We start from the raw sequence: 57671 nt of genomic DNA on the forward strand, positions 1-57671 counted from the left end.
CAGCACAAACCCGCCCCAACCCCTCCCAGGAGGAGAATCTCCGCAGGCGATTGCACCCCTATGGTCCTCTCAATTAAATAGCTACAGCAAAAGCCGTGGCTATCGAACTAGATCCCAGTCCTTGGGTTGAGCGCCTTCTAGATTTCCGGTGCCGAAGGCATTGCGACGTTAGGAGCAAAGGAAATGTAGAAGGCGCGATGCCCGAGGACGAGCCCTCTCGGGCTGGAGAGCAGAAAGCCAGAGGTGAAACAAGCAAGTGGTAAGGCCGTGGATGAACGGCAGCTAGTACAGATAGCTTGGTTCAAGATACGGAAAGCAGGGGCTAATAGCGGCACAAGCGGAGGCTTACGCCAGCAGAAGTGTAGCCAAAGTATAAGTAAATCGCTACAAACCACTAGAGCCACAGCCGCGATACTACAGCAGGGAACCATTCTAGAGACTGCGCTGGAAACGGCCAAGAAAGAACGACAGCATCCCTGGACACCACTCCCTTTGCCATAAGCGCAAAAAGCATTATCTTCATCATCAAACTAATCCTAAACTAACCCCATGAAACCACGCCACATACTTTTTGCCTCTGCTATAGCCGCCGCCACCTTTGGCTGTAGCAGCAGCACCACCGATGGCAACGAAGCCACCACCGAGACCGTTGCCGCAGACGAGTTGCAGCAGAAGCTGGATGCTTATACTTCGGTACGCCTCACGGCTGACCTGAGCCACCTGAGCGAGAACGAGAAAAAGATGATTCCGCTGCTGATCGAGGCATCGGATATCATGAACAAGCTCTTCTGGTACGAAGCCTACGGCAAGCGCGATTCGCTGCTGACTGCGCTGGACAGTGAGGCCGCCCAAAAATATGTGCAGATCAACTATGGCCCCTGGGACCGCCTGGACAACAACGAGCCATTTATACCGGGAGTAGGTCCAAAGCCAGACGGTGCCAATTTCTACCCGACGGACATGACGAAGGAGGAGTTTGAGCAGGCCAACCTGCAGGACAAAGCCAGCCAGTACACGTTCCTGCGACGCGATGAGAACGGAAAACTGATCACGGTGCCTTACCACGTGCAGTTTAAGGAAGAGGTACAGCGTGTGTCGGACCTGCTGAAGCAGGCTGCTGCTTTGGCTGATGATGCTGGCCTGAAGAAGTACCTGACTTTGCGCGCCGAGGCCGTGCTGACTGATAATTACCAACCGTCGGACCTGGCCTGGATGGACATGAAGACAAACAAGTTGGACATAGTGATCGGCCCTATTGAGACCTATGAGGACAAGCTGTTCGGCTATAAGGCGGCGCACGAGGCCTATGTGCTGGTAAAGGACATGGAGTGGAGCGAGCGCCTCTCAAAGTATGCGGCTTTTCTGCCAGAGCTGCAGCGCGGCCTGCCGGTTCCGGCACAGTATAAAACCGAAACCCCGGGCACCGACTCCGATTTGAATGCCTACGATGTGGTATACTATGCCGGCGACAGCAACGCGGGCAGCAAGACCATTGCCATCAACCTGCCTAACGATGAGGAGGTGCAGCTGAAGAAGGGCACGCGCCGCCTGCAGCTCAAGAATGCCATGCGGGCCAAATTTGATAAGATCATGGAGCCGATTGCCGAGGAGCTGATTGCGGAGGACCAGCAGCAGTATGTTACTTTTGATGCCTTCTTTGCCAACACCATGTTCCACGAGGTGGCGCACGGTCTGGGCATCAAGAACACGATCAACAACAAAGGCACGGTGCGCGAGGCCCTAAAGGAGCATGCCTCCGCCCTGGAAGAAGGGAAAGCCGATATCCTGGGCCTCTACATGATCACGCAGCTGCAGGAGAAAGGCGAAATCTCTGGTGACCTGAAAGAATACTATACAACCTTCCTGGCCGGTATCTTCCGTTCTGTAAGGTTTGGTGCGGCCAGCGCGCACGGCAAGGCCAACATGGTGCGCTTTAACTTCTTTAAAGACAACGGGGCCTTTGAGCGCGACGAGGAAACAGGCAAGTACCGCGTGAACTATGAGAAGATGCGCGAGGCGATGAACAAGCTGTCGGAGAAAATCCTGACGCTGCAGGGTAACGGCGACTACGCAGGCGTAGGCACACTGCTAAACGAGCAGGGCCAGATAAGCCCGCAGTTGCAAGCCGACCTGGACCGCCTGGCCAAGGCCAATATTCCGGTAGACATTATTTTTGAGCAAGGCACGGAGGTGCTGAGCCTAAAATAACCTGCTCTTTATTCCTATCATGCGAGCGAGTCCGGCCACAACTGGGCTCGCTTCATTTTAAGCACAAACGCAGTGAAATTGTACTATAAAAATAATAAATATAAGCCATGCGTTATCCTCTCAATAAAGCTGCCGAAAAGGTTCCGGAATAAGAACTGCAGGCGTAATTCTGAGGGAGTAACTTCGATAATTTAAGTAAAGATGCTGTATTTCTTAGTGAGCAACTGATTCTGAGGGTGGTAGCACAGTTAAAAAGGAAAAACTTTATAACTTATATGGGTTGCAAAGAGTATGTATTGGTTGTTTAATCAATTGCAAACCAAAACTTTAAACCTTCAAGAACAGCCATGAGAAGTTTTTATGACTTTAACAGAAGCAGCCCCAAAGAACGCCAGGAACAGTACAAGTATTTCCCAGAACTAGCGCTATTTCATATAGCACTTCGCGAAGAGTTAGGAGAAGAAGAGTATGACGCCTTCTACCAGGCCGAGCAGGATGCGCAAAAGCGCTTCATTACCCCTATGTCTCACCAAACCACCACCAAATGGGCAACAGCTTAAGGCAAACCAGACACAGCATGTAAAAAGGCAAACTGTACTTCACAGTTTGCCTTTTTGTTTTAGAGCAAGGCCGCTATACCTGCTGCAACACCAGTTCAGCCCCTTCTTCTCCCACCAGTGAGCCGATAGCTATGCCCATGCCACCCAAGCGCACGGCACAGCTTATTCTGCCGGTTACCTTCTGGACCAGCGTAGTTTTGGCATTGCCTGAGCCCAGGCCCATGATCCCGCTCCAGCGGTGCTGCACCTCAAATGGGGTGTCCGGTAGGATCACCTCGCGCAGCAGCTGCTCCAATCTTTGCTGTATCAGCTCCGTTAGTCCCAGCTCCGTGGTTGTTTCGGCCTCAAATGCCAGGTTACGGCCACCGCCAAAGAGCACCCGGTTGCCAATGTTACGGAAGTAGTAATAGCCTTTGTCGTAATGAAAGGTGCCTTTGAATTTAAGATCATCGATAGGCTTGGTGATGAGCACCTGCGCGCGGGCTGGCTGAACCTGCAACGAGGGGATCAGTTTCTGCGCAAAGCCGTTGGTGGCCACCAATACAGCACGAGCTTTTAAGTTTAAGCTCTGTGCCGTCACAGCAACCACATCCTGCGCATTCTCCTGTAAGGCCTGTACCTCCAACCCGTTTAGCACCAACACGCCCATTGCCTGCACCTTCTGCGTAAGCGCCAGGATCATTTTGCCTGTGTCTATCTGGCCTTCGGCGGTGCTCAGTAGCAGGTGCCGCACGCCTTTAAAGCCAAACGCGCTTATCTTGTCGTCGGCTGTCTGGAACACTTCTGTCTCGCCAATGGTGTTTTGCAGCTGCTTGTTCAGGTAGGGGAGTTGCTCCAGGCACGCCTCATATAGCTCCTGCTGCTTTGGCTCGAACAGCTCGTAGCCTCCCCAGCGGTGGTAGTCTATGGTACTGTCGCCCAGGTTCTGGCGCAGGCGCTGCAGGCCTCTCCAGCGGCGCTCCACTAATCCGAAAACCTCCTCCTCGGAGTGGTGCCGCAGGTCGTCGAGCAGCTCGGAGGGGCTGCCGAAGCAGGCAAAGCCGGCGTTCTTGGAGCTGGCCCCGGTAGGCAGCAAGCCGCGCTCGGCCACTACCACCTTTAGCTGTGGCTGCTGCTTTTTCAGGTGCAGGGCTGCATTTAACCCCACAATGCCACTGCCGATAATCAGGACATCAATGTCCTTAAAGTATGTTTCCTGTTCCCAAAAGCTCAGTTGCATAGGCTAGTTGTCTGTCCGGAAGTGGGGATGGTCGTAGGTACGGGCTTCCTGCTCAGCTATCAGTTCGTAATGGGTGAGCATGATCTCGCGCTCGCCGCTGTTCATGGCTTTAACGAAAGTGCCGTCAGGTGTTTCGTAGATGGCGTAATTGTGCTGCCCGAAGGGGTAAAGGTTATTGCTGCGCAGGATCTGGGCCTGCGTCAGGTCTACCTGCCGCCCGTTGGTGGTGGTAACGATGTATCTGCTTTTATCCATGTCTCTTCTAATATGCGGCTTAAGATACCACTTATTTCGTCAGCCTGGTGCAGCACCATTAAATGTTCGCCCCGCTTCACTTTAATCACATCGGGCCTGTCGTGCAGGGGTAGGATAAGGTCGTGGGTGCCGTGGATCTGCACCAGCCCCGGCAGCACCTCCTGCTGCGGCCAGGCCAGCAGTTGCCCCAACGACCAGCGCAGCACCTTTTCGTCTATCTCCAGTATGGCTTCCTTTAGCAGCTGCTTCTCTTGTTTGGTGTGTGCCCCGAAGAACAGGGGGGCGATTGGGTGCACGCTTTGCATCAGCTTCAGCGGCATCCAGCGGTGCAGGTCTGTTTTGCCGATCGCCCGGTAAAGGGCAGGCAAGGCGTGGCGTGTGGCCAGGCTGGAGATGAGGATGGTCTTGCGCGGCCTGAGGATCTTGCTCAGCTCAATGGCCACCAGCCCGCCGTAGGACAGGCCAATCAGGATAGGGTCAGGGTCGGTGATTTGCTCCAGTAGCCGGTGTACGTAGGCGTGCAGGGGCTCATCGATATGCTTCGGCGCGACCCACTCCACGTACTGTTGAGGTATGTACTCAGGTAGCCTCAGGCTCTGAAACATGCGCCAGTCGGCGCCCAGCCCGCTGATAAAGTATGCTGTGCTCATGGTATACTTGTACGGGCAGAAAGGTACTTGTTTTTAGGCAGAAGGTACAGCCTGCAGCAGCTTTATACTTTATCGGGGCTCAAGGCACCCGTGCCAGCCCGTGTCCCAGAAACCGTAGCGCGTCCTGCACCGTCTCCTGTGGCAGCTCTTCCATAGGAATGTGGCCGGCACCAGAGTACATAATCAGCTGAGCCCCGTTTATACTTTGCTGGAAGCGTGTGGCATTGGCCGCCGGTATCCAGGCATCGGCCTCGCCCCAAAGTATAAGCGTGGGTGCCTGCACCTGCGCCAGCTTGTGCAGGTTATCGGCATCCACCGTGTTCAGGCGGGCAATAAAGGCCTCGCGGTTGCCCTGGCGCAGCAGCATGTCGTGGCTCAGGCTGATGGCCTGTTCCGTAAGTTTGCTGTCGTCGCCATACACCTCCAGCAGGCTTTTCTCCACGATAAAACGAGGGGTGATATACTTGAGCGAGTGACGGAGCAGGGGTGTTTGTGCCATCCGGAACGGCAGGGAGATGCCTTTGTCGTTGGCGTTGGTAACACCCGTTGGCGATACCAGGATAAGCTTCTGCACCCGCTCAGGGTGGTCGGCGGCAAAGTCGAAGGCGATCTGCCCGCCCAGGGAGCTGCCGGCAAGGTGGGCTTGCTCAATACCAAGGCTATCCAGGAAGTGCAGCAACAAGTCAGCATAATAGTCGATGGTATAGGTGTCGGTGACGTTTCGGCCCGTGAGGCCAAAGCCGGGCAGGTCGAGGCGCAGCACGCGGTGGCTCTTGCTGAGCTCGGACGCCCAGCCATCCCAGGTGTTCAGGGAGGCGGCTGTGCCGTGCAGCAGCACAATCGGTGTTCCTTTTCCTTCGTCGCGGTAGTGCACGTTGGCGCCGGCTATACTTTTAAACCTTGATGCCGGATGTTTATACTTTGCCGCTACTTCCTCAGCGGGTATGTCAGCGCGGATCATGAGCGCGGTGGCAGCCACCAGTATCAATGCCGCTGCTACAGCCATACGTCTAGTCCTGGGTTTCATCGTTTTATCGTTTGGGAATGGCGCGAAGTATAAATTTATACTTTAAAAGTATAAATAAGGGTATCTTGGGAGCTGTTTTTTTGAAGGTACAGACAGGGGGATACCTGGAAAGAAAAAGCACCAGAAGCTTATGCCCCTGGTGCTTTACGTTTAGCTGCCGGTGTTCTTCCTACTCTTCTAAATCAACCCTCGGCTGCCTTTTGGCCTCCCGCGCATGCATGGAATCCGACTTCCAGAGGGCAGACCAGCCACCTCCGTAGGTTTCCTCTATCTTGCCTTTTATAAAGCTAAGCCCGGTAACCAGAGCACCCACCACCATGCTGTTTACTGTGGCAGTGGTATTGTCGTAGCCTAATACCCAGGGGGCCAGCAGCAGCCAGAGGCCCAGCGGCACGTTGTAGAGGCGCACCACACGGGTAGCTTCCCACCACGAGACGATGGCAAAGCTGGCTATCACCGGCCCTACGATATGCTCGTTGTCAGTGATGATCTTGATATCATTATAGCCAAGTATGGCCGCCGAGGCCATGAGCCAAATGCCGAGTATTGCGTTGATAACCTGTGCCCACATAGCGCTGTGCTTTAAATTACTTTTCCCTGAACTTCCTTATAGCCCCAAAAGGCCTTCCACATCGACACCTTGGCGTCCTTCACCCGCTTCATGTACTGCAGACTGGCCAGCATCTCGTCCATGGCCGGGCCGATCATCACCACAGATATCAGCGCCGTGCTGAGGCAGAGGGTGCACCAGGCATCGTACAATACCGGCTGCAGCACCACCAGCAGCACGCTCACAAACCCAAGCGGGCCAACGGCCAGACCAAAGGCTATTACGATCCAGGGCATGGTGCGCCACCTGCGAATGCCCCCGATCACCCCGGCCAAGGCATCCACCAGGTAGCCGAGGGCTCCGAGAACGGCGTCTGGCACGGGCAGTAACTGGGACGTTTTAGAGGTAAGGATCTTCTGGCTGCCGTTCCCGAAAAAAGGCTCCCAAACAGTGTCTACTACTTTTAGCTGGAACAGGGCCAGGTAAGTGGCGATGGCAAAGCCCACCATCGCCGCGATGACGATCGGCAGCCGCTGCGCCCACGAAGCCGGGTTATAACTCCACCCTGGCGGTATACCTTCTTCTTTGCTCATATAGCTTTCTGCTTTTATTCAGATTGTACTACGTGAGCAGCAGGCGTGCGTTATACTTTGGCCGTATTCCGCCATTTTGCACAAAGAAAAAGCCTGCAAATGGGTTGCAGGCTTTCCTATGGTGGGTATCATTATTTATCCCTTGATTTTCCTGAACCTGTTGCCGAAGAGGTAGTATACCGGCACGCCCAGCGCCACGATAATGAGCCCCGGCCAGGTGAAAACAGGCTTGTAGATAAGCAGGATAAGGCAGATGCCGGAGGATAGGAGCACGTACAGCGCGGGCAGCACCGGGTAGCCAAAGGCCTTGTAGGGACGGGGCAGGTCCGGGCGCTTTTTACGCAAAACAAACACCCCGATGATGGTCAGGATGTAGAACAGCATCACGGCAAAGACCACGTAATCGAGCAGGTCGCCGTAGGTGCCGGTGAGGCAGAGCAGGCAGGCCCACACGCACTGCAGCCACAGTGCCGCGGCCGGTACGCCGTTTTTGTTCAGGCGGCCCATTTTCTCGAAAAACAGCCCGTCTTTGGCTATGGCATAGTATACGCGCGCGCCGGAAAGTATAGCCCCGTTGTTACAGCTAAAGGTAGAGATCATGATCAGGATGGCAATGGCCACGGTGGCCTCGTAACCGCCAATCACCTCTGCCGCCGCAGCTGCCACCCGGTCGTTGTCGGCAAAGGTAATGCCTTGCCCGATCGTTGTGGCGGCATCCGGGGAGCCGTGCATCGGCAGCACCAGCAGGTACACCAGGTTGATGAGCATGTAAATGCCCATGACAATGGCCGAGCCAATCACCATGCTGAGCACGATGGTGCGTTTCGGGTTTACGATCTCATCGCCTGAAAAGCCAATGTTGTTCCAGGAGTCGGCTGAGAAGAGAGCCCCTACCATGGCCATGCCCAGCGCAGACACGAGCACTGTGCCGGTAGGCACCGGGGCGCCAGAGCCGCTCGGGCCCCAAAAGTCGGAGAAGTTAGCGGCAACGGCCGTGTCGTTTACGCCGAACAGCAGGCCAAAGAGAATCAGGCCAAACAGGGCGACAAGCTTGGTGCTGCCAAAGATGTTCTGGATGAGCTTTCCGCTCTTCACGCCCTGGGAGTTCATGTACGTCAGGAAGATGATACTGACAATGGTCAGCAACTGCACAGAGGTAAACTCCAGCCCGGCCACCTGCAGCAGGACATTGTCCTCGCTGAACCAGGGGATGAGCACGCCGGTAAAGCGCGCAAAGGCCACGCCCACGGCCGCAATCACACCCGTCTGGATCACCAGGAACAGCGTCCAGCCATACAGGAAAGCCACCATCTTGTTGTAAGCCTCCTTCAGGTACACATACTGCCCGCCCACATTCGGGAACATGGAGGAGAGTTCGCCATAGCTGACAGCACCCACCATGGTCAGGAAACCGGAGATGAGCCAAACCAGCAGCATGTAGCCGGGGCTGACGACAGTGCGGGAGATATCGGCGGTAACGATGAAGATGCCTGAGCCGATCATGCCGCCCGTCACGATCATAATGGCATCATACAGTGTTATTTCACGCTTAAAGCTGCCTTTGCCCTGGGCTTCTTCCTGTACTTCTGATGACTTGGTAGTATGCTGCATAAGTAAAAATGAGGCACAAAGGTAATGTTTTTTGTCCTCTGTTATACACCCTGCTTCTTCATAAGGGGCGGAAGCTGGTGTGGGGCCTTGCTGAATGATTCACAGCACCATCCGGAGGTGCCTTTTGCGCCTTCTGCCACAAATTCGTTTGTCAGGTAATCTCGCATGTTCACGGATGAAAACAGGATGTTGGTATAATAGGGTAGTGTTTTATGCAACAGTACTTTGTAATGCACAGTACTATAGAGTAAGTTTGCAAGAACAAAATCAGTTACACTATAAAAATTTACCACTATGAAAATCTTAGTTCTTATCGCCGCCTCAATTTTTGGTTTTGGTTTCGCAGTGCAGGAAACCTACAAAGTGCCACAGCCAGAGCAAGCATTCGTGTTACGCGAAGCCCCTGCCGTACTGGAGGAGCCTGTAATGGATGTGATGCTGGACACAGTGGAAGTAACAGTAGAAGCCCCGGTAGCGGTAGCCAGCCTGTAAGGTAGCCGCTGCCCGCGCCTCTAGGCTATCTGCTCGAACGCAGGGGGCTTACAGGTCCGCAGCCAGCGCAGGCCCTCCTGGCGGTTGTTAAAGTTCTGCATCTGCAGGCGGGGGTTCACGCGCAAATACAGGTCGCGGGCTGAAAGCCGGCTGAACATGTTGGAAGAGTACACGTGGGCCATGTACTGGAGGCCTGCGTGGGTAACCTGGGGCAGCCAGTCAAACTCCAGCCAATCGTTTGCCTCCGACCAATCGCCGGTAACAAGTGTCTTATCGTTGAGCAGCTTGTTTGGGCACTTATAGGTTTGCAGCAAAGCCAGGTACAGCTTGCTGGTTGTGATGACGTCACCCGCCGTAATATGCCCGTACCACTTTGCCTCTATATAATCCCGGTGCAGCTGCAGTTTTACAAAAGTGCCCCCTCCCGGCTGTGTCAGCTTGATAGGGTTCGGCCATGCTGCCAACTCATGCTCAAATTCGGATCTGTAAGATGACTTCATTAACTTCTAGCTAAAGGTGGGCGCAAAGGACAGTTCTTTGCGGCCTCTCCATAAGCATACTTTTACGTCCGTGCAGGGGAAACGGCTAAAGTGTCGGTAAGTATAATTATACCCTATATAAGGAAAGGTTAATTTGATGGCAGGCCAATGTATACCCCGTCCGCACGCACTTCAACTGGGTAAGCCGTCGCGTTCCGCGACCGATACTCGCACTCACGGCCGTTTTGCAGGTTAAAGCGGTAGCTGTGCCAAGGGCAGACCACCTCGTTGAGGTAATTGGTGGTGCCGCGGCTAAGGGAGTACCCCAGGTGCGGACAGGCATCAGCCACGGCGAAGAAGCCGGCTGAGGTATGGGCGAAGCAGATTTTCCTGCCGCCGAGCGTCAGTTGTGTCAGCTTCCGCAACGGTACCTGCCGGATGGCCTCCTCCTGAGAGGCGAATGCCCTGTGCCAGGTGTATTGCTCTGTTTCATTGCCAGCCATGCCTCTAATAGCTAATTCTTACAGCTTTTGCATGGCCTTGTACCGGCTGCATCTCCTGTACATCCCCATCGAACCAGGCCTGTATCTGATGGCCTTCGCGCAGTTCGTCCAGCGTCAGCGTTTCGCCATCCCCGCTCTCAATCAAGGTGTGCTCATCAATCTTCACGCTTGCATCCTGATAGGTGGCCGAAACGCCCTCCAGAGACTTCACTGCCACCACAGCTTTGGCTTTTTTTCCGTTCTGGGTGTTATACTTTATATGGGTGATGTAGCCGTACACATCGGGCAGGGTGTCCGGGATGCGCTTGGGCTTCTGGCGGCACGAGAATAGCGCAAGTAGCAGCAGCAGGCTGAGCAGGGAGTAGGTTGCTTGTCTCACTATGGTTCTGTTATGGCATTGTTCAGAAAATCATGGAGTGGCTTTACTTGCCGGAACAGCGGCATGGCCCGCTCTATGAAACCAGGCTGTCTCACTTCCTCATCCGTATAATAGCGCAGCACCTGGTACCCTTTGTACTGCAGCAGCTCCAGCTCTGGGTGCCCCTTATCATACCCGCGCGGGGCGTGCCTGGTCTTTTCTCCCCTAAAGCTCCCGAACGTGGCCTTAAAGTCAGGCTCTTCCAGCAACTGCCGTAGCTGGCCGGGGTTATAATCAATCTCTTCGCGGATCAGCTCCAGTTGCTTTGAGCCAGGTTTGCGTATGCCGCCGCCCACCCTCGAGCGCCCTCCGGGCTCTAAGGCCAGTAAGTAGTTGGCAAATGGCGAGTGGCGCCCTCCCGGTGATATGCCTGCTCCAAAGTAGCTTTTGTACGGTGATTCCCCTTTTTTGGAAAAATCATTTTTATTGATCCGGAAGATGCACTCCTGCACCCTTACCCCATGCAGCGAGGCGTCGAACTGCTGTAACTGCTCCAGGACGTGTTCCGCCAGTTCTATAAAGTACGCCTTTGCCTGTAAATAGTCCTCCCGGTGCTCGTCCATCCATGCTTTGCTGTTGTGCTGCTGTAGCTGCTCCAGAAAAGAAAGTATAAATGGGATGTTCATGTACAGGGCGTGGGGCTAACGTTTCGGGGTTTTGGCATTAAACCATATCACGCCGGCAATAATTATGATAGCAAGTATAATGATAAGTATGAGTGTCATAGCTTTCTTTGTTTTAGGTTAATGGTGCGTTGTACTTGTACTAGGCACCTATCCCTATTGTTGCAAAGAGAGGCAAAGGAATGCAGGAAGCTATGTGAAAGGCGTAGCCTTAGGCCACCCGAAGCACCGTGTCGCCCAGGAGTGCTTTGCGGATGCGGCCCTCGGACTGGTAGTGCGACAGAAAATCACCGCGCCGGCAGACAGCCGGCCTGGGCTCCTTCAGGAGGACCACCTTGGCGCGCTGGCCTACTGTAATGATACCAATGCCGCGCCGCTCGCAGGCGGCCAGCAGCTGCTTGGCCAGGTAATTATGCCGAAACGTAAGGCTGCTGACAGATATTCCAAGCCACTGCTCATCAGCCTGTGTCTTTTTCAGCTCGTTCAGCAGGCTAAGCAGGTAGCGGGTCTTCAGCCGCTTTTCCAGGTAAGTATGTAGGGCAAAGGCGCTTGCAGCCAGCACAACGGCGGCTACCAAGCCTGTAACCAGGAAGCCCAGTTGCCATCCCGCCACAGAAACGGCTGCAAGCCCAAGCAGCGCAGTGGCATAGCGGAATACGCTCAGCCCACCTTTTTTATAGGCGACAAGTGCTTTGGCTATCTGAGGGGAGTGCTGGGTGTGCAGGGCGGCCACGAACAGGGAGTTATCCTGCTTCTTTAGAGAAAATAGTCCCTGGACAGTATGGCCATGCCGGGTTAGTTCGTCTTTATCTATTAGCACCTTGCTGCTCCCGAAGCGGGAGGCATAGTGGTTGCGCAAAAAATCATACGCAAAGTCGTTAATGTTGCTGTCGCTCTGGCTGGCCATATTTTCAGTCACATAGGTGAAAAAGGGTATGCAACACGCTTGCAAATGCATGTTTTTACGACAATACACCAGCAAGAGTTAGGGATAAGGTAAGCGCTACTATAGATGTTAAACACTAGAATCGGACAAACATAGTATTTTATTAATTTTACTCCTATCTTTTTCTTAGATTTTTTGCTGGGAAACAAGAAGTTCTAACACTGATAAGCTGCAGCCAATGGTGGTTTGGGAAGTATAGGCGCAGATAGGATCTGTCTGTTATGCCACTGCTGCGCTTTGTCAGGTTAACCTAACGCCGCTTATTATTCATCCGCAGAAATGCTTAGTTTTACAGGGAATACAGAAATCTAAACCGGCAGCCTCACCAGCTGCTGCACACTCTATGAAGATGCGTTACCCACTGATCCACTCGCTGTTACTCTCACTAGGCCTGCTGCTACTGCTGCAGCCGCCACTGCAGGCGCAGGCCCCTCCGAGTAGCTCGGCCACGGAGGTATTGCAAGACCTCCAGAAACTAAATGTGCTGGGCCGGGTGCTCTATGTTGCGGCCCACCCCGATGATGAGAACACCCGCCTGATCGCCTACCTGGCCAACGAGAAGCTTTATGGCACGGCCTACCTGTCCATTACGCGTGGCGATGGGGGGCAGAACCTGATCGGGCCGGAGATAAGCGAGAGCCTGGGCATCATCCGCACACAGGAGCTGCTGCAGGCGCGCCGCACCGACGGTGGCCAGCAGTTCTTTACCCGCGCCAACGACTTCGGCTACTCCAAGAACCCTGCGGAGACTTTTACCATTTGGGACAGAGAGCAGGTGCTGGCCGACATGGTGTGGGTTATCCGCAAGTTCAGGCCCGATGTGATGATTACCCGCTTCCCGCCCGATGAACGCGCAGGCCACGGACAGCACAGCGCCTCGGCCATACTTGCCGAAGAGGCTTTCAAGGCTGCCGGCGACCCCAAGCGCTTTCCGGAGCAGCTGAAGCAGGTGGAGGTGTGGCAGCCCAAGCGCCTGCTCTGGAACACAGGCGTGTGGTCGTTCAGGAGCCAGGAGGAGTTTGAGAAGTATGGCAAGGAGCTGCTAAAAATAGACGTGGGCGGCTATAACCCGCTGCTGGGTGCGTCTTATGGCGAAATGGCGGCCCGCAGCCGCAGCATGCACAAGAGCCAAGGCTTTGGGGCCAGCGCCGCGCGCGGCACGAGCATAGAGTACCTGCAGCACACGGCGGGGGAGAAGGCGCAGCAGGAGCTGTTTGAAGGTATAAACACTACCTGGGGCCGTGTAAAGGGTGGCGGGAAAGTGCAGCAAGTCATTCAAAAGGCGATAGATGATTTTAACCCTGCCAAACCCGCAGCGGTGGTGCCGGAGTTGCTGGCCGCCCGAAAGGAACTGCAGAAACTGCCGGATGGCTTCTGGAAGCAGACAAAGCTGCAGGAGCTGGAGCAGGTGCTGCAGCAGGCCATGGGCCTGTACCTGGAAGTTGCCGCCAGCGATTACGCCGCTGCCCCCGGCCAGCCGGTGACGCTACAGGTAGAGGCCATAAACCGCTCCGAGGTACCGGTTACGCTGCAAGGCATAACGTATAGCTTTGCAAATGCGGATACAACCCTGAACATCAACCTAAGCCATAACGAGCCACTGAAGTACAGCAGCCGTAAAACCCTGCCGCAAAGCATGGCCTACTCCCAGCCCTACTGGCTGCGCGAGAAGGGCACCCTGGGCATGTTTGCCGTAAAGGGGCTGCATCAGGTAGGCAGGCCAGAGAATGAGCCGGCAGCAACGGCTACGTTTTCGCTCCGGGTGTCTGGGGAGCCGCTACAGGTGCACGTGCCCGTGGTGTACAAGCGTACCGACCCGGTGGATGGCGAGGTGTACCGGCCGTTTGTGGTAACGCCGCCCGTGTTTGTGAACCTGCGGGAGCAGGTGCTCATGTTTGCCAACGGCGAGCCCAAACAAGTGCAGGTGCTGGTGAAGGCCGGCAAGCAGGGCGTGAAAGGTGAATTGAAACTGGACCTGCCGAAGGGCTGGCGCTCAACGCCTGCCACTGTGCCGTTTGATTTGGCAGAGAAAGGGGCTGAACAAAGTATAAACTTTATGGTGTACCCGCCTAAAAAGCAGCAGGAGGCGCAGCTGAAGGCAGTGGCTACGGTAGACAACAAAACGTACTCCCAGGGGCTGAACGAGATTAACTACAAGCACATCCCGGCGCAGGTCACTTTTCCGGAAGCGACGGCCAAGGTGGTGAAGCTGGAACTGGAGAAGCGCGGCGAGAAGGTGGCCTACCTTATGGGTGCCGGAGACGACATCCCCACCAGCCTGCAGCAGATCGGCTACGACGTCACGTTGCTGCAAGACAGCGACATCCGCCTGAACTACCTGAAACAGTTCGACGCGGTTATACTTGGCGTGCGCGCCTACAACACCGTAGACCGCCTGAAGTATTACCAGCCTACCTTGCTGGAGTACGTGAAGCAGGGCGGGAACCTGATTGTACAGTATAATACCAGCCACGCGCTGGTGATGCCAAACCTGGGGCCATACCCGCTCCAGCTCAGCCGCGACCGCGTAACAGTGGAAAATGCCGAGGTGCGCCTGCTGGCCCCTGACCACCAGGTGCTGAACTTCCCGAACAAGATCACCAAAAATGATTTTGAAGGGTGGGTACAGGAACGTGGCCTGTACTTCCCGAACAAGTGGAGCCAGGAGTACACTGCCATACTTTCGGCAAACGATCCTGGCGAGCCCGCCCTAAACGGTGGTCTGCTGGTGGCCAAGTATGGAGAAGGCCACTACATCTACACGGGCTACTCGTTTTTCCGGGAGCTGCCGGCCGGTGTGCCGGGTGCTTACCGCCTGTTTGCCAACATGATTTCGCTGGGCAAAGGCAGTGACTCCGGCAACGCAGCCAAATCAAGTATAAAATAGACTTTAGCGTACCAGGTATCACGACACACAGAGCAGGTACCTGTGTATGATAAAATCATCGTGCTACTTGATACATGCTACGAGATACGTTAAAACCATGAAAGATAATCACCCTGTAGACGAGGAACCGCCTGTCGAGAAGCCCCCTTTCTTTGAGCGTTGGGCCGGCATGTACTGGCTTGTGCTGGGCAACCTGGCCTTCCTGATCCTCCTGTTTTACATCATCACCAAACTCTACGAATGAGACCCTTAGACTGGATCGTGCTGTTGGGCACACTGGGCTTTATTGTTATCTACGGCGTCTGGAAAACGCGCGGCAGCAAAGACATAGAAGGTTACCTGAAAGGCGATAACAGCATGAAGTGGTGGACCATTGGTCTGTCCATCATGGCCACACAGGCCAGCGCCATTACCTTCCTGTCTACGCCGGGGCAGGCGTATGAAGACGGGATGCGCTTTGTGCAGTTCTACTTTGGCCTGCCTGTCGCCATGGTCATCATCTCCATCACCGTTATCCCGATCTTTTACAGGCTGAAAGTTTACACGGCCTACGAGTTCCTGGAAAACCGCTTCGACCTGAAGACCCGCTCCTTGGCCGCCCTCCTGTTTTTGGTGCAGCGCGGTCTGGCGGCGGGCATCACCATTTACGCCCCTGCCATTATACTCTCCACCATACTAGGCTGGAGCCTTACGGTTACCAACCTTCTTATCGGCATGCTGGTGATCATTTACACGATGTCGGGGGGGACGAAGGCGGTGAGCGTGACGCAGAAGCAGCAAATGGCCGTGATGATGGGCGGCATGATCATAGCGGGCGTTATGGTGGTAAGCTACCTGCCGGACAACGTGGGCTTCGGAGATGCGGTGGCGGTGGCCGGTAAAATGGGCAAGATGAACGTGGTAGACTTCTCGTGGGATTGGGAGACGAGCTGGAACGACCGCTACAACTTCTGGTCCGGTTTAACAGGCGGGCTTTTCCTGTCGCTCTCTTATTTTGGCACCGACCAAAGCCAGGTAGCGCGTTACCTGGGCGGTAAATCCATTGCCGAGAGCCGGCTGGGGCTGCTGTTTAACGGCCTGCTCAAGATTCCGATGCAGTTCCTGATATTGTTTATAGGGGTGATGGTGTTCGTTTTTTACCAGTTTAACCAGCCACCGGTGTTCTTCAACGAGGCAGCCAAGACCAAAGTATATGCCACAGCCCACGCCGAGGAACTGCGTGCGCTGGAGGCAAAGTATAGCGAGGTATTTGAGCAGAAGCAGGAAGCGGTGCAGGGGTTGGTATCGGCCATCAAAGCGGAGGACGAGTCAGCTATTGCCACTGCGCAGGCAGCGGTAGAAGGTTATACTGCTGCAGGCAAGGAGGTGCGCGAGCAGGTGAAAGGCGTGATTCAGAAAGCCACACCCGATGCAGAGACCCGGGACACCGACTATGTTTTCATCTCCTTTGTGATGAAGTACCTGCCCACAGGGCTGGTAGGCCTGCTGCTGGCCGTCATCTTCTCGGCTGCCATGTCTTCCACGGCCTCAGAGCTAAACGCGCTAGCCTCCACCACGGTGGTAGATATTTACAAGCGCTCCGTAAATCAAGACGGCAGTGCCACCCACTACCTTAATGCCTCACGGCTCTTCACGCTGGCCTGGGGGCTTATTGCCATACTCTTTGCCACCTACGCCTCGCTGCTGGACAACCTCATCCAGGCGGTGAACATCATCGGGTCTATCTTTTACGGCACCATACTGGGCATTTTCCTGGTGGCCTTTTACTTTAAGCGCATCAAGGGCAACGCCGTGTTCATTGCCGCCATACTTGCCGAAGCCGTGGTGCTCTATTGCTATTACTTCACCGAGGTGGCTTTTCTGTGGTTCAACGTTATCGGCTGTGTGGCGGTGATTCTGTTTGGCTCTATACTACAGGGGCTGATCGGTAAGAAAAAGAAAGAGTTGGTGGCATAGGTTCTAAATCGATTGCGAGGAGGCCTGACCAAATGCGTGGTTCCCTCTCCGAAACAGGAGAAGGAATCTCTGCAGCTGAGCGTATTCCCAAACCTCACATATAAATTGTTAGGGATGCAAGGCTTTGCTAAGGAGGGAAGTTGTACTTCGTGCTTCTTCTTCCGCCTTGGCAACTCACACCACTCTTTGCGTGCTCTTGGAAGGTTACTGGTGGAAGGGAGGGTATAAATATAGATCTTCCCTAAACCCTTCGCTCGCTAATTCAAATCCGTAGCTTCACATTAACCATCAGCAGAAGTATAAACCCACCCCCAGCGAGCGTTGCTCGCTAGTTCTTAACCCACGTTCTGGCTGGTCCATAATAAACTCTGCCGTACTGGATCCAACCACCCCTGCCCCTCCTTAGCTAAGGAGGGGAGCCTGTAATCGCTTTAGCTAAAGTATAAGTTTTATAGTTGCTGTTCTTGCGTGAACAGATCGCGACCTATCCCTGCAAGTATCTACCCACCCCTGACCCTCCCAGGAGGGGAGTTATACTTGCTCCTTTCCCTGTCATCTCAAGCAGAGCGAGAGGTCTAACGGGAATTTTAAAAAGATCTCTCCCATAGGTCGAGATGACAGCAAGGACAGCGGCTACCAAAACTGATCCCAATCTTTGGGTTGAGCGCCTATGCGAGTTTTTCCGGTGCTGAGCCGGAGGCGAGGCATTGCGACGTCAGGAGCAAAGGAAAAGCTCCCAGCACGATGCCCGAAGACGAGCCCTCTCGGGCTAGAGAGCACCAAAGCTAGAGGTGAAACGATAGGTTTATGGGGCTGGAGGATGAACAGGGGCTAGCAAGGATAGCTTGGATCCTGTGGAAGGAAGCAGGAGTTAATAGAGGCACAAGCGGAATCTTACGCCAGCAAAGCAACTGGCTTCTCAGCTACTGCTACCTCGGTTTCTGCGCTGCCACAATATACACCAGGCTGCCGCCCGCCGACACATACTCCTCTTTCTGCAATTTTTCCTTCAGCATGATCTTGTTATAGAGGAGCTTTTGCCAATAGGCGTCGAACTTTTCTTTATCGCCGCCTCCGGCCATAAAATAGTTCAGGTTGTCCTGGTAGTCGTAGCCCATGGCCTCGCTTTCGATCCACTGCAGCATTTGCTCCACCCGCAGCATCTTCTCCTGCGTGTCATAAGGGGGGATGATGGAAAGGGCCTTGTCCGAGATCCATACTTTCACATCCTGCAAGCCGGCTTTCAGGAACAGGTCGGGCACCACATCGCCTAGGGAGTTAAAGCCCTCGCCCAGCTGCTTCTTGCCTTTCTCGATGCGCAGCTTCACCTCCAGCACCTCCAGCATGGCCTCCACGTTATAGTCGGTCTCGCCGTAGCGGTCGAACATAAGGTTGGGCACGAGGTTGTTAGGCTCCAGGGCCAGCACCCAGCCGCCGGGTTTGGTAACCCGGATCATCTCCTGGATTACGCGCTGGGGGTTCTTCACGTGGATAAGGAGCGTTTGGCAGAGCGTCACATCCGAAATGTTGTCTGGCAGCGGAATAGCATCCGCATTTCCCACCTTAAACTCGTAATCGATGTTATTGTGGCCGAACTCGCTTTGCGCCCGCTGCCGTGCCTCGGCAATGTAGCCCGGCTCGTAGTCCACGCCGTATACTTTGCCTCCGGTAGGCATATATTTAGAAAACCGAAAGCCCATCATGCCCTTGCCGCAGCCTATGTCCACCAGTGTTTGGGTGTAGCGCAGGTAGAGGCGCTCGGCCAGCAGCTCCAGGTAATCTTCGTTCCACCAGTACTCCCGGGCAGGGCCCAGGTGCTCTTCGGAATGCTTCTTCTCTTCCAATAACCTATACTTTAAAGTGCCACAAAAAAGCCTCCGGAAGTATATTCCCGGAGGCTCCTTTATACGATAAAAGCAAAGATAGCTTTATTTCATCTTTTTCCACTCGGCAATCGCCTTCTCGTTCAGGCGAACATAGTCCTGGTTGTTGGCAGCCTTGGCCAGTTCCATAGACTTCTCAGCCGTTTTGATGGCGGCTTTGTAGTTCTTCATCTGCGCCTCGATCTTGGCCTGCGCGTGCACGTTCCAGAACTTAGGGTCTTTCTCGTTTGCCTTCTTTATCCACTCATGCGCCTGCTTCAGGTTATGGCCTTTGTCCAGGTAGTAGTTAGCAGCTGCCGCATACAGGTTCGGGTTCACATTGGTGCCCTTTACCACATGCTCATCTATCTGCGCCATTACCTTGCTGTCCACGTCCGCTTTTACCGTGAATGGCACCACCACATCGTCCCACATAATCTCTACGTCCGTCGCATCCGGGCGCACGTTGGCAAAATTGATAGTGAAAGACTCTGCCTTGCGCGGGTTCTGCTGCGGCTTCACCTTAAAGCGCACCAGATCCTCCGCTTGGTTATAGTCCTGGCCGCCATCACCCCAATGCTTGGTGTTTTTATGGATGATGATGGTCCACTCGTTCTTATCCGGAATGGTGTACAGGGCATACTCACCGGCTGGCACCTTGTTGCCCTCTACGGTTACGTCCTCTGAAAACCTGATTTTGGTGGAGGCGTTGGCACCAGTGCGCCATAATTTTCCGTAAGGCACCAGGTCGCCGAAAATCTGGCGGTCCTTCACGGCCGGGCGGGAGTACTCTACAGAGATAGTGCCGAGGCCAACGGCCTGCTCGGTTTTCTGAGCCGGGCTTGCGGCCGGCATCTTAATACCTTGTGCCTGTACATTGCCTGCGCCCAGCATAAGCGCTGCCGACAAAACAAAGCCGAATAATGCTTTCTTCATGGTTCTTGATTAGGTTTTTAATTTGTTTGATGCTCCTGTAATATTACGAAATATCTTTTACTCAGCAGCGCCCGCAAGAAGCGGCGGCTTAAATTCACGGTAAACTAAAAGCTGCGCCCGACACTCAACCCAAAGCGAGGCACCACCGCCAATCCCGGCGTGTCTGACTTGTTCTCTGGCGACACAAATGGTGTCACGCCTAATCTTACCACCAATCCTCCGCGTGGGGCTTGGTAGCGGAAGCCAACACGGGCAAAGTACATGTTCTGCATCAGGTCGGGGTGGTCTGTGAAGCGGCGGGTGTAGCCCAATCCAAACTCCACGTGGTTCTGTGTGGCGCCGATCATCCCCAGCGCCTCCACCGGCACGATAGGGTACACCCCCGGCTCGCCTTCCTGGAAAAACAGGTTGGTGCCGATGCCCGCCCGCACCGCAGCCTTAAAGTTATAGTACTGGTACACAATGCGGTCGTAGTTGAGGGAGTAGGTGTCAGAGCTGCCGCTTACCTCCAGGTAGTAAGCATTACGAGCCGTAAAAGTGCCAGGGTGGCGCTGCGCCTGTGCCATGTCTGGCAACAGCAGGAACGAGAGAAAAAGAGTGCTATACTTTAGGGCTCGCTTAAAAATCGGGTGCATAGAGGCAGCTTGTACGAAAATGTTTCCTAAAGTATATCTATAAAACATAAAATCCTACTGCAGCCTTCGCCACAGCAGGATTATTAGATTATTATATGTAGCTCTTTGTAAGTCAGAGGCCGTTTATACCTAGCTCAGTTCAAACTGCAGGCGCAGCAGGTTAGCGTACATGCCGCTCGGGTTCAGCGAAAGCTCCTCGTGCGATCCTTCCTCTACGATCTCGCCGTTCTCGATCACCAGGATCTTGTCAACCTTGCGGATAGTGGCCAGGCGGTGCGCGATCACGATGGTGGTGCGGCCTTTCATCAACTCGTCCATAGCCTGCTGCACCAGGTGCTCCGACTCCGAATCCAGGGCGCTGGTGGCCTCATCAAGTATAAGTATGGCCGGGTTCTTGAGAATGGCCCGGGCAATGGCCACGCGCTGGCGCTGCCCCCCGGAGAGCTTGATGCCACGCTCGCCCACCAAGGTTTCAAACCCCTCCGGAAAGGATTTGATGAAGTCGTAGGCATTGGCTTTGTGGGCTGCCTCAATGATTTCCGCCTCTGTTGCCTCCGGCCGGCCATAGGCAATGTTCTCGCGGATCGTGCCTCCAAACAGCAGCACCTCCTGCGGCACCACGCCAATATTGCCGCGCAGCTCCGTCAGGCTCATGTTACGGATGTCGTGGCCATCCACGGTGATACCACCGCCCTGTACGTCATAGTAGCGCATCAGCAGCTGTATGATGGTGGACTTGCCAGAGCCACTCGGGCCTACCAAGGCCACTTTCTCGCCGGCCCTTACCCTAAAGTTAATATCGCGCAGCACCTGCAGGTCTGGGCGGGTGGGGTAGGAGAAGGCGACGCCTTGGTAGCTGATATCACCATTAACGCGTGGTATCTCGCTCAGCGCCCTTACACTTTTATCGGTTGGCTCTTCCTGCTCCTGCAGGATCTCCAAAATACGCTCAGTAGCGCCCAATGATGCCTGAACCTTGCCATACAGATCGCCCAAACCGCCCACCGAGGCACCTATAAAGACGGTATATAACACAAAGGATACCAGATCGCCCTGCGCGATATCGCCGTTTGCCACCAGGGTGGCGCCGTACCAGATCACAAGTATAATCCCGCCGAAAAGGCCTACAATGATGAAAGTGATAAAGGCACCGCGGTAATAGGCCCCGGCAATGGCCGTCTTCACAGCCCTGTTCAGGGTGGTTTTGTAGCGGCCTACCTCAAACATCTCGTTGGTGAAGGCTTTTACGGTGTTAATGGCCTGCAGCGTCTCCTCCACAATCACGTTGGTGTTGGCTAGTTCGTCCTGCGTCTTTTTAGACAGCATCTTGATCTTACGGCCAAACACCAGCGCCAGCGCCACCAGCACCGGGAAGGTAGCCAACATGAACAGCGACAGCTTGATAGACGTCCACATGATGATGATGACGCCCACGATCAGCGTGGTGGTTTGTCGGAAAAGCTCGGCCAAGGTAATGGACATGGCATCCTGCACCTGCGCCACATCGGTGGTGATACGGCTGGTGATCTCGCCCACGCGGCGTTTCTCGTAGAAGGAGATGGGCAACTGCACAAACTTACTGTAGAGGTCGCGGCGGATGTTGGCTACGGCGTTCTCGCTTACCTGCGCAAAAAAGTATACCCTGCAGAACGAGAAGATGCCCTGCAGCAGGATAACGGCAAAAAGCCCCATGGCAATCATGTTGATGTCCTGGAGCGGACCAACGCCGGCATCGCCCGAGGAGGAGTCGAACAGTTTGCCTACCAGGTAGGGGAAGGCCATAAACGTGAGGCTGGACAGCGCCAGGAACACAAGGCCGACAATGAATTTGTACTTGAAAGGTAGGACGTAACTAAAAATCCTTAGGCCACGGCGAAAGCTCTCTTTGGTGATTTTCTTTTTGCCTTCTTTATTCTGTTCGTCGCCGCTAGACCCAAATCCGCGTTTTGCCATTAATAATACGCTTCTAAAATGTTAACTAGCCCTTACCGATGCCATAGTGCAGGCGGAGGGTTTGGAGGTATGGTGCTATAACAGTTAAACCAGCTATAAGATGCCACCTCTCTGCAAAATATTGCAAAGGTAAGTAATATGTGGGAAAGTCGAGTAGGTTTGTTTCGGGCTACTTGTTGCGGTAGCTGTTGTAGCGTCTTTAGCTGCACCAAGGTGCTTCATGCTAGGGTGGTGGTATAAACCAGCGTCCGCTGGTGCCTTTGTCTTTGGGCCCCTCCGTCGCTGGCGTGGGCTTATAACCCGTGACTTTTTGCACTGTGTGCTTGTCTAGCTGTTCCGGACATCCATGTCTGGAACAGCTCTGCTGCGGATTTCCAGATCCGTGTAAGCTATACTTATACTTGTTGGCCTTTGCTGGCGCAAGTCTTCAGACTTGTGTCTTATAATGATGTTGCGTCTGTGACTCAACTGGCTTGAAAAGCCATGCCTTATACTTGGGCTATACTTTATACTTCTCTGGCGCAAGCGCCCGCTTGTGCCGCTCTTAGCCATGGCTTCCTGCAACTAGAACTAAGCTATCTTTACTAGCTACTGCTTATCCACGGCCTTATAAACCTATCGTTTCATCTCTGGCTTTAGTTCTCTCCAGCCCGAGAGGGCTCGTCTTCGGGCATCGCGCTGTGTTCCCTCCTGCCTCCGCTGCGCTGCGGCTGCTCAGCAAGCTGAGCACCGGATCTCACAAGGCGCTCAACCCAAAGACTGGAGATATTTCGATAGCCGCCGCTGCCGGAGCTCAAACCAAGTCCCCTCCTTAGACTACCGAGAACGAGAGGTCGAAGGTAGCGAGCGTTGCTCTGAGGGGTAGGGGTGGTTGGACCCGGTAAAGGGGTAGGGAAATCTTAGCGCACAAAGCTAGAGAAAAGCAGAAGGGCCTCCTGTGAGAGGAGGCCCTTCTGTTGTTATGCCGTCTGTTGCTCGTGTGCTAGCTCCAGTTCGTCTATCCTGCCGTTAGACACGGCCATTAATCCTGCAAAGGTCAGGAAGCCGTTGAGGATGAGTACTTCAAAGCCGAACTCGTAGCCCCAGAACCAGTCTACAGAGTTGTAGCTGATGATGAAGGTTAACAGCGGCGCGATGATGCAGACAGCCGGTACAAACTTATCGCGCACGGCACGCTTAGTATAAATGCCGAAAGTATAGAGACCAAGCAGCGGGCCATAAGTATAACCGGCCACCTTGAACACAGCCGTCACCACATTATCGTTGTTCAGAATATCAAACACAATGATCACCAAGCCCATGACCACTGAAATGCCAGCGTGAACCATGTAGCGCAGGCGCACACGCTCCTGCTCAGGTCTGTTCTTAAAGTTAAGGAAGTCCACGCAGAAGGAGGTGGTAAGGGCGGTAAGGGCTGAGTCGGCAGAGGCGTACGTAATGGCTATGATGCCAAGTATAAACACGATGCCGGCAAAGTAGCTAAAGTGGTTCAGGGCCAGGAACGGGAACACATCGTCGCCGCGCTCTGGCAGGGCAATGCCCTTGGCGCTGGCGTAAATGTAAAGCAGGGCGCCCAGTGCTAGGAACAGGATATTTACGAACACAAGTATAATGCTGAACCAGAACATGTTTTTCTGTGCCTCGCCGATGTTCTTGCAGCTCAGGTTTTTCTGCATCATGTCCTGGTCAAGCCCTGTCATCACGATCGCAATAAAAGCGCCGGAGAAGAACTGCTTCAGGAAGTACTTGCTGTCTTTAACGTCCCAGTAAAACACCTGAGAGTAGTCGCTGGCCTGAATCGTATCTACAAGCCCCTGGAAGCCGAGGTTAAGTTCATCTGAGATAAGCCAGATACTTGTGCCAACCGCCAAAAGCATGGCTGTGGTCTGGAAAGTGTCTGTCCAGATAATGGTTTTCATGCCTCCCCTGAAGGTATACACCCAGATAAGGGCAATCGTGATGGTTACTGAAACCGAGAATGGAATGCCAAAATCATCAAATACGGCTAACTGCAGCACCCCTGCCACCAGAAACAGGCGTATCGCCGCCCCCAGTGTGCGGGAAAGCAGGAAGAAGCCTGCTCCCGTTTTATAAGACCACCACCCGAACCGGTCCTCCAGGTAGGTATAGATCGAGACGAGGTTCATGCGGTAATACAGCGGCATGAGCACTGTAGCGATCACAAAATAGCCTAAAAGATAGCCCAGTACAAACTGCAGGTAGGAGAACTCCGCGGCTGCCACCATGCCGGGTATCGACACAAACGTAACACCCGACAGCGAGGTGCCGATCATACCGAAAGCCACCACATACCACGGTGAGGAGCGGTTGGCCAGGAAGAACGTCTCAGAGTCGGTGTTGCGGCTGGTGAGGTACGAGATAAAGATGAGGATACAGAAATAGGCTATAATAAGGCCTATAATAAGGGTTGCGGACATAGTATAAGCAGTAGTTCGTAAACGTTAGAGTTTACAAATATAGCAAAACTACGCTCCTGAACCACTCTTAAATGTGGTCTTGCAAAAGCACCGGCTCGCCAATGGCCGGGATGCGCAGGCCTTGCAGCGTACCAGAGGCAGCCAACTGCTCCAGCAGGCGCACCGGCTCGCTGGGCGGCTCGTCGCTAAGGTCGTAGGTGCCGTAGTGCATCGGTATAAAGATGCCGCCGCGCAGCAGGTTGTAGGCTTTCACGGCCTCATGCGGGTTCATGTGGCTCTTTTGCATCAGGAACGAAGGCTTGTAAGCGCCTACCGGCATCAGGCACACATCCATCGGTCCAAACAGCTCCTCTGTTTCCTCAAAGTGCGGGCCGAAGCCGGAGTCGCCGGCAAAGTATAGGTAATGGTCCTGGGTTTTGATCACGAAGCTCCCCCAAAGCACCTTGTTCATGTCGGTAAGGCCACGGCGGTGCCAATGCGAGGCGGGCATAAAGTATACTTCCACGCCATTGGGTACCAGGTCGTACTTCTGGTACCAGCCTGCCTCCTGGTAGGGCAGGGTAGGATTTATGCTTCGCAAGATGTCGCCGGCGCGCAGCGGGGTCAGGGCCTTCAGCTGTGGGTTGTTCTCGTAAACTGTCTGCACCGATTTTTTGTCAAGGTGGTCGCGGTGCGCGTGGGAGAGCAGCAGGTAATCGATGTTACGGAGCTCCTCCGGCGGGCAGGGCAAGCCTACCCGGCGCTTCACCATCGAGATGTCGTAGAACACAGGGTCTGTCAGAAAGGTGACGCCGTTGAGGCGCAGGAAAAAGGACGCGTGCCCCAGCCACACCAGCATGTCGCGGTCGTCGTGCAGGAAGCCCGTGCCCTCCTGTACCGCAGGGGTATAGTGGTCAAGCTTCTTTTGCTCCCGCTGCGGATTCTTGCTCAGCTGCCACTTCAGCACTTTGCCAAAGCCGGGGTTATAAAGCTCGTCGCCGTTGGCAAAGCGCCCTTCAATCGTTTTGTTGCCCCTGTAACCGGGTTTTATCGTTTCGAGGCGGTCGTTCTTAATGTGGCGTATGTGGGTGTTGTTCTGCTGCAAAGTCTGTTTTCGTTTTGTTTTCTGGCAATGGCTGATGACGTGCTGGGTCAAGGCTTATGGCTTGCCCGCCTGTCTTCTCATCTGTATACTTCAGAAACGGCAAAATAGGTTATGGTGGTTCTTTTTTACAACGATGCTGCAAAAAAGAACGCTTCTCTGCAGAGGCAGAGAAGCGTTTATACTTTTATCAGGCTGCTTTGGCTCTACCAGGCCCCAAATCTGCTGCCGTATGGCGAGTAGTAAGGGTTGCCGTACGGCGAGGCGCCGTCCGTATAGCGAATACCGCCGGTAACGCTCAGGTGCTCTGTTATCTTGTAGGTAGCCCTGAAGTCGGCACCCATGCGGCCGGGGCTGTAGAGGCTGTTGTTGAACTGGCTGGCTGGCATGTTGGAGAAATCGCGCCAGATGTTGCCGCTCAGTATCAGCCTGTCGCTGGCCAGGTAATCCACACCCACGCTGGCAACGTAATGGCTGCCGCCGCCGTTGCGGTAGACCACGGTGGTCCCATCCGGGCCGGCAAGGGGCATGTTGTAGCCGGACGTATGCACGTAGGCCAGGCTGGTGTTCAGCCGGAAGCGGTTGCTTACCTGGTAGCGCACCGAGGGCTCTACATACGTGGCGCTGCCAAACCCATTGCTGAAACTGGCGCCCATGTTCACGGCATAGCTTAGCTTGGGCCCCTGCCAGGACGGTTTTTCTGCCTTAACGTCCTCCTGCGGAGCAGTGGCAGCAGCGGGCGTTGTTGCCGCAGCAGGCACCGGCGCAGGCTCCAGGCTGGGCTTCACGCTCTGCGCCATGCCTTGCCCCGCATAGAGCATGCTGGCTACCAGTATCGTTCGAAGTATATTTTTCACGTGGAAATATCTGAAGTATAAATTCTTATACTAAGGTATGGCATAGATGGTTCAAAAGCAAAACGCGGTTTCCTGTATTAAAGTATGCAGATACCCCTATTTTGCCTTGGAGCCGAGCCAGGCCGCGCGGAAAGCCTCCATCTCCGGCGTTAGCTGCTTGCCGATTGCCTCGTAAGGCACTACCTCCAGCGCTTGCACCTCTTCCAGCACCAAGGTAGTGCTTCGGGGTTGGCCATTACGGCTGTACCTCAGGGGAATGCTGTCGCCGGGCTTGTGCTTTTCAAGCGCCTTCTGCAGCGCCTTCTCATTTTTAAGCTTGCGGCCATCCAGTGTCAGGATGACGTCGCCACGCTCCAAGCCGGCTTTATAGGCTGCTGAGGTAACATATGTCCCGCTCCCGATCTTAGCGCCGCCGTCTTTGTAATCCAGGTACATCATGCCTAATGTAGCCTCGCCCGGCTTTTCCTTGCGCAGCTCCAGGCCTGCCTGCGCCAGCAACGGGGCATAGTCCGGTAACTCGCTGCCGAACACGCTCCGGGCAAAAAACTGCCTGGCCCAGGCAGCGTCGCCACTTACTTCTGCCAATGTCTCCTGCACATCGGCCATGGTGTAAGGTTTTTCCGGTGCGCCATACTTGCGCCAGAGGGCCTGCATAAAGTCATCCAGGGTTTTGCCGTACTGCTGGCGCAGGGTCATGTCCAGGGCCAGGCCCAGCATGCTGCCGTAGGTATAATAGGAGACAAAGGTGTTGTGGCGGTTCACGGGGTCTACGGAGCGGGCGGCGTCCACGAACGGGGCTTGCTGGCTCATCTCCACCAGGCTATGGTACTGCCTTCCCGGTGTCAGCAGCACGTAGTTTAAGTCTCCGGCCAGGCCGGCGGCATACTTCTTCAGGTCGTAAATGCCTGTGCGGGCCATGGTCAGGTCGCCGTAGTAGCTCGTAAAACCTTCGGCCAGCCACAGCGCCTCGCTCATGTTGGCCTCCTGGAAGTTAAACGGCTCCAGCGATTTGGGACGGATGCGCTCCACGTTCCAGGCATGGAAAAACTCATGCGACACCGTGTTGAGCAGCGGGTCCATGGCTGTGGCCAAAGGGCGGGAGCTGGTCAGGATCGTGGAGTTGCGATGCTCCATGCCATCGCCCACGGCCTGCGGCATGTAGCAGCCGATAAAGGTGTAGCGGCCAAAATCGAAATCCGGCAGCTGCCCGAACACCGCCTGCTGCTCGGCCACAATGGCCTTGGCGCGGGCCACATACTGCTGAAACTGTTCCTGGGTGCCCTGGTGGTGGAGCGTGACCTGTATGGTCTTCTGCTTGCCGCCGTCGTTCACTGTCCACTCCGCAAAGTCAAAGTTGCTGAGCTCGGTGGGGCTGTCCATCAGGTACTGGAAGTTGGGGGCATAGTAGGTATTGCCCTGCTCCTGCTTCAGCTGCGTGGCCACTTTCCAGTTGCTGCCCTGCGGTACCTGGAAGGTGACATAGGCCGGCGCCTCCTCAAATCCGCGGGCGTACATCAGCGTGGCCGGCGCGTTCAGGTGGGCGTGCGTTTCGTCTACACCGGCGTAGGTGCCGTCGGCGTGGTCGGCAAACAGCGTGTAGCTCACAGTCGCGCTGCCCTGGTGGTTTACCACACCCCATTCATTCAGGTTAAGCTTTACAAGCGGCAGCGGCTGCCCCTGTGCATTGGTGGCCTTTACGTTATACACGTTTTTGGCAAACTCATGTATGGCGTAGCGGCCCGGTGAGGTGCGCGGCATCAGGACCTTTAACGTGTCGCTCTGTACATCAGAAAAGGTTACTTTTACCGCTGCCTCGTGGTGCGCCGCGTTCGGGAACGATAGCTCATACTTTACCTGCTGCTGCGCCAGCACCGGCTGTACCCCCAGGCCCAGCGCCAGCCCCAGCAGGCTGTATAGTGTAGATTTCATTGGTTAGATTAGATAGTTGGAAATCTAAATATAGGGATTGGGAAGCAGGGGAGCAACTGTTAAGAAAGTTAGAGGCCGGCTGCCAACGGTGGAGCATACTTCTTGCATCCCCGGCAGGTCTGAGTTGGGGTGAGATCAGTACCGTTGCTAAAGCTGTGCGTGCGGGAGGTGTCATTTTTGCGCCCCACAAGTATAACTTTCTACTTTTCTGACCTTTTCACCCTACGAAAGACTTTCGCCTGCACCATCCCACTGTAAAAGGACTGGCTATGCTTCTCCTCAAAGTATAATGATGTAAAATGAGCATGGTAGTTGGGCAGCTGCCGGGCCTGCACATCACTCATCCACCCAAAAAAAGTGTACATGCCTTTGGTTAACAGCCGCTGCCACCAGGGCACCGGCTGCTGCACGGGCCAGAAATCAGCCAACAGCCACTGGCCGTCGGGGGCAAGGGCAGCAGCCAGTTTGCTCATGAGCTGCTGCAGGCGCTGGGGCGGGAAAAGGTCCAGCAGGAAGGGTGTAAGGATGACGTCGAACTGCTCTTCTGGCTGCAGCGCCTGCTCGGTGCCGAGGCGAAACGCCACCTGGCAGTGGTGCGGCTGTTTATACTTGCCGTACTTCTGCCGGGCGCGCTCCAGCATGGCCGGGGCGGCGTCTAAGTATAAAATACCCAGGTTTTTGCCGGTTTTCAGCAGCCGCTCCAGCACCCAGCCGGTGCCGCCGCCTATCACCAGCACCCGCGCCTCTTGCGGCACAAAGGGCAGTAGTGCCAGCTGCGCCTGCTGCAGCGCATCGCCGTACACCAGCCGCGCCAGGGCATCGTAAAAGGAGGCTACCCGGTTAAATCCGCTGTCGGGGAGTTGGGGCAAAGTATAACTTATTGGTGCAGGCGCAAAAGTAGGGGTTATCGGTTATAGTGCTGCTCCAGCACGCCTTTAAGTTTTTCGAAAATGAAATCGACGAGTTGCTTGCGGATGCTGTCTGTGTTGCCTTTAAACACCTCCCGGAATTCGTCGGCCTTGCCGTCGTAAAGCATGCTCACGAACATGGTGCCCACCGGTTTTTCCTCGGTTTCGGAGCCGCCGGGGCCGGCCAGGCCTGTGGTAGCTATACTTATGTCGGCGTCCAGGAGCTTCTTCAGGCCCATCACCAGCTCGTTGGTTACCTGCTGCGACTCAGCGGTGTACAGGTCCAGTGTCTCCTTCTTCACGCCCAGTAGCTTTTGTTTCACGCTTGGCTGGTACACCACTAAACTGCCCTTCAGCACGTCGCTGCTGCCCTTTGCCTTCACCAGCTCGGATGCCAGCATGCCGCCGGTGCAACTCTCTGCAAAAGCTATCGTCAGCCCTTTGTCTTTCAGGCCCATTACCAGGTCGGTAAGCTCTGTTTGGTTCATGTTTGATTTGTTAGGTAATCAGGTGCAGCTTGTTGTACTGTGTTTGGCTGCTGCAGGTTTAGCCGAGCGGGTAGCGTTCCAATACCGAGTAAGTGGGGTGGGGCGAGCCCAGTACCGATTGCCACAGCGCCACTTCCGTCACCGGCAGCTCCAGCGCCTCCTCCGTGCTAATGGTGGGCAGTTGCTTCGGCGGTTGCGCGTCTTTCCGGTAGCGGGCCAGCGTGATGTGCGGCAGGGCTTTCAGGTTTGCAGGCGGCTGCTCGGTCAGTTCCTCCGTCAGCTCCCGGCTGAGTGCCTCAAAAGCGGGGTGCGGCGCAAAACGGGCCCAGATCAGGCGGGGGTGCCGCGGTTTAGGCCCCGGTTCAGTGCGCTCGAACTGTAAGGTAAACGGTTGGTGCCGCTGTGCCACCCTGGCAATACGCTCTTTTATCCCTGGCAGCTCCTGCACCGGCACGTTGCCAATAAAGTATAAGGTGAGGTGCAGGTTTTGCCGGGGCAGTAGGCGGAGGCTGGGGTGCTCAAAATGCTGTAAGTGCGCTGTCAGCTTTTGCTGCAGGGCGTCTGGTATCGGAGCGGCTGCAAACAACCTGATGCTGTCTTTCATAGTTTACGTATTAGTGGTTTTCTGAAAGTGCCTTGGCGGCAAACTTGCCTGTGCCAGGTATGGATACGATATTTTAAGTGATTCTGAAGCGGTATGATACGGACTTTCTATAAACGCATGGTGGCCTCGGCCGCACTCTTCACTGTAGAACTGGTGTTTATTTGGGTGCTGTTTGTGGCTTGTATTATCGTGTTTCTGTGGCTGAGCAGCGAAATTCTGCAAGGCGACGAAGTATGGCTGGATGAGGCAGCCTTCGGTTTTGCCGCCAGTATCGGTGGCCCCTTGATGGATGGGGTGATCAAGTTTGTGACTTTTTTTGCCTCACGGCAGTTCCTGACGCCGGCGGCGCTGGCTCTGGTGGCTTACTACCTGTTCATTCGCAAGCACCGCTGGAACTCTCTGAAGGTGCCGGTGGTGGCGCTGGGCAGCATCTCGCTGAACCTGGTGCTGAAGTACTTTTTTGACCGGGAGCGGCCTATGTCGCCGTTGGTAGAGGCCTCGGGGCTCAGCTTCCCGAGCGGGCACAGCATGGTGGCGGCCTCTTTCTATGGCTTGCTGATTTATCTGGTGTGGCAGAATGTGAAGGATGCACGTCTGCGTAACCTGCTCATCTTTCTTCTGATCACCTTTGTCATTCTGATCGGGTTTAGCCGTGTTTACCTGCGCGTACACTACGCCACCGATGTGCTGGCGGGCTTTGCGGCTGGTTTCCTGTGGGTTATTATCGGTATCACCATGCTGCGCCGCCTGGAGCGCTTCTCCGGCAAAGAGATTACGCCGCTTGTGCTGGAAGAGCAAGAAGAGGAAAAATGATTTTTTTATCAGAAGGGTATTGCATGAATGGAAACCGCATCGTACTTTTGCACTCCCAATAAACACAAGGGTTAAAGGGTTTTGGGGCGTTAATTGATATAGTGATTTTTTGCGCAAGTGGCGAAATTGGTAGACGCGCTGTCTTCAGGCGGCAGTTCCGCAAGGTGTGAAGGTTCGAGTCCTTTCTTGCGCACACTAAATCATAAAAAGGCTGGTCTTTCGGGATCAGCCTTTTTTGTTTTACAGCAGCAATACGTGTGGATGTTTTGGCTTGGCAAGCGTGGAGGTATGTTATCTGCCTTCTGTACAGCCATAGCTTTTAAGCTATCCTTCTAGCTGCCGTTCATCCTCAGTCTTATAACCTGAATTGTTTCACCTCCTGCTTTCTGCTCTCCAGCCCGAGAGGGCTCGTCTTGGGGGTAGGGGCCCTCGATAAGGGCAGCGCGCTGGGAGCTTTTCCTGCCCTCGTGCCTCGGGCTGCCTCGCTCGCGCTCGGCACCAGAAAAACTCACATAGGCGCTCAACCCAAAGACTGGGAAACACTTCGATAGCCACTGCCTTTGCTGTAGAACAAGTATAGTTCCCCTCCTTAAACTACCGAGAATGCAAGTTCGCAGGTAGCGAGCGTAGCGCTGAGGGGCAGGGGTGGTTGGACTTATCTTTGAAGAGGCACCAGCTGAAGAGAAATCGGCGGGTGCCTGCAGCATCGTTTTGCTAAAAATATATCGTCCACTCGCCAACCTGCTGCTGCTCATCGAAGTACTGCAGCAGCCACTGCCGCTCCTCCGGCAGGTTTTTCTTCACTACTAGCACCGGGTCTTGCTGCAGTAGCTGTCGCAAGCGCTGCATGTCTTCCGGCTGGTGTAGCTGTAACAACTGCTCCCGCCACTTCTCATCTTGCTCAAACTGGGTCTCTCGCTCTAGCTTACTGCTGCCGTCCTCCAGCGAAATGATGCTTCTGTGCAACTCGAAAGCCAGCGAAGGCAGCAGCTTGTTGTATACCAGCACCGGCCGCTGCTGCAGGTTACGGGCCTGTATGGCCTCGGCGATAGGGCGGCTGCCGTTCGTAAACTGTGGGTTGTGCGCCAACAGCTTAGCCGAGTAGGGCAGGAGCAGGGCCGTGAAGACCAGGGCGCCATATACCAGCTTCTGCTGTGGCAGGCGCTCCCCGGTCCAAAGTATGGCCAGGGCAGCCAGTATGAGTACCGGGAAAACAAGCACCCGCCAGGGCAGCTCAACGCCAACGGGCAGCAACGGAGCCACAAAAAGAGCGACGGCAAGTACGGAAAAATAAAGCAGGGCGTAGTTCATGGCTTTCTTCACGGCTTTTTCAGGCATGTGAAGCAGCAGCCAGGTTGTCAGCAGCGCCTGCCCGGCGAAAATAGGCAGAATGTAAAGTATCAGCTTGGAACCGGAGAAGGAGAAAAACACCAGCGGCACAGGTATCCAAAGTATGAACAGGCGCTTCAGCGGGCGGGGCATCTCCCTTAGCCTCCGGAACTGCACCAGCAGTATGGCCGACCAGGGTAGGCTGAGCGCCGGAGCCAGCACCAGGTAAAACCACCAGGGCTTGGAGCGGCCGAAGGTTTCGGGGTTGGCGTAGCGCTGCACGGTGTGCTTAAACAGGAAGTAATCCACAAACTGCGGGTCGTGCAGCATGAGGTACACATACCAGGAACTTCCCAGCGCCAGGAAAAGCAGCAGCCCCGGCAGGTGGTGCCAGCCTGAAGTGTGGCGTTTGTTTAGCGCAGCGTAGTTCCCGCCCAGGCCAATAGCCACCAGCACGGGGAAAATGAGCCCGACAGGACCTTTGGTGAGGAAAGCGAGCGCCAGCAGCAGGTAGAAAAAGTAAAGCCAACCAACTTCTGCCCTGGATCTATACCTGACCCAGGCAAGTATGGCTGCCAGCTCAAACGTGGTGAGGAAAGAGTCGGTGGTAAGGTTGCGGGCCGAGAGCAGGACTGCCGGAATGGTGAAGTATAGCACCGCCGCCAGCAGCGCCTGCCGCGGGTTTGCAAACAGCGCCTTGCCTATGAGGTACACGAGCCATACTTGCAGCAGCAGCGACAGCTGCAGGAAAAAACGCGCGCCAAAGGCGTTCGGGCCGAACAGCTCCATGCCGAAGGCCGTCACGATGTACGTGACGGGGGGCTTGTGGTAGTGCTGGATGCCCAGCAGGCGCGGGTGCAGCCAATCGCCGCTCAGCCACATTTCGCGGCTGATTTCGGCATAACGGGCCTCGCTGGTCTCGATCACGCCCCACCCGCCCAGGTTAAACAGCAAAAAAAGCCATAGCACAAGCAGCAGGCCAAGCAGAGAGTGGTCTGTGTTAGGTTTGCGGATAGGCAGCATCAGGTTTAGTCTGGTGTGGAGGTTTTAGGGGCCAGCCGTTGCTCGCGCAGCCCAAGTATAAAGTTACGAGTATAAGCCACTACACCAAATATCTGCCCTAAAAACAGCACCGGGTCCAGGCGCAGCACGGCGTAGGACATGATCATGAGGCTGCCCACCAGGCTGATGACCCAGAACCCGTTGGGGATAACCGACTCCTGCAGGCGCTCCGAGTGCCACCACTGGTACACAAAGCGCAGGGTAAAGATTAACTGCCCGGCACCGCCCCAGGCAATCAGGGCACCGGATATTTTGCTGTGCTCCAGAATGTAGCTGAAGCTATAAGTGTCGCTCCAGAGCAGCCAGCCTGTGGCGGCGAAAGGGAACAGCAGCGCCCCCCAGCGCACCGGCCATGAGAGCCCCTCCCACACATTCTTCAGCTTAATGTTACGCAGGTAGATAAAGTAGGAGACCAACTGCCCGCCCACGATCACGATGTCACTGCGCAGCGCCCCGTAGGTCATTAACAGGATGGAGGCAATCATGCTGGTGGTCCAGAAAGAGGCGGGGGAGAGCACCCGGCCGGCCCGCTCAGACTTTACCCACTGAATAAGGATGCGTGCTGAGAACAGCAGCTGCGCCAGCAGCCCCACCCCGTAAATCAGTATTTCAGAGACGTCCATTGGCTACGGGCTGGTTCTCAAACTCCTCGGCAATGCCATACCTGATATAGCGCTTGCGCATCCACCGGAAAGCAAACGTGTCGTTCAGCGGGCCCCACAGGCGGTTGAACAGGTGGTACTTGGAATAGCCCGCAAAGCGCTCAAAGTGCTGCACCGGCAGCTGCTTCACCTTGCCTCCCTGCAGCTGTATCAGCGCGGGCAGGAAGCGGTGCATGCCGTCAAAGAACGGCACCCTTTTGGCGTAGGCGGCATCCATGATCTTGAGCGGGCAACCAGTGTCCACAATGCCGTCGTTGATCATGTAGCGGCGGAAGCCGTTGGCGATCCTAGAGGAAATCTTTTTGATGAAGGTATCCTTCCGTTTGGCCCGGATGCCGATCACCATGTCATAGTTGGCCGCGTGCTCCAGCAGCAGCAGGAAATCTAGGGGGGATGTCTGCAGGTCGGAGTCGATGTAGCCGATGTGGGTGGTGTGGCTGTGGTCGATGCCGGCCTTGATGGCGGTGCTGAGGCCGCGGTTACGGTCCAGGGAAATATAGCTGTAGCCGGCGCTGCCGCGGCAGATCTCCCGGATCTTCTCCAGGCTGCTGTCGGTGGAGCCATCGTTTATAAAAAGCACCTGCGTGGGCACCGGCGCCTGCGCCAGAAAGGCGTCCATGGCCTCGCGGAAGCGCTGGAGGCAGCCCTCTTCGTTAAACACCGGTACCAGCACTGTAAGTGTCACTGTCGCTAAATCCTGATGAAGCATATTGCTTACTTAATTTGATATTTCTTCCTGTTCGTCGATGCTCGGGTATAGCGTTAACAGCAGCTACAGCAGCAAAGTTACATGCTAACTGCTTGTCGCGCACCTGTTTTGTACACACCCTGTTTTTCTACTTCTCCACCTGCCTACGGAGCACCTGTTCACCTGCCGTGGCTCCTGATTGCTTTTGTTCGACCGCCGTTCTTGGCCAGCACTTATAACTAATTGGGCAGGCTAGCGCTGTACCAGCAGCGGCACCGACGGCACGTGGTGGTACGCCTTGAACCAATCCACAAACTTTTCGAGCCCCTGCTCCAGGGAGGTGCGCGGCTTGTAGCCCGTAGCCTGCACCAGTTCCTCCACATCGGCAAAAGTGGCCTGCACATCACCGGGTTGCATGGGTTGCAGGTCCAGTTTGGCCTTGCGGTGCAGCAGGCGCTCCAGTATGGCCACCATTTCCAGCAGTTGCTCCGGCTTGTTGTTGCCAATATTGTAGAGATTGTAAGGCACCGGGCTTGCTTCTGGCTTTAGCTCCAGCAACTGTACAATGCTTTGCACCACATCATCCACATACGTAAAGTCGCGCAGCATATTCCCGTGGTTAAAAATGCGGATGGGAGTGCCCTCCACGATGGCCTTGGCAAAGCTGTAATACGCCATGTCGGGCCTGCCCCAGGGACCATACACCGTAAAGAAGCGCAGGCCGGTGGTAGGGATGCCGTACAGGTGCGCGTAGCTGTGGGCCATTACCTCGTTCGCCTTCTTGGTGGCAGCGTAAAACGACACGGGCGCATCCGTGCGGTGGCTGACCTGGAACGGCGTTTCTGCATTCAGCCCGTACACCGAGCTGGAGGAGGCGAACAGCAGGTGCTTTATTCGATGGCGGCGGCAATTCTCCAGCACATTGGCAAAACCCACCAGGTTACTCGTCACGTACTCCTCCGGATGATCGATGCTGTGGCGCACACCGGCCTGTGCCGCCAGGTGAATCACCGCATCAAACTGCTGCTCTTCAAACAGTCGTTGCAGCGCGGCCGCATCCGAGATATCGAGTTGCGTGAAGTATAGGTTGGGAAAGTTGACGCTCTGGGTGATGGTGTTTGCCTGGAGATGTTGCCGGTTAAAGCCCTGTTGCTCCAGCCGCTTGTACTTTAGCTGTGGATCATAGTAGCTGTTGAGGCTATCCAGGCCCAGCACATAGTGAGCATGCAACTGCAAGGCCTGCACCAGGTGATGGCCCACAAAGCCGGCACTGCCGGTAACCAGTATGCGTTGCAAAACACTCATATTCTTGTTATGCAGATGACAGAAGCAGGATAATAGAGACCAAAATTAGGGGCCGAATCTGTAGCAATTCTGTAGTAGAATTCATGCATTTTTGTAGTTTACGAATATATAGTATAAAGGTGTAGGTAGGCGTGATGCTTTTCTGCTGAAGCTGCTGCTGACACAGAAATGGCGCAGCTACTTGCTGGGGCCAGGATATACTACCATGGATGTGCCTAAAGGTGTTAGATCCAACCAGGCAAGACCTTTGCTTTGCGGCGGTAGCCTGCCCGGAAAATGAAAAAGTATACCTAGTGGGCTTTTTGGGTTGATCCACATGAAGATAATCGCCTCACACTTTTATGGAATAAAGGAAAGTCATACTTTTAAAGCTTCATACTTTGTACTGATACCCATGCTGTCTCTCACAAAAAAGCTACTGATCTTTTCCCTCGGATTTCTGGTAACACTGCCTGCCCTTGCCCAGCACCCTGATGAAGTGGCGGCTGTGCGGCAAAAACTGGAGCAAGAGCGGCGGCAGGCAATGCAGGCAAGAATAGACCCGGCCCCAAAAGCCTTGCGCCTACTGGAGCTGGGCGCCTGGCAGGAGGCCAAGCAGGTGCTGCAGCAGGCGCCTGCCACCACTGGCGTAAGGTTGGCGAAGGCGGAGCTGGCCATGCTGGAGAACAGGTTCACAGCTGCCGAAGAGCTGGTAAGGCAGGTGCTGCAGGAAAACCCGCAGCACCGGGAGGCACTGCTGTTGCAGGGCAGGTTGCAGGTACAGGCATGGGAGCTGGAGAAAGCCAAGGCCACAGCCAACACCTTGCTGGCAAAAAATCAGAAGGACGAGGCTGCCGCTTTGATGCTGGGCCGGGTGCTGATGCTGCAGAAGAAGTATGGCGAGGCGCTAGAGTGGGCAAAGAGGGTACAGAGCTGGAACCGCGAGAATGCTGAAGCCTGGCTGCTGGAGTCGGATGTGCATTTCTGGAACCAGAAGCCGGAGCTGGCCGAGCAGCCGCTCATCTACAGCCTTAGCCTGAACCCTTTTGATGCCGATGCCCGCTTTAACTACGGCTACGCCATCTGGCGCCGCGTGGATGCCACGCAGCTGAACGACATGGCGGCGCAGTGGGAGCTGGCGCTGGCGCTGAACCCACTGCACTACGTGACGCATTGGCACTGGGGCAACGGCCACACCAATCTTACTTATGCCGATTATGCCCAACCTGAGGATGAGCAGGTGCGGGAGGAGCTGAAGCAGGCTGACAAGCTGCTCTCCGAGAATAAGATAGAGGAAGCACTGGCTGCCGCGCAGCAGGTGCAGCAAAAGTATAAAGCCTCGGTGCTGCCGGCCATGCTGCGCGGCTCTGCCTATTATATGGCCTTCGACATGGAACGCCAGGCACGGCTCGATTCGGCGCAGGCCGTTTTCCAGCGCATCCTGCAGCAAAAGAAGCACTACGGGCCGGCGCATAACGCTATGGCGGCCGTAATCAAGCAAAAGCAGCTCACGTACCTGCACAACTACAACTCACTGCAGCAGGTGGTACAGCAAACGCAGATCAAAGACCCGGTGAATTTTGCGCGGGTGTTTCCGGATGTGGCCTACTATCCTGGCGATGAGGTACAGAAGATGGTGTGGTCGCAGCTGTACGAGAGCATCGTATACTTTCCGTTCCTGAGCAAGCAAGCCGAAACCTTCGTTGTTCCGCCGCTGCACGTGGACCTGGCCATTGCGATGAAGTCGCCATACTTTAGGCAGGCCACCACCTTCGATAACCGCCAGTGGATGGACATCCGCGGCGTGGGCAGCGGGGCGGCAGCGATAGAGTACGTGGTGCGCGGCTCGTACCTGGAGCGGAATGTGGTGCTGCACGAGTATGTGCACCTGTTTCATGGGCGCGTGTTTACCGATGCCGAGAACCGCGCGGTGCGCCGCCTCTACTACAATGCCATGGAGCAGGGGCGCACCCTGGACTATTATTCGGCCAACAACGAGCACGAATACCTGGCCCAGACCTACCCGGCCTACTTTGAGCCCGTAAAGGTGCACCCACTCAACCACAAGTCTATCAACACCACCGCCGACCTGAAGGCCAAAGACCCGGAGCTGTATACTTTCCTGGATGGGCTGGTGCAGCGGCAGCGGGCCTACCTCGCCGGCGACAAGCAGGCGATGGCCAGCAATTGGGCGCAAGTGTACCTGAACCTAGCCAATAAGGCGCAGCGGCAGAACGAGCTGCAGAAGGCTGCTTTATACTTAGACAGCGCTTTGGTGTGGGACAAGAACTACCAACCGGCCCTGCTGGCCTATGCCGGCGTGGAGCAGCAGCAAAAGAAGTATAAAGAAGCACAGGCATGGCTGGGGCGGGCCAAAAGCATTAACCCAAGCTATGCACCCATATACCTGGCAGAGGCGGAGCTGCAGGAAACCATGAAACGCCATGGCAAGCTGAATGCCCATGACGCGCTGATGAGCCAAATGGCCCTCTACAAGAAAGCCGCGGAGCTGGAGGATGACCTGCTGATGCAGGCGCAGGTGAACGAGCGCTTCCGGGAGTTTTTTGTGGACTATGGAATGGTGCCCGAGGCCATAGCGGTGGCGGAGGCGTATGTGGAAAAAGCACCTACGGTCTCTACATACCTTCGCGACCGGCGCGATGAGGCACTGGCATATGCCAGTTGGCTGAAAGGCACGACAAGTATAAACCCGGAGGCGGAGCAGGCACTGCAAAGGCTGGTGTCGCTGAAGCCACAGAACTACGGGCTGCGCAGGCAATACGCCGAGGTGCTGGCCACCCAGGGCAAGTACGGAGAAGCTTACGAAACCTTAGCGGAGGCACAACGCATCTTGTCTGCCGCCGGCACGCCACGGCCCGACTTCATGACGCTGATGGCCGCTTATCAGCTGCAGCTGCAGAACAAGGACGCTGCCCGCACCGCTGCCCAACCGCTGTTGGATGGCAGTAAAACCCTGCACCAGCAGGAGCGCCACCTCCTGGTGCCGGTGCTGGCGGCGCTGGGGCAGGAGGAGCAGGCTAAAAAGGTGCTGAAAGAGTTGCCAAGCCCAGAAACGGTGGTGGAGCGCGCGCGGGTGCAGGCGGCAAAGGGGCAAAAGTACGAGGCGGCCGGAAAGGTAAACAGGGCGATAGACACTTACGAGCGATCCCTGCTGCTCTACCCGTACCAGCTGGAGGTGCGGCAGCGCCTGGTAAGGCTCCTGCAGCAAAAGGGGCGAACAAAGGAGGCCGACAGTGTCGCCCTGGCCGGCGAGCAGCTGGCACATTCCTAAGTATAAGCACAACCAATTTTTTATACATCTAACCAACAATCGTTCACATGACCAAACTTTTACTGAAACAACTCAGCCTTTGTGTGTTGATGCTGCTGGCCCTGGCTTGCCGGCAGTCGCCTGCAGGGCAGGAAGGCGCCATGCAGGTGGTAGACCCCGTGGATAACCAAGCGCAGCCGACAGTAGTGTATGTGGTGCGCCATGCTGAGAAAGACATCTCGGACCCCGGCAACCAGGACCCCGGCCTGACACCAGAAGGCCAAACCCGTGCCGAGGCATTGCGCGAGCTACTGCAGCCACAGCAGGTGGATGCTCTTTACGCTACGAAGTACACGCGCACCAGAAGCACACTGAAGCCATTGGCGGAAGAGCGCAAGCTGGAGGTGCTGCAGTACGAGGCAAACGACTTTAACGGGCTGAAGCAGCGGATACTGAGCAACAACCAGGGGCAGACGGTGGTGGTAGCGGGGCACTCTAACACGCTGCTGCCTATGCTGGAGGCCTTCGGTGCCAAACGCCCTGTACCGGATATCTCAGAGCTGGAGTACAGTTACCTGTTTAAGGTAACGCTGGCCGCAGACGGCACAGCCACAGTGGAAACCAACCGCTACGGATCCCAATAAGCGTTTTTATTCGTTATAGGAAAGCCCTTGCTGCAGCATGTAGCAGGGCTTTTTTATTGGGGCCTGAACACCTGTGCCCACTGCCGCCGTAGTATGGAACATGCGAAAACTAAGTATAAAAGTAAAGGAGGGGCAAGGCGAGGAAGTAAGAGGTATAGCTGAAGAGCATGAGGGTAAAATCCTGATGGTGCAGTCCGTGCATAAAGGCGAGGTCGTGACCGTGCACCTGAGCAACGAGCGGGTGAGTTCCTTTATCGCAGACCTGAGCAAGTATGAGGAGGCCGAGATCACGCTTATTCCGCGTGGCGTTATAACCATGTACCCACCCCAAAGCGATGCCCCCGACCAAGTAGCCGATGTAACCTACCGTAGCCCAATTGAGATTTTTCTGGGTGGGTTGCAGAGCGTAGGGTCTAAGGTAGGGCTGCTGGCCTATTCGGTGGTAGGCGGAATGCTGGTATGGGTAGGATTTTACACCAACACCAGCTATCTGTTGGTGGCGGCCATGCTGGTGGCGCCGTTTGCCGGACCAGCCATGAACGCCGCCATTGGTGCCGCGGCTGGTAAAGCTGGCCTGCTCAAGCAGAGTTTGCTACGCTATTTCATGGCTATTGGGGCATCCATCCTTATCACGTATTTACTTTCTTTGTTAATTGGGCAGGAGCACGCCACACCCATGATGGTGGAGGTGAGCCACATCTCGCAGGTAACCATACTGTTGCCTATTGCAGCCGGTATAGCGGGCGGCGTTAACCTGGTGCAGTCTGAGAGGGATAGTTTAGTGGCGGGCGCTGCTGTCGGGATGCTGGTGGCCGCCTCGCTGGCACCGCCCACAGGGCTGATCGGCATGGCGCTTAACTTCGGTAACTGGCAACTCATCCGCAGCGGTGTTTTTCTGCTTCTCTTTCAGTTAGTGGTGATACAGTTCACGGCGGCACTGGTGTTCCGCTACCTGGGTAAGGTTTCGGTGAAGGGCGTACGCTTCGCAGACGGAAAGGAGTCGGTGTTTTGGGGATCGCTACTGGTGTCGGGGCTGGTTATAGCCGGTATGCTGTACTGGCAGTTTAACCAGCAGCCTTCGCTGCAGAAGGCTAGCCTGAGCACGCAGATTACCGAGGTGATGCGTGCAGAGCTGAAGAAAATGAAGGAAATAGAGACAATAGAGGTGAGCGCCCGCTTTACCCGCGGTACTTTGCCCAACCTAAACCCTGTAATCTGTGACCTTTACTTATACAACCGTAACGACTCCCTGACGGATGAACAGGTGAAGCAGGTGGTGCGTGACGTGCTTTACGAGCGAATCAAAGCCAAAGGATGGAACGCAGACCCAATGTTCAACATCACGATGCTGGCCTATCCTGGCAAGGAAAAGAAGGAGTGAGCTAGTCTGGCTGGGTGATCACCTGTGTGCCGGCCAGCTTATCGTGGAAGGTAAGGCGGCTGCTGAAATTAGTGCCTACCAGGAAGCGGAAAAAGATGAGCGCAACGGAAACGGGCCGTAGCATAAAGCGCAGTGTGGCCGCCCTGAAGCTGATGCGCTCGCCTTTAGGTCCTGTTACGCGCAGGTTCATGAGGTACTTGCCCAGGGTGCCCTGGCAGGGGCAGGTTTCGGTACCGGCAAAGTACAGCCATCCCAACAACAGGTGCAGCAACCGTTCGGGCTTCAGGAAGAAGGCTGCCTCATTACTGCTAAAAGTAAAATAATCGGCAATGCTTATTAAGGTAAGCAGCAACAGCACATCCAGCGAGAAGGCCAGCACACGGGTACTGAGGTCTGCCAGCTCGGCTTTGTCTTTACTTTGGGTATAGGTAGTCTGCATCAGGTAAATTAAACTAGGGTGCTTCTTTTTTATACTTACTGAGGCGCCCTTGGTTACGGGTGAAGGGTAAGAAAACGTATTTTAACCTGACAATTTTCATAGCGAGTGTTGTAAAACCGATGCTTGGATGAGCCGGAGGTAAACCACGTTTGCTTAGGGCTTGGGGCAACGCCAACATAAAACGGAGATGCCTTGCATGCGGACCAGACGCACTGCATCGGGGTACAGAAATTATGAGTGCCTCCTGTGTTAGGAATATGCTCCTTTGCTACAGCTGCACTGCCTGCTTTAAGCGCAAGATTCTTGAAAGCCGTAAAGGTCTCGTCCGGGCGAGAAAAGCCGACTGCGGTGCAGAAGGAGGAGACGGCTTGCTATAGCCAGCCTACACTGGTTTATTCCCTGGGTGCTGCAGCACCAAGGTGTCCGCTATCTTATCGTGCAAGGCCTGGCGGCGCTCAGTGAAGGCGGCCATCAAATAACCGATCAGGAGAATGAGCCCGGACAGCATTTTGCCAAAGTAGCGGCCGGTGGCACGGGCAAAGGTTATGCGGTAACCCTCCGTGTCCGTCACAAAGATGCCGAAGAGCTGCTTGCCCAGTGTGGCCTGTCGGGCAGAGCTCTCGAAGCCGGCATAGTAAAGCCAGCCCACAAAAGCAGCAATCCCCTGTATTTTCAGGCGGCCCTCCATATCGGTTAACTCCGGCACCGTGTCTATGCCGACAACTGGGAGTATGAACAGGTTTATAAAGAAGGAGATGATCATGGCATCAACAAAAATAGCGGCCATGCGCTTCCAAAAACTGGCATATGCCAGGGTGATTGGCTTATTTTCTTCCTCGTCGTGGTAAAGTTGCATGTGTAAAAGTGGTCCTGGCAGCGATGATACAACAAACAGGGCACACCTGCAACAAAAAAAGCTGCCTGCGGTAGGCAGGCAGCTTCCGGAGTATAGGTTACAACTATGGGCCGCTAGGATTTGGCGGCCGGCGTAAAGCGCTCCACCTTGTTTTTGACAGGAAGCTGGGTTCGGAGGTACTTGTAGATCGCCCGCAGGTCTTCATCCTTCATACCGGAGTACATCTTCCACGGCATCAGCGTCTGCATCTGGCCGGGAGCTAGCTGCCTGGCGGCGTAGTCTTCATCGCGGTACATCTTAAAGCGCAGCAAGAATGCCTCTTCCGTCCAGCTGCCGATCCCGGTTTCTTTATCCGGGGTGATGTTGGCAGCGCGCAGCACAGCACCGTCCGGAAACTTGAAGTCCATGCCCCCGGCGAATGCTCCCAAGTCCGCGTCTTTGGGTGAGTGGCAGTCGCCGCAGCCAGCCACGGTTACCAGGTACTTGCCGCGCGAAAGCGGGTTGTCTAGCATGGCCTTGTCAGTGGCCGGAGGAAGCTGATTGGAAGGCATGGTGCGCAGAATCAGGTTGAAGGGGAAGTCTGGCATAGACTTAGGCACCGCGTTTCGGATCGGCGCCAGGGTGCGAATGTAGGCAATAATGGCGTGCGCATCCTCTGTCGTGAGTTGGCGGTAGGCGTTGTACGGCATCATGGGGAAGAGCGGCTCCCCATCCTTGCTAACGCCGTTTGTCATGGCCCGGTACAGCTCCCCGTCGGTCCAGGTGCCGATGCCCGTTTCCTTGTCTGAGGTGATGTTTTTGGCATAAAAGGTGCCCGGGAAGCCCATGTTATGATCAAATTTATCGCCGCCCTTGCCAAAGGTGCCGGGCACAGGAGGGGCGGAAAGCCGGGAGAAGTCGCGGGTGGAGTGGCAGTCGATGCAGACAGTGACGTGGTTGGCCAGGTAACGGCCGCGCTCAATCTGCTCAGATGATTTGCTCACCACAATGTTAGGGGCTGCATCCACGTTCGGGAAAGCGTACTGCAGGTAAATAATACCTGCTGCCACGGCTGCCACGGCCACAACTAGTATGTAGCCGATAACTTTTAAGGCTTTTTTCATGAGTTAGCTATCGTGTTTAAGGTGAAGTGGCTTAGAATAATTTATTTATAAAGTGTAATATTTATAAATAATATACGCATTAGCAAACTTTACCTCCCGCTACAGGATGATATTTTGTCTGGGTATGAAAAAGGCAGGCAAAAGGATATGAAATAGCCGCAGAAGTTACCTGCGGCTATTTTAATATTTGCGCAGAGGCTGCGAATGCCTGGCACAGGAAGCGACCAATAAGGCAACAGCCGCATCTTTCCATAAAAATTATACTTTAGCCTTGGCCATAACAGGCCCCTTAGTCAAGGAAGGGCAGAAGGGACTGGCAGGACAGAATGCGGCCTTTAAATCTACAGTGGAGAGTGTCAGGATTCTGGCCCACCAGTTGGCGTCGGTTACCTTACAAAAAAAGCTTTATCTCTCTGTAAAGAAAAGCGCTATAAGCGCCGACACGATAAAGTTTACCCCAATGGAGAGCACAATGAAGCCCATGATGCGGGAGAGTGCTGCCAGGCCTGACTTGCCCATATAGCGCGTGAGCTGGTGTGAGAAGCGCAGGATGACGTAAGAAACCGCTGCCAGCAGGATAATGCCGATCAGAATCATCATCATGTCCAGGTAGGAGAGCGAGGTAGTGAACAGGCCTATACTTACCGCAATGGCCCCAGGGCCGGAAAGCATGGGCATAGCCAGTGGCGTGAACGAGATATCCTCCTTCAGCTGCCCTTCCTCCACCACATCCGGGGAGATTTTCTTTTTGCTGCCGCCCGGGGTGAGCAGCTCGAAGCCGGCGCGCATGATCATCAGGCCGCCGGCAATGCGCAGATCGTGGATGCGGATGCCGAAGAAGTTAAGCACATACTGCCCCGCTAGGAAAAAAACGGCCAAGATGCCCACCATGTACAGGCAAGCTTTTAGCGCCTGCTGGTTGCGGTAGGCGGGGGTGTCGTCCTGCGTCAGGGTTAGGAACACGGGCATGGCGCCAAAAGGGTTTACGACGGAGAACAGGGCAGAGAAAGTGGCAAGTATGATTTCCATGAATAAGGTATGGCCTCGGGTGTGGTGCAGCTTTAAATATAGAAGTTTAATGATGCATCTGCAATGAAGCTGCAGCAGCAGGGGGTAATTTCGGTAGATAATTCGGAAAATGCCCTAAGGTTATGGCCTTCCGTCGGCATATTGCAGAAGAAAAGGGCAGAACTTACCCCTTTTGTCTTTCCGGTCCGGGCATATTCCTTATTTTTGAGGATAGATCAACCTAACCGTTACAATACATGAAAGGAGAAGTAAAGCTGGGCATACTGGGCGGCGGCCAACTGGGCCGCATGCTGATGCAGGCCGGGCTCGATTTTAACCTCTATACCCTGGTGCTGGACCCCGACGAGAACGCGCCCTGCAAAGACATCTGCCACGAGTTTTACGTGGGCAGCTTCCGCGATTTCGATACGGTGTATGAGTTCGGCAAGCAGTGCGACATCCTCACCATTGAGATTGAGCATGTGAACGCCGATGCGCTGGAGAAGCTGGAGCAGGAAGGCGTAAAAGTGTACCCGGACGCCAAAACCGTGCGTACCATCCAGGACAAAGGCCTGCAGAAGGAGTTTTACCGCCAGCACAACATTCCTACCTCTGATTTTATACTTCTGAAAGACAAACAGGAGTTGGAGCAAAGTATAGATTTCCTGCCGGCGTTCCAGAAGCTGCGGCGCGAGGGCTACGATGGCCGCGGCGTGACTCGCCTGACTGGCGAGGCAGACTTCGGAAAAGCCTTCGAGGAGCCGTCGGTATTGGAGAAACTGGTGGATTTTGAGAAGGAGATTTCCGTGATCGTGGCCCGCAACGAAAGCGGCGAGGTTACGGCCTTCCCGGTGGTGGAACTGAGTTTCCACCCGGAGCACAACCTGGTGGACTCGCTGTTCGCGCCTGCCAATGTGCCCTACAAGCTGCAGCGCCATGCCATTGAGATTGCCACCCGCGTAATTGAGGCTTTCGGCATGGTGGGTATACTTGCCGTGGAGATGTTCCTGACCAAGGACGGGCAGATTTTGGTGAACGAGGTGGCGCCGCGGCCGCATAACAGCGGGCACCATACCATCAAGGCCAACTATACCTCGCAGTACGAGCAGCACCTGCGCGCGATCCTGAACCTGCCGCTAGGCTCTACCGAGATCCAAAGCGCTGCCGTAATGCTGAACCTGCTGGGTGAGCCGGGCTATGACGGGGAAGCCAAGTATGAGGGGCTGCAAGAAGCACTAGCCGTGCCAGGCGTATACATCCATTTGTATGGTAAAAAATACACCCGCGCTGCCCGCAAAATGGGACACATCACGGTGCTGGGCAAAAACATAGAAGAGGCACAGCAATGTGCTGCGTCCGTTAAGAATGTTATCAAAGTAAAAGCATAAGTATGGCTGAGGAAACTAGAAATACACAACCGCTGGTGGGCATTATCATGGGCAGCCAGTCTGACCTGAAGGTGATGGATGCCGCCGCCGAGATCCTGGAAACGCTGGGCGTACCGTTTGAGCTGACCATTGTATCGGCCCACCGCACGCCGCACCGCATGTTCGAATACGCCGAGAACGCGCGCAAGCGCGGCCTGAAGGTAATTATTGCCGGAGCGGGCGGGGCTGCGCACCTGCCAGGCATGGTGGCCTCTATTACCACGCTTCCGGTAATCGGGGTGCCTGTAAAATCCTCGAATTCCATAGACGGTTGGGACTCGGTGCTAAGTATACTTCAGATGCCGGGTGGCATACCGGTGGCAACCGTTGCCCTGGATGGCGCTCTGAACGCTGGCATCCTTGCTGCCGAGATTATTGGTACCAACAGTCCGGCCGTGGCAGATAAGCTGGAGAAGTATAAAAACGGCCTGAAAGACAAGGTGATGCGCTCGGTGGAGGAGCTAAAGCGCGGAGACCGGGATCTGGATTAGTAGCTTTTAGCCTGTTTGGTTTTGAGAGGAGCAGTTAAGTTAAGACTGCTCCTTTTTTATGCTCTTTGTCATAGTACTATTTTCAACCGTTTCTTAGTCTCCAATTTTTATTCATTTACTAGGTTGTTTGGTATAACTGCTTGATAATTAGCATATGAAATGTAATTGGGTATAAAATTTGATTGTGGTATTTTAACTAAAAAATTGCATTATTTTTAACTTTTAACTTGGTAGGCCGTTCAATGTTGACAACCTTTTCTTTTCAGATTTGCAGGGGATATGGAGGTAGTCAACAGAGTAGAGCGCTACAGTGGGCAAAGGTATGTACCGTCATCAGGGCGAAAAAATATACCTTTTATACAGAGGGTTAAAAGAAGACTGGAGGGGGCTTTTAGTTACGGTACCCCAGAATTCTTCCTTTGGAAGAATAGTTATGCAAGGTTACTACAGGCAAAGCATTGCATTAAAGATTATGTTGTGCGGCCCCGGTACAAGGAAGTAGATTACCGGCAGGAGTTTCAGCAGGAGCTTACGTTTGTCTTGCCCTTCGCCTATTGGCACTACCTGAACGGCACATTGGATAAGACCATCTCTTCGAAATATACCAGGGAGCTGTACTTTTTCAGTAAGAACCATGAAGAGAGGTATACGTTTAGGGTTGACCAACCTGATAAGGACTCGTATGTAATCCCGAACATGTATCATTGCCCTACCATGTCGTTTGATAAGTGGGCGCAGGTTCCGCTAAAAGAGCACTATCAGAACAACTTGTTCCTGTTTGGGAAGCCCTTGTTCATTATCGCGAACAAGTACAATACAGAATGGGGAAGGAACCCTATCAACTATTTCAGTATCCCTGTGCTAGATGAAGTGCTCTCAAAATTCAGCCAAAAGTACCAAATAATATACAACCGTCCGGGGCCGGGCTACATCGTGATGGACAACAGCAGTATACTGGAACTGAAAGAGGCGGCGTTTATCCGGAAGTACTACCCGGATGTGATCTTAGCCGAGGATCTGTATCAGGCAAGTAAAGCGCATGTGAATAACTACAATCACTTCCAGTTGATGCTCTATGCCAACTGCGAACGCTTCTTATCGGTACACGGAGGAACAGCAGCCTTGGCAAGTTACTTTAAGGGAAAGAACACCATCCTTTCTAGGAGAGGCCACGAGCACAGGTACAATGAATTCAAAACAGTGTTTCCCGCTTTGTCTGGTGCAGAGATCTTCCATGCTAAAAATGATACAGAAGTGCTGGCGTACCTGGAGAAGCACTACTAAATATAAAAGTCTTTTTTATCGGCATCAACTGGCACAGCATGGGGCCTGATTCCCAGATCGTGCAAAGCGATCTTCGCCAGGATTCTAGCTGCTTTCAGGCACAGCCTTGTATTTACATGCATTTTCAGCGCCTTTGTTAGGTTGGCCTCCACATACTTTTTGTTGCCTGTTTTTTTCCAGAGCACATAGGCAACGTTCATTCCATAGTTGGCGAAGTTCTTCTGCGCGCGCTTCAGCACGCTTTTTCTATGTTCTGGGGGCAGGTGCTGCTGGATTAGCCGGAAGAGGTGAGAGATGTCCTCTAGGTATTCCCCTGTCAGGAACTTTACCCCGGAGATGGAGGCTGCATGTTTTCGGTACTCGGCTAGAACGCGCGAAGTGTGGGCCACGGGGTAATGTTTGGCAATGCGTACCCACATCTCCCAATCCTCTCCGTAGGTGATGCCGTAAAAGCAGCCAAGCTGCTCATAGACCTCGCGCTTCACGGTAATGGTGGCGTATTGGACGTGCTGCCTTTCGCTGATGCGGAGAAGCCAGTTGGGTAGCACCCCCCAGTGTGAGTCATCGTCCCGCACATGTTTGGAGATAACATTGTTTTGCTCATCTATGTGCAGGTGCCGGCAAAAGGCGGCACCCGCTTCCGGGAATTCCTCAAACAGCCTTTGCATGGTGTTGTAATACCCGGGCCTGATGCGGTCATCGCCATGAAGCAGGTGTACCAGGTGCCCTCGCGCTCTGTTGATGCAGGTTTCAAAGTTGCGCAGGCTGCCCACGTTCTGGGGCTGCCGGTAGTAGCCTACTCGGCCTTGGCCAATCTCCTGTACGATTTTTTCTACGTCAGCATCGGTGCTGGCATCATCCACCACCTCGATCTGCATTTCGGAGGCAGGCACCTTCTCTGCCAGAACACTCTCCAGGGTGTACACCAGGAACTCCGCACAGTTATAGACCGGGATCATGACCGACCATCTTGGCCGGTCGGCGGATGGTGGCAGTGCAGGAATTATCGGGGGAGAAGAGGGAATGCGTTCCATGAGTAAGTAAGTAAAAGTGTATCAAGCTCCAATTTCATCCTTGTCTCAAGCAGTAGCTTGCTGCTTATGCCATCAGCCATTGCCGCATGTGGTGGTTAAGTTCTTCCCCGTTCCAGTTCTCTACCAGAAACCTGCCTAACCGGTAAGGCTCCGAATTTGGTTTAACAGGCCGGGAATCTGTCGTAAAGGCGGCTGTGAAGCCCATCTCTGCGGCCACTGCCATGGTATCTGGGCTATAGCTGCCGTAAGGGTACGCCAGCACGCGAACGCACTTTTGGCCTAATTCTTCCAGGAACTGCTTGTTTTCTACGATTTCCCGCTGTTGCATAGCCTTGGGGTGGGCGGCCAGGTCAGGGTGCGACACCGTGTGGGCGCCAAAGCTGAAGAGTTTGTTGCTGCCCAAGGCTAGTAGTTGTTCCGTGTTCATGCTGTGGGAGAGGGGCCGCGGACAAATATAAGTTACGCCAGCCCAAGCCTTGATTTGGGCGAGGTGCTCTTGTTGCCTGGGGTGGGGCAGGGGTTTTAACGCTTCCCACAACTGGAGGAACAATGCCGCTCTGGAAGAAGGCGGGGGCTGCACGTAGGCCTTCCATTGCCGGTGCTGCAGCTTTAAGCCTTCCGTGAGCTCCTTTTCCTCTCCAAGCTCCGCGGTGACCCGTGCGTTCTCAAGTGGTATACTGAAGGAAGAAGGTAGCTGTGGTGTATGCAGAATAATGCGCTCCAGTTCATCCCACCAAAACTCCGACTGCTGCCCCGCGTTTCCGGAGCAGGCAAAGAATGTGGCGGGCAGCTTATACTTTTCCAGCAGCGGCTTGGCAAACAGGAAATTGTCGACATACCCGTCATCAAAGGAAAGTGCCACACTTTTTCTGCGGAGCTTGTTGCTCACAAGATCCTCCGTTAGCTCTGGCAAGGGCATTACGCGCCATTTTCTGCTCAGGAGCTGGAGCTGTTCTTCGAAGTGCCCTGGGCTGACGGCCAACCTCCATATATCAGGCTCCAGCTCTGCCACACGGTGGTACATCAGCACCAAGGCTTTAGGCTCCAGTTGCTTTTTTACTTTATGTAGGAGACGCCGGATCAACTTTTGATAGCCTTTACAGTGATTGTTACCTGGTAATGCGGGTCGTTATACTTGAGCTTGTCCAGCGGCACCTCCTGGAGCCCCATGCCGTAAAGAAATGCCGTGGCTGTGAAAACGTTTCCGTGCGGCTCCACCTCTGCGGTACATCCCGGGAAAGTCTCCTGGAGTAGCTTTTTTAGTGCTTTGTCTGTAAAGGACCAGTACCAGACATCCTCCCACTCCCCATAATCTATGGGCGTGATGTAAGGCACCGTGAGCAGCAGCGCTCCACCTGGTTTCAGGATGCGGTAGCAGGTGTGCAGAGCCTCCTTAAAGTCGTAGATCAGGTGCAGGGTCTGTGTCAGGATGAGGCAATCGAAGGTGTTGTCAGGGATATGGGGCGCGTTACTGATATCCCCGACCAGCGTTGCCTTTGGGTTGCCTTCACTTACGTGCAGTACATCGCTCTCTGTCACGTTGTCCGCTCCGTAGCGCATGGTATAGGCGTTATCGCCAATCTCCAGCACACGGCCCCGGACACAGTGCGCCTCCTGCTCCAGAAAGTTCTCAATGTAATAGCGGTCTACAGGGCCGCCCCGGTCATAGCCAAACTGCGTGCTCAAGGGCAGGTACCTGTTAAGATCACCCACCTTTACTTTGCCGGGAGGAGGGGTGCCTTGCCTGAACAGGAGGGACTTCAGCTTGTTCCTGATCCTGCCGGACGGGATGCGCTTTATTATTTCGTTCATAACAGCTATGGTGCTAGTGCTTTTGAAAATGGTGTTCCAGGAGAGCTCAGGGTCATACTTGATCAGGTTGTAATACTCGTACAGGGAGAGTGACTTTTGCTTTTGCAGCTTCGTCAGAAGCTGTTCGGTGTAGTAATAGCGCCACGATGTCACCCCTTCCCGGTAGGCGCTGACCTCTTCCGGGCATTGCAGCAGCTTCCTCTGGCGCCTGAGTACCTTCATGGCGGTAAGCAGCATCAGAAGAACATTTCGGGATGTATTGGACGCGTGGAATCGATAAGCCGCCATCTTAGTGGGGTGGTGCAGCACAGGGTACTTCCGGGCGATCTTGAGGTAGAGGTCATACTCCTCACAGCCCCGCAGCGTGGGGTCGAACATAAATTCCTCAAGAACCTGCCGTCTGTACATCACCGTCGCATGCATGCCGATATAATTGCCTTTCAGGAGGTGCATGTAATGGTGCTGGCGAACCATCCTCTCCTCCGACACCGCCTTTCCATCACCTTCGTATACTTTGTCGTGGCAGCCAGACACAAAAGCCAGGTGCTGCTGTTGCTGCAGGTAGGTTAGGTTTGTGGCCACGGCCTCTTTGTAGAGGTAATCATCTGCATCCAGAAAAACCAAATACTCGCCCCTGCTGTAGCGTATACCCTTGTTGCGGGCGGCGGACGGGCCCCGGTTGTTCTGATAGTAATACCTTACGCCGGGGTTTTGCTTGGCCACCTGCCGGGTGTTGTCTGTTGAGCCGTCGTCTACAACCAGTATTTCAATATGGCTGTAAGACTGCTGGTACACACTATTCAAGGCCTCCTGTAGCAGGTGTCCATGGTTATAGCAGGGTATAACCACTGAAACGAGCGGGTGATGGGTAGGCAGCGCCATGCTAGCTTCGCGTTGGGTTAAACAACTGACGCTGGTGCCGCTTATAGAAAATGAACCCCGAGAGCATCCCTTTCATCTCCGCCCAGATGGTGGAGGTGCGGGAAGTATACCTGGGGAATCCTTTCCGGATGAGCCCGATGTAAAACTTTGGCAATACCTGCAAAAGGTGCTGCCTGTAGCCTGCCTGCTTGTGCCGTTCCTGCTGCAGGAGGGCGGCCACGGTAAAGCCCCGCATGTAGTAGTAGAGCTGCCTCTTCAGGCCTTTGGTTTCCCGGCGGTGCTCATGGAACACAATAGCCCGTGGGTTATACTTTATCGTAAAGCCGGCAGAGAGTATTCTGTGCCACATCTCTGAGTCACCGTTGCAGCCTGCTGCCCCTACATCGAGCAACTCATTAAAAAGCCCAACCTCCCTAAACACTGATTTTCGGAACGCCATGTTCGCGCCGGCTCCAATTTCCCAGACTGGGGGGCCGATCTCCATCGTGGCGCGCATAAACTCTGACGTATAGGTTTTGCCTGCGTAGCCCCGGTTAAAGCTCCAGTACTTTTCAAAGTTTACCTGTGCCTTGGTCTGCAGTTGGGCTGCAATCACCAGCCCGGTCATGGCGGCCACCGCGGAATCCTGAAAAGTATGCCACACCCCATAGGCCCACAGCGGATGCACTCTTACATCATCATCCACATAAGCCACAATTTCATTCTGGGCGTGCAGCAGGCCTGTGTTACGGGCGATATCCAGACCGGGTCTGAGTTCTCTGATATAAGTCACCTGTGCAAACTGGTTTACTACGTGTAGCGTCGTTTCATCGGCAGGTGCGTTATCAACTACCAGTATCTCCTGCGGCACACACCTTAACCCCAACAGGTTCTGGAGGCATGTTTTAAGCTGGTCTGCCCTGTTGCGGGTGCAGATAATGGCAGAGACTGGAACCGAAGCAGGTATGGTTTCAGGGAGTATCGAGGCGAGGTGGTTCGCTAGCCACTCCGTCCAAAGCCCGAACTCCCTGCGTTGCAGCAGTAACTTCCAGCTTTGGTCCTGGGCCGGGTCAGAAGCTTTATTATACTGCTCTACAGCAGGCTGTATGGCTGCCGTAAACCTTGCCAGGTAAGCGTCGTCTGCCAAAACCTCGCCGGGCTTCAGGAACAAATGCCCTAAGGCCAGGTCTTTCCACCAGTAGACCAGGTAGCTGCCCGACTGCCTCTCAGAGGCGGGTGCAGGTAAAGGAGACTGCCTGTCCAGGTGAATATGGTGGATGTGATAGGCGGGATGCTGTGGCATAGGGTTACCTGCTTGGTTGTAGGGCAATGGTTTTATTCTCTAACCGGAACGGGAACTGGGGGCGCACAGCACCCCACCACTTCTCAAAGTAGTTCAGGCCTCCACGGTAATCCTCCACGTCAAAGGCCAGGCACTCCTCAAAGTAGAAGAGTTGTATGGAGACATCCCGGGCAACGTGGATGCTGATGTAGTAGGAGCCGTCGTTGAGGAAGTTGCCGGGAATCGTGCATTCTCCCTCCACAACTCCTTTTTGGCAGAGAGTAGCAGGAGAAAGCAGGTCAAAGATGCAGTCGCCGCTGTAGGAGAAAAGAACCAGCCCGACGCTGATGTTCACCTCCTCCAGCATGTTCCAGAACTGAAACTTCACCGTGAGCGGTGTCCGCACATCAATGATGCCGTCCGAATGTTCCAGGTGAGGAATGACCTCAACCTGCTTAAAACGGACTTTATCGTTTCCGGGGGCCGCATCGGCACTGCCCCAGCTTTGGTTGAGCTTAAACTTCTGCAGGCTGGCGATGTACTTGTTAACTACTGTAGAGGAAGGACCGATGTCCTGCATTTTTCCTTTTTTCAGCCAAAGGGCTCTGTCGCAGAGGGTGTTGATGGCTTGCATGTTATGGCTGACAAAGAGTATAGTGCGGCCTTCCGCCTGCGACACCTCCCGCATCTTGCCCAGGCACTTCTTCTGAAAGTCGGCATCGCCAACCGCCAGCACCTCGTCTACAATCAGGATATCAGGCTCCAGATGAGCGGCCACGGCAAAAGCCAGGCGCACATACATCCCCGAGGAGTAGCGCTTTACCGGGGTGTCTATAAATTCCTCGATACCTGAGAAGGCCACGATCTCATCGAACTTGGCAGTTACCTCGGCTTTGCTCATGCCCAGGATGTAGCCGCTTATGTAGATGTTCTCGCGTCCGGTTAGCTCTTTGTTAAAGCCGGTACCAACTTCCAGCAGGCTGCTCACCTTGCCTCTGCCCCTGACAGTGCCCGTGGTGGGCTTTATAATCCGGGAGATAATCTTCAGAAGGGTTGATTTGCCAGATCCGTTGCTGCCGACGATGCCGAGGGATTCCCCCTCCAGCACATCAAAGCTTACATCGCGCAGCGCCCAGATCGCATCTGTCAGCACTGACTCGTCCTGGTGAAAGAAAGGATCTCTCTTGCCCTTCACATACAGGTTCCACCACCGCTGCAGGTCTTGCCGGAAGGAGCCGGTGCCGATAGCGCCCAACTGGTACAGCTTGGAGAGGTTCTCTACCTGTATGATCTTTTCTGCCATGGGTCTATACTACATCTATCAGTTTGTCGCCTTGCTTATTGAACAGCAGTAGGGCGGCGCCGAAGAACATTACTGTGAACAGGATACTGTAGAGTAGCTGCAGCGGGGAAACGGTTCCCTCCCCTAAAAGAGAGAGGCGGAATGCTTCGAACAGGGGAGACAAGGGATTTAGCTGCACCACCCACTGCACCTTTTCCGGAACAGCTGACAAGGGGTAAATGACGGGCGTTACGTACAGTAGCAGGCGCACCCCAAGGCTGGTGACATAGCTTATATCGCGGTACTTGGCAGTAAGAACAGAGAAGAACAGGCCCAAACCCAACGCCAACAGTCCGGTGGCAAGCACCACCACCGGGAACCACAGCACAGTTATACCCACTGTGAGCCGCAGCCCCTGAAAGTACCAGTAGTATGCCATCAGGGTCAGCAGCAGCAGGAACTGAATCAGAAAGTTGTATAGCTGTGTCTGGATAACTGAAAGGGGAATGACGATCCGCGGGAAGTACACTTTACTGAAGAGGTGCACATTGTCGCGGAAAGTGGTGGACGTGCCGGTGAAGCTGTCGCTAAAGAAGCTCCATAGTATAATGCCGGAGAAGTAGAAAAGCACAGGCGGCAACGAGCCCGTAGAAATACCCACAAGTTTGCTGAAAACAATAACATAGGTGGCCAAGGTGAGCAGGGGAGGGAACAGGATCCAAAAGGGGCCTAATACGGTCTGCTGGTAGCGCAGCAGGAAATTTCTTTTCACAAGCCCACGCAGCAGGTGCCGGAAAGACCATAATTCTCCTATACTAGCTCCCAGGTAACTGGTTTGGCTGGTAATTTCCCATTCTCCCTTGCCTTTAGCTTTAGACATGAACCCGCTCAAAAAATTTTAGAGTTATAAAGTTACACTGAATGGTCGGCCAGCGCAGCTGTGCCTTTAGCGCGTTATAGCAGCCTGATTCTCAAGATAACTTTATACGTGTTATTGTATTTTAAGTGTTATTTTTAGGAGGTTTTTAGTGGGCTTGCCAATGATGCAGGTGATGTCGCAGGTAAAAGTCTGGAAAATAAAACGGCAGATAGGATCGCTATCTGCCGCTATGAGAGGGGGAGGGGAGTTTGTTACTTTTTTATGAGCTTGAACCGGTAAGGCGTGTCACCTATGTAGGCTGTTAAGAAATAAAAGGCCGAGCCCTCAGCCTCTGCCAGGCTGATGGGCACTTTGGTGAGCCCTTTTCGCAGCGGCATTGACCTCTGCAGCACTTTTTTACCTTTGGTATCGGTAATTACTACAAGCAGTACATCTTCCGTAACAGCCTCCACTTCTAAGGTTATCTTGTCCGAAAAAGGGTTTGGATAAACAGAAACGGAAAGCCTGGCAGGCCCGAAGCTGACAGCACGTATGGGAGAATATGTGCTGGTGCTGTCATGGTCTATTTGGCGAAGGCGGTAATACCTGGTGCCGGCTTTACCTGCTTCTGCGTCGCGGTACGTATAGGCCAGCAGCCTTTGAGCATTACCTGCATAACTGGGCACAAACCCGATCTTCCTAAACTGCCCCGGCCCTTCCGAAACCTCCACCTCAAAGCCATAGTTGTTCTCCTCAGAAGCCGTTTCCCACTGCAGCAGCACCTCTGCCCCCTGTCTGGCAGCCGTGAACTTAACCAAAGAGACAGGCAAAGGGGCCGGGGCAGAGGTGGTGCTTGCTACCGTAAAAGGCGAGAAAGAGTTAACGCCACTTAAACTGATGATGTATGTGCCTGGTAAGGTGCCTTGTGTTACAGTGCCGGCACTGCTCTCCATCACCTGCCACGCTTCTCCCTCATAGTGGCTCACGTAGCTTTCGGATCGGTTAAAGTTTGCAGGCTCGTCATGGCTGGTCCACTGCAGCGTCATTGCTACCTCAGAGCCCCCTGTCTCTTCTTCCTCTATGTGCCAGGTTTTGTTGATGGTGCTGTCTGGTACGGCGATAACTTCCTGTGTTTGGTCTTTTTCCTCTACCCGCACGCTAAAATTGTCCGTGGCGCCGGTGTTCACCAGCGTAACGGGAGCATAGCCTTGCGGTGTTCCGACAGGGTATACTTTGGAAGTGCCTGGGCCTAAAGCATGCTGCGTTAGCTTACCGGAGCCATCTGTTACGATATACCTCTCTGCACTGTAATGCAACAGGCTGGCCCCACCGGTCAACGTCAGGTCCTGAGCGCCTAGCCACAGACTACCTTGCATCAGGTCTATGGCCTGTGTTATGGTTGCCGCCCCCGCAAGTTTCTTGATGCCGGAGCCTCGTATGATCAGGTTGTCATACGTGCCGCCGGGTATCAGTTGCTCGCTATCACTGTTGAATATGACGTTGGAGCCTGGCTCAGCATTCAGATTGGTTCCGGTTAGACTGCCGTGCACCTCTAAGGTGGCATTTTGTTCTAGGGTAAGAGGGCCTGCCGCATCCAAATTGCTAACATGGCCATGCGTGCCGGCTTTTATGCGTGGGTAGTGGCTCAGCTCAGCTGTGGTAGGCGGGATGTGGGCATCTATACTTGGCGTAGGTACACAGGTGGTCCAGTTTTGGCTGTCAAACCAGTCGGAGGTGCCGTTGTCTCCCGTCCATGCCGTTTCCTTGGCGTCGATAACCATAACAGTATGATGCAATACTTGCTGCAGCCCTTGCACGTCGGTATAAGTATAAGTGAGCGGATGGTTGCCTACACCAGCTGCATCCGGGGTAAAAAGGCCAGCCTCCACCCCGGGGCCAGCATAAGTTCCTCCTGTCGCTTGCCCAAACCTAAGCGGTTGCGGACCGCCGTAAAGGCAGGCCTTGCTGTTCTCCGTTGCCTGGTGCGCGCCAATGCAAAGGTCTGTGCGCTGCAAGATGCTGTTGCCCCAGAAATCACGGTTGCCCGGGTTAAGTCCGAAGTTAGCGGCGAGATTAAGCGCTTTGCCGATGATCGGTGAGGAGCTCTCTAATTTGTAGTTCTCCAAAGTAT

Annotated in this window: 52 protein-coding genes and 1 tRNA gene (1 of these 53 cut by a window edge); 14 read left to right on the forward strand and 39 right to left on the reverse strand. The window is 54.6% G+C overall.

Annotated elements, in window-relative coordinates; genetic code table 11:
* The first annotated feature begins 549 nt into the window (after positions 1-549).
* The gene (locus tag PXG97_RS18150) at positions 550-2208 is read left to right on the forward strand and encodes a dipeptidyl-peptidase 3 family protein (protein WP_276499236.1); all 1659 of its coding nucleotides are present in this window, start codon (positions 550-552) and stop codon (positions 2206-2208) included.
* A 347-nt stretch (positions 2209-2555) separates the two neighbouring features.
* Positions 2556-2768, forward strand: a complete 213-nt coding sequence (locus PXG97_RS18155; RefSeq protein ID WP_276499237.1) for a hypothetical protein — start codon at positions 2556-2558, stop codon at positions 2766-2768.
* 73 nt (positions 2769-2841) lie between these two features.
* Here the strand turns inward: PXG97_RS18155 and PXG97_RS18160 are convergent, their stop codons facing one another.
* The 7 genes from PXG97_RS18160 to PXG97_RS18190 form a co-directional block, all read right to left on the reverse strand.
* The gene (locus PXG97_RS18160) at positions 2842-3987 is read right to left on the reverse strand and encodes an NAD(P)/FAD-dependent oxidoreductase (RefSeq protein WP_276499238.1); all 1146 of its coding nucleotides are present in this window, start codon (positions 3985-3987) and stop codon (positions 2842-2844) included.
* 3 nt (positions 3988-3990) lie between these two features.
* Positions 3991-4242, reverse strand: a complete 252-nt coding sequence (locus PXG97_RS18165) for a hypothetical protein (protein ID WP_276499239.1) — start codon at positions 4240-4242, stop codon at positions 3991-3993.
* Positions 4194-4892, reverse strand: a complete 699-nt coding sequence (locus PXG97_RS18170; protein ID WP_276499240.1) for an alpha/beta hydrolase — start codon at positions 4890-4892, stop codon at positions 4194-4196. Before PXG97_RS18170 ends, PXG97_RS18165 begins: the two co-directional genes overlap by 49 nt.
* Before the next feature lie 79 nt (positions 4893-4971).
* The gene (locus tag PXG97_RS18175) at positions 4972-5898 is read right to left on the reverse strand and encodes an alpha/beta fold hydrolase (protein WP_276499241.1); all 927 of its coding nucleotides are present in this window, start codon (positions 5896-5898) and stop codon (positions 4972-4974) included.
* A 190-nt stretch (positions 5899-6088) separates the two neighbouring features.
* Entirely contained in the window at positions 6089-6490 is a 402-nt protein-coding gene (locus tag PXG97_RS18180; RefSeq protein WP_276499242.1) for an SPW repeat protein, read from the reverse strand.
* 11 nt (positions 6491-6501) lie between these two features.
* Complete coding sequence (locus tag PXG97_RS18185; protein WP_276499243.1) at positions 6502-7062, reverse strand: vitamin K epoxide reductase family protein; 561 nt, start codon at positions 7060-7062, stop codon at positions 6502-6504.
* Between the two features lie 135 nt (positions 7063-7197).
* The gene (locus tag PXG97_RS18190) at positions 7198-8673 is read right to left on the reverse strand and encodes an APC family permease (RefSeq protein WP_276499244.1); all 1476 of its coding nucleotides are present in this window, start codon (positions 8671-8673) and stop codon (positions 7198-7200) included.
* Between the two features lie 294 nt (positions 8674-8967).
* On the opposite strand from PXG97_RS18190, the gene PXG97_RS18195 reads away from it, so the two are divergent.
* The gene (locus PXG97_RS18195) at positions 8968-9165 is read left to right on the forward strand and encodes a hypothetical protein (RefSeq protein WP_276499245.1); all 198 of its coding nucleotides are present in this window, start codon (positions 8968-8970) and stop codon (positions 9163-9165) included.
* Positions 9166-9185: 20 nt separating this feature from the next.
* Here the strand turns inward: PXG97_RS18195 and PXG97_RS18200 are convergent, their stop codons facing one another.
* From PXG97_RS18200 to PXG97_RS18220, 5 genes are all read right to left on the reverse strand, one after another.
* Positions 9186-9665 (reverse strand): hypothetical protein, encoded by a 480-nt coding sequence (locus tag PXG97_RS18200; RefSeq protein WP_276499246.1) that lies wholly within the window; start codon positions 9663-9665, stop codon positions 9186-9188.
* Positions 9666-9793: 128 nt separating this feature from the next.
* The gene (locus tag PXG97_RS18205; RefSeq protein ID WP_276499247.1) at positions 9794-10147 is read right to left on the reverse strand and encodes a Rieske (2Fe-2S) protein; all 354 of its coding nucleotides are present in this window, start codon (positions 10145-10147) and stop codon (positions 9794-9796) included.
* A gap of 4 nt (positions 10148-10151) precedes the next feature.
* A complete protein-coding gene (locus PXG97_RS18210; protein ID WP_276499248.1) occupies positions 10152-10526 on the reverse strand; it encodes a DUF3221 domain-containing protein in 375 nt (124 codons plus the stop codon).
* Positions 10526-11191, reverse strand: coding sequence for a DUF2461 domain-containing protein (locus PXG97_RS18215; RefSeq protein WP_276499249.1), 666 nt, complete (start codon positions 11189-11191; stop codon positions 10526-10528). The genes PXG97_RS18210 and PXG97_RS18215 overlap by 1 nt, the downstream gene beginning before the upstream one ends.
* Positions 11192-11399: 208 nt before the next feature.
* On the reverse strand, positions 11400-12107 hold the full coding sequence (locus tag PXG97_RS18220) for a hypothetical protein (RefSeq protein WP_276499250.1): 708 nt from the start codon (positions 12105-12107) through the stop codon (positions 11400-11402).
* A gap of 370 nt (positions 12108-12477) precedes the next feature.
* Between PXG97_RS18220 and PXG97_RS18225 the strand changes: the two genes are divergently transcribed.
* The 3 genes from PXG97_RS18225 (at position 12478) to PXG97_RS18235 (ending at position 16977) form a co-directional block, all read left to right on the forward strand.
* On the forward strand, positions 12478-15021 hold the full coding sequence (locus tag PXG97_RS18225) for a PIG-L family deacetylase (RefSeq protein WP_338088615.1): 2544 nt from the start codon (positions 12478-12480) through the stop codon (positions 15019-15021).
* Positions 15022-15118: 97 nt separating this feature from the next.
* Positions 15119-15265 (forward strand): hypothetical protein, encoded by a 147-nt coding sequence (locus tag PXG97_RS18230; protein WP_276499251.1) that lies wholly within the window; start codon positions 15119-15121, stop codon positions 15263-15265.
* A complete protein-coding gene (locus tag PXG97_RS18235) occupies positions 15262-16977 on the forward strand; it encodes a sodium:solute symporter family protein (protein WP_276499252.1) in 1716 nt (571 codons plus the stop codon). The genes PXG97_RS18230 and PXG97_RS18235 overlap by 4 nt, the downstream gene beginning before the upstream one ends.
* A gap of 929 nt (positions 16978-17906) precedes the next feature.
* Here the strand turns inward: PXG97_RS18235 and PXG97_RS18240 are convergent.
* The 12 genes from PXG97_RS18240 to thpR all read right to left on the reverse strand — a co-directional run bounded on the left by PXG97_RS18240 (position 17907) and on the right by thpR (position 30668).
* Positions 17907-18821 (reverse strand): class I SAM-dependent methyltransferase, encoded by a 915-nt coding sequence (locus PXG97_RS18240; RefSeq protein WP_276499253.1) that lies wholly within the window; start codon positions 18819-18821, stop codon positions 17907-17909.
* Between the two features lie 84 nt (positions 18822-18905).
* Positions 18906-19775 (reverse strand): DUF2911 domain-containing protein, encoded by an 870-nt coding sequence (locus tag PXG97_RS18245; protein WP_276499254.1) that lies wholly within the window; start codon positions 19773-19775, stop codon positions 18906-18908.
* A 104-nt stretch (positions 19776-19879) separates the two neighbouring features.
* Positions 19880-20410: a hypothetical protein gene (locus PXG97_RS18250; RefSeq protein WP_276499255.1), complete on the reverse strand. Its 531-nt coding sequence runs from the start codon at positions 20408-20410 to the stop codon at positions 19880-19882.
* Positions 20411-20539: 129 nt separating this feature from the next.
* Entirely contained in the window at positions 20540-22363 is a 1824-nt protein-coding gene (locus PXG97_RS18255) for an ABC transporter ATP-binding protein (RefSeq protein ID WP_276499256.1), read from the reverse strand.
* Positions 22364-22690: 327 nt separating this feature from the next.
* Complete coding sequence (locus tag PXG97_RS18260) at positions 22691-22915, reverse strand: hypothetical protein (RefSeq protein ID WP_276499257.1); 225 nt, start codon at positions 22913-22915, stop codon at positions 22691-22693.
* Positions 22916-23322: 407 nt separating this feature from the next.
* Positions 23323-24801, reverse strand: a complete 1479-nt coding sequence (locus PXG97_RS18265) for a sodium:solute symporter (protein ID WP_276499258.1) — start codon at positions 24799-24801, stop codon at positions 23323-23325.
* Positions 24802-24868: 67 nt separating this feature from the next.
* Positions 24869-25885: an MBL fold metallo-hydrolase gene (locus PXG97_RS18270; protein WP_276499259.1), complete on the reverse strand. Its 1017-nt coding sequence runs from the start codon at positions 25883-25885 to the stop codon at positions 24869-24871.
* A 203-nt stretch (positions 25886-26088) separates the two neighbouring features.
* Positions 26089-26739 carry a hypothetical protein gene (locus tag PXG97_RS18275; protein ID WP_276499260.1) on the reverse strand — a complete coding sequence of 217 codons (651 nt, stop codon included), beginning with the start codon at positions 26737-26739 and terminating at the stop codon, positions 26089-26091.
* 96 nt (positions 26740-26835) lie between these two features.
* On the reverse strand, positions 26836-28668 hold the full coding sequence (locus PXG97_RS18280) for a M61 family metallopeptidase (RefSeq protein ID WP_276499261.1): 1833 nt from the start codon (positions 28666-28668) through the stop codon (positions 26836-26838).
* 200 nt (positions 28669-28868) lie between these two features.
* The gene (locus tag PXG97_RS18285; RefSeq protein WP_276499262.1) at positions 28869-29537 is read right to left on the reverse strand and encodes a class I SAM-dependent methyltransferase; all 669 of its coding nucleotides are present in this window, start codon (positions 29535-29537) and stop codon (positions 28869-28871) included.
* Positions 29538-29572: 35 nt separating this feature from the next.
* Positions 29573-30064, reverse strand: a complete 492-nt coding sequence (locus PXG97_RS18290) for a CinA family protein (RefSeq protein WP_276499263.1) — start codon at positions 30062-30064, stop codon at positions 29573-29575.
* A 58-nt stretch (positions 30065-30122) separates the two neighbouring features.
* Complete coding sequence (gene thpR / locus PXG97_RS18295; RefSeq protein WP_276499264.1) at positions 30123-30668, reverse strand: RNA 2',3'-cyclic phosphodiesterase; 546 nt, start codon at positions 30666-30668, stop codon at positions 30123-30125.
* Positions 30669-30761: 93 nt separating this feature from the next.
* Here thpR and PXG97_RS18300 point away from each other — a divergent pair, with 93 nt between their 5' ends.
* On the forward strand, positions 30762-31481 hold the full coding sequence (locus tag PXG97_RS18300; protein WP_276499265.1) for a phosphatase PAP2 family protein: 720 nt from the start codon (positions 30762-30764) through the stop codon (positions 31479-31481).
* Between the two features lie 111 nt (positions 31482-31592).
* A tRNA-Leu gene (locus tag PXG97_RS18305) sits at positions 31593-31674 on the forward strand.
* A 521-nt stretch (positions 31675-32195) separates the two neighbouring features.
* Here the strand turns inward: PXG97_RS18305 and PXG97_RS18310 are convergent.
* From PXG97_RS18310 to PXG97_RS18325, 4 genes are all read right to left on the reverse strand, one after another.
* Positions 32196-33833, reverse strand: coding sequence for a glycosyltransferase family 39 protein (locus PXG97_RS18310; RefSeq protein WP_276499266.1), 1638 nt, complete (start codon positions 33831-33833; stop codon positions 32196-32198).
* 5 nt (positions 33834-33838) lie between these two features.
* Positions 33839-34495 carry a lipid-A-disaccharide synthase N-terminal domain-containing protein gene (locus tag PXG97_RS18315; protein WP_276499267.1) on the reverse strand — a complete coding sequence of 219 codons (657 nt, stop codon included), beginning with the start codon at positions 34493-34495 and terminating at the stop codon, positions 33839-33841.
* Positions 34482-35243, reverse strand: coding sequence for a glycosyltransferase (locus PXG97_RS18320; RefSeq protein ID WP_276499268.1), 762 nt, complete (start codon positions 35241-35243; stop codon positions 34482-34484). The genes PXG97_RS18315 and PXG97_RS18320 overlap by 14 nt, the downstream gene beginning before the upstream one ends.
* Positions 35244-35474: 231 nt before the next feature.
* Complete coding sequence (locus tag PXG97_RS18325; RefSeq protein ID WP_276499269.1) at positions 35475-36527, reverse strand: NAD-dependent epimerase/dehydratase family protein; 1053 nt, start codon at positions 36525-36527, stop codon at positions 35475-35477.
* A 394-nt stretch (positions 36528-36921) separates the two neighbouring features.
* Here PXG97_RS18325 and PXG97_RS18330 point away from each other — a divergent pair, with 394 nt between their 5' ends.
* The 3 genes from PXG97_RS18330 to PXG97_RS18340 all read left to right on the forward strand — a co-directional run bounded on the left by PXG97_RS18330 (position 36922) and on the right by PXG97_RS18340 (position 41802).
* Entirely contained in the window at positions 36922-39798 is a 2877-nt protein-coding gene (locus tag PXG97_RS18330; RefSeq protein ID WP_276499270.1) for a tetratricopeptide repeat protein, read from the forward strand.
* A gap of 47 nt (positions 39799-39845) precedes the next feature.
* Complete coding sequence (locus PXG97_RS18335; RefSeq protein ID WP_276499271.1) at positions 39846-40421, forward strand: SixA phosphatase family protein; 576 nt, start codon at positions 39846-39848, stop codon at positions 40419-40421.
* 73 nt (positions 40422-40494) lie between these two features.
* Positions 40495-41802 (forward strand): DUF389 domain-containing protein, encoded by a 1308-nt coding sequence (locus PXG97_RS18340; protein ID WP_276499272.1) that lies wholly within the window; start codon positions 40495-40497, stop codon positions 41800-41802.
* A gap of 1 nt (position 41803) precedes the next feature.
* Here PXG97_RS18340 and PXG97_RS18345 read toward each other — a convergent pair whose 3' ends face one another.
* From PXG97_RS18345 to PXG97_RS18360, 4 genes are all read right to left on the reverse strand, one after another.
* Positions 41804-42241 carry an RDD family protein gene (locus PXG97_RS18345; protein WP_276499273.1) on the reverse strand — a complete coding sequence of 146 codons (438 nt, stop codon included), beginning with the start codon at positions 42239-42241 and terminating at the stop codon, positions 41804-41806.
* A gap of 382 nt (positions 42242-42623) precedes the next feature.
* On the reverse strand, positions 42624-43097 hold the full coding sequence (locus PXG97_RS18350) for an RDD family protein (RefSeq protein WP_276499274.1): 474 nt from the start codon (positions 43095-43097) through the stop codon (positions 42624-42626).
* A gap of 113 nt (positions 43098-43210) precedes the next feature.
* The gene (locus tag PXG97_RS18355; protein ID WP_276499275.1) at positions 43211-44200 is read right to left on the reverse strand and encodes a c-type cytochrome; all 990 of its coding nucleotides are present in this window, start codon (positions 44198-44200) and stop codon (positions 43211-43213) included.
* 405 nt (positions 44201-44605) lie between these two features.
* Positions 44606-45229, reverse strand: coding sequence for a MarC family protein (locus PXG97_RS18360; protein WP_276499276.1), 624 nt, complete (start codon positions 45227-45229; stop codon positions 44606-44608).
* A gap of 236 nt (positions 45230-45465) precedes the next feature.
* Between PXG97_RS18360 and PXG97_RS18365 the strand changes: the two genes are divergently transcribed.
* From PXG97_RS18365 to PXG97_RS18375, 3 genes are all read left to right on the forward strand, one after another.
* Positions 45466-46596, forward strand: a complete 1131-nt coding sequence (locus PXG97_RS18365) for a 5-(carboxyamino)imidazole ribonucleotide synthase (RefSeq protein ID WP_276499277.1) — start codon at positions 45466-45468, stop codon at positions 46594-46596.
* A 2-nt stretch (positions 46597-46598) separates the two neighbouring features.
* Positions 46599-47126: a 5-(carboxyamino)imidazole ribonucleotide mutase gene (purE, locus tag PXG97_RS18370; RefSeq protein WP_276499278.1), complete on the forward strand. Its 528-nt coding sequence runs from the start codon at positions 46599-46601 to the stop codon at positions 47124-47126.
* Positions 47127-47603: 477 nt separating this feature from the next.
* Positions 47604-48410 (forward strand): hypothetical protein, encoded by an 807-nt coding sequence (locus PXG97_RS18375; RefSeq protein WP_276499279.1) that lies wholly within the window; start codon positions 47604-47606, stop codon positions 48408-48410.
* On the opposite strand, the gene PXG97_RS18380 is transcribed toward PXG97_RS18375, so the two are convergent.
* The 7 genes from PXG97_RS18380 to PXG97_RS18410 form a co-directional block, all read right to left on the reverse strand.
* Positions 48407-49444 (reverse strand): glycosyltransferase family 2 protein, encoded by a 1038-nt coding sequence (locus PXG97_RS18380; protein WP_276499280.1) that lies wholly within the window; start codon positions 49442-49444, stop codon positions 48407-48409. The genes PXG97_RS18375 and PXG97_RS18380 overlap by 4 nt on opposite strands.
* A 64-nt stretch (positions 49445-49508) precedes the next feature.
* On the reverse strand, positions 49509-50528 hold the full coding sequence (locus tag PXG97_RS18385; protein WP_276499281.1) for a polysaccharide deacetylase family protein: 1020 nt from the start codon (positions 50526-50528) through the stop codon (positions 49509-49511).
* Complete coding sequence (locus PXG97_RS18390) at positions 50525-52138, reverse strand: glycosyltransferase (protein WP_276499282.1); 1614 nt, start codon at positions 52136-52138, stop codon at positions 50525-50527. The genes PXG97_RS18385 and PXG97_RS18390 overlap by 4 nt, the downstream gene beginning before the upstream one ends.
* A gap of 1 nt (position 52139) precedes the next feature.
* Entirely contained in the window at positions 52140-53420 is a 1281-nt protein-coding gene (locus PXG97_RS18395) for a glycosyltransferase family 2 protein (RefSeq protein ID WP_276499283.1), read from the reverse strand.
* A 4-nt stretch (positions 53421-53424) separates the two neighbouring features.
* Entirely contained in the window at positions 53425-54702 is a 1278-nt protein-coding gene (locus PXG97_RS18400; protein WP_276499284.1) for an ABC transporter ATP-binding protein, read from the reverse strand.
* Positions 54703-54706: 4 nt separating this feature from the next.
* The gene (locus PXG97_RS18405; RefSeq protein WP_276499285.1) at positions 54707-55561 is read right to left on the reverse strand and encodes an ABC transporter permease; all 855 of its coding nucleotides are present in this window, start codon (positions 55559-55561) and stop codon (positions 54707-54709) included.
* 251 nt (positions 55562-55812) lie between these two features.
* Positions 55813-57671: the 3' portion of a right-handed parallel beta-helix repeat-containing protein gene (locus PXG97_RS18410; protein ID WP_276499286.1), read on the reverse strand. 1450 nt of this gene lie beyond the right edge of the window; 1859 of the gene's 3309 nt are visible here — the last part of the coding sequence; its start codon lies beyond the right edge, outside the window; it ends in the stop codon at positions 55813-55815.

It is taken from the genome of Pontibacter litorisediminis, from assembly GCF_029360645.1.
In the GTDB taxonomy this organism is placed as follows: Bacteria; Bacteroidota; Bacteroidia; order Cytophagales; family Hymenobacteraceae; genus Pontibacter; species Pontibacter litorisediminis.

Coding starts and splice junctions, on each gene's coding strand:
- PXG97_RS18365 (WP_276499277.1), top strand. CDS start 45,466: ATGAAAGGAGAAGTAAAGCTGGGCATACTGGGCGGCGGCCAACTGGGC.
- PXG97_RS18235 (WP_276499252.1), top strand. CDS start 15,262: ATGAGACCCTTAGACTGGATCGTGCTGTTGGGCACACTGGGCTTTATT.
- PXG97_RS18360 (WP_276499276.1), bottom strand. CDS start 45,229: ATGGAAATCATACTTGCCACTTTCTCTGCCCTGTTCTCCGTCGTAAAC.
- purE (WP_276499278.1), top strand. CDS start 46,599: ATGGCTGAGGAAACTAGAAATACACAACCGCTGGTGGGCATTATCATG.
- PXG97_RS18380 (WP_276499280.1), bottom strand. CDS start 49,444: ATGGAACGCATTCCCTCTTCTCCCCCGATAATTCCTGCACTGCCACCA.
- PXG97_RS18325 (WP_276499269.1), bottom strand. CDS start 36,527: ATGAGTGTTTTGCAACGCATACTGGTTACCGGCAGTGCCGGCTTTGTG.
- PXG97_RS18310 (WP_276499266.1), bottom strand. CDS start 33,833: ATGCTGCCTATCCGCAAACCTAACACAGACCACTCTCTGCTTGGCCTG.
- PXG97_RS18250 (WP_276499255.1), bottom strand. CDS start 20,410: ATGCACCCGATTTTTAAGCGAGCCCTAAAGTATAGCACTCTTTTTCTC.
- PXG97_RS18180 (WP_276499242.1), bottom strand. CDS start 6,490: ATGTGGGCACAGGTTATCAACGCAATACTCGGCATTTGGCTCATGGCC.
- thpR (WP_276499264.1), bottom strand. CDS start 30,668: ATGAAAGACAGCATCAGGTTGTTTGCAGCCGCTCCGATACCAGACGCC.
- PXG97_RS18405 (WP_276499285.1), bottom strand. CDS start 55,561: ATGTCTAAAGCTAAAGGCAAGGGAGAATGGGAAATTACCAGCCAAACC.
- PXG97_RS18265 (WP_276499258.1), bottom strand. CDS start 24,801: ATGTCCGCAACCCTTATTATAGGCCTTATTATAGCCTATTTCTGTATC.
- PXG97_RS18350 (WP_276499274.1), bottom strand. CDS start 43,097: ATGCAACTTTACCACGACGAGGAAGAAAATAAGCCAATCACCCTGGCA.
- PXG97_RS18190 (WP_276499244.1), bottom strand. CDS start 8,673: ATGCAGCATACTACCAAGTCATCAGAAGTACAGGAAGAAGCCCAGGGC.
- PXG97_RS18245 (WP_276499254.1), bottom strand. CDS start 19,775: ATGAAGAAAGCATTATTCGGCTTTGTTTTGTCGGCAGCGCTTATGCTG.
- PXG97_RS18320 (WP_276499268.1), bottom strand. CDS start 35,243: ATGCTTCATCAGGATTTAGCGACAGTGACACTTACAGTGCTGGTACCG.
- PXG97_RS18315 (WP_276499267.1), bottom strand. CDS start 34,495: ATGGACGTCTCTGAAATACTGATTTACGGGGTGGGGCTGCTGGCGCAG.
- PXG97_RS18390 (WP_276499282.1), bottom strand. CDS start 52,138: ATGGCGCTGCCTACCCATCACCCGCTCGTTTCAGTGGTTATACCCTGC.
- PXG97_RS18160 (WP_276499238.1), bottom strand. CDS start 3,987: ATGCAACTGAGCTTTTGGGAACAGGAAACATACTTTAAGGACATTGAT.
- PXG97_RS18345 (WP_276499273.1), bottom strand. CDS start 42,241: ATGCAGACTACCTATACCCAAAGTAAAGACAAAGCCGAGCTGGCAGAC.
- PXG97_RS18150 (WP_276499236.1), top strand. CDS start 550: ATGAAACCACGCCACATACTTTTTGCCTCTGCTATAGCCGCCGCCACC.
- PXG97_RS18400 (WP_276499284.1), bottom strand. CDS start 54,702: ATGGCAGAAAAGATCATACAGGTAGAGAACCTCTCCAAGCTGTACCAG.
- PXG97_RS18355 (WP_276499275.1), bottom strand. CDS start 44,200: ATGAAAAAAGCCTTAAAAGTTATCGGCTACATACTAGTTGTGGCCGTG.
- PXG97_RS18175 (WP_276499241.1), bottom strand. CDS start 5,898: ATGGCTGTAGCAGCGGCATTGATACTGGTGGCTGCCACCGCGCTCATG.
- PXG97_RS18395 (WP_276499283.1), bottom strand. CDS start 53,420: ATGCCACAGCATCCCGCCTATCACATCCACCATATTCACCTGGACAGG.
- PXG97_RS18300 (WP_276499265.1), top strand. CDS start 30,762: ATGATACGGACTTTCTATAAACGCATGGTGGCCTCGGCCGCACTCTTC.
- PXG97_RS18335 (WP_276499271.1), top strand. CDS start 39,846: ATGACCAAACTTTTACTGAAACAACTCAGCCTTTGTGTGTTGATGCTG.
- PXG97_RS18255 (WP_276499256.1), bottom strand. CDS start 22,363: ATGGCAAAACGCGGATTTGGGTCTAGCGGCGACGAACAGAATAAAGAA.
- PXG97_RS18225 (WP_338088615.1), top strand. CDS start 12,478: ATGAAGATGCGTTACCCACTGATCCACTCGCTGTTACTCTCACTAGGC.
- PXG97_RS18290 (WP_276499263.1), bottom strand. CDS start 30,064: ATGAACCAAACAGAGCTTACCGACCTGGTAATGGGCCTGAAAGACAAA.
- PXG97_RS18195 (WP_276499245.1), top strand. CDS start 8,968: ATGAAAATCTTAGTTCTTATCGCCGCCTCAATTTTTGGTTTTGGTTTC.
- PXG97_RS18185 (WP_276499243.1), bottom strand. CDS start 7,062: ATGAGCAAAGAAGAAGGTATACCGCCAGGGTGGAGTTATAACCCGGCT.
- PXG97_RS18330 (WP_276499270.1), top strand. CDS start 36,922: ATGCTGTCTCTCACAAAAAAGCTACTGATCTTTTCCCTCGGATTTCTG.
- PXG97_RS18215 (WP_276499249.1), bottom strand. CDS start 11,191: ATGAACATCCCATTTATACTTTCTTTTCTGGAGCAGCTACAGCAGCAC.
- PXG97_RS18170 (WP_276499240.1), bottom strand. CDS start 4,892: ATGAGCACAGCATACTTTATCAGCGGGCTGGGCGCCGACTGGCGCATG.
- PXG97_RS18155 (WP_276499237.1), top strand. CDS start 2,556: ATGAGAAGTTTTTATGACTTTAACAGAAGCAGCCCCAAAGAACGCCAG.
- PXG97_RS18280 (WP_276499261.1), bottom strand. CDS start 28,668: ATGAAATCTACACTATACAGCCTGCTGGGGCTGGCGCTGGGCCTGGGG.
- PXG97_RS18230 (WP_276499251.1), top strand. CDS start 15,119: ATGAAAGATAATCACCCTGTAGACGAGGAACCGCCTGTCGAGAAGCCC.
- PXG97_RS18165 (WP_276499239.1), bottom strand. CDS start 4,242: ATGGATAAAAGCAGATACATCGTTACCACCACCAACGGGCGGCAGGTA.
- PXG97_RS18260 (WP_276499257.1), bottom strand. CDS start 22,915: ATGGCTAAGAGCGGCACAAGCGGGCGCTTGCGCCAGAGAAGTATAAAG.
- PXG97_RS18205 (WP_276499247.1), bottom strand. CDS start 10,147: ATGGCTGGCAATGAAACAGAGCAATACACCTGGCACAGGGCATTCGCC.
- PXG97_RS18200 (WP_276499246.1), bottom strand. CDS start 9,665: ATGAAGTCATCTTACAGATCCGAATTTGAGCATGAGTTGGCAGCATGG.